Raw genomic sequence first — 54689 nt, 5'->3', positions numbered from 1 at the left:
GTAAGCTAATGACAGGCGGTGAAGGGGACGATTCCAAAGGCTACTTCATCAATCCAACTGTATTCGCTGACCTTTCACCAGAATCTCGCATCATGAAGGAAGAAATCTTTGGACCAGTTGTAGGCTTTACAAAAGCTAAAGATTTCGATGAAGCGATTGACATTGCTAACAACACAGAATACGGCTTAACGGGTGCAGTTATTACCAATAACCGTTTGAACCAAGAAAAAGCTCGTGAAGATTTCCATGTTGGAAACCTATATTTTAACCGCGGCTGTACAGGTGCTATTGTAGGCTACCAGCCATTCGGCGGATTCAACATGTCGGGAACTGACTCTAAAGCAGGCGGACCTGATTATCTGCTTCTTCATATGCAAGCAAAAACTACATCAGAAATGTATTAAAAAATTTCCTTTCAGGGTTTAAAGTGTAACAGCTTAACGGTACAATGAAAGGGATTACTCGGACATTAGGAGGAATGTATTCATGACAGCATTAACAAATACAAATTCATTGATTGAACAAACTGAGAAATATGGTGCAAAGAACTATCATCCGCTGCCAATCGTCATATCAAAGGCTGAAGGTGTATGGGTTGAGGATCCTGAAGGCAATAAATACATGGATATGTTAAGTGCTTACTCGGCAGTAAACCAAGGACATAGACATCCGAAAATTATTCAAGCATTAAAAGATCAAGCAGATCGTGTAACCCTTACCTCTCGTGCATTCCATAATGATCAGCTTGGTCCATGGTATGAAATGATTTGTAAGCTAACAAATAAAGAAATGGCTCTTCCTATGAATACGGGTGCTGAAGCGGTTGAAACAGCATTTAAAGCTGCTCGCCGCTGGGCATACGATGTAAAAGGTGTAGCTGAAAATCAAGCAGAGATCATTGCATGTGTTGGAAACTTCCACGGACGTACAATGACAGCTGTTTCTCTTTCTTCAGAAGCGGAATACAAGCGTGGATTTGGACCAATGCTTCCTGGCATTAAATTAATTCCTTACGGTGATCTTGAGGCATTGAAATCGGCAATCACGGAAAACACTGCTGCATTCTTAATTGAGCCAATCCAAGGGGAAGCTGGAATTATTATTCCTGAAGAAGGCTTTATGAAAGCTGCATACGAAACATGTAAAGAAAACAATGTATTATTCATTGCTGATGAAATTCAAGCAGGTCTAGCGCGTACTGGTAAAATGTTTGCTTGTGAATGGGAAGATGTAGATCCAGATATGTACATCCTAGGAAAAGCATTAGGCGGCGGAGTTTTCCCGATCTCCTGTGTCGTTGCAAATAAGGAAGTTCTAGGTGTATTCAATCCAGGATCTCACGGCTCCACATTTGGCGGAAATCCAATGGCTTGTGCTGTATCCATTGCTGCTATGGAGGTTCTTGTTGAAGAAAACTTAGCTGAGCGTTCTTTGAAGCTTGGTGAGTACTTCGTTAACAAGTTAAAAGAAATCAAAAATCCGATAATTAAAGATGTTCGTGGACGTGGCTTATTTATTGGTGTTGAATTAACTGAACCAGCTCGCAAATATTGTGAGGCTTTAAAGGAAGAAGGCTTATTATGTAAAGAAACACATGATACAGTCATTCGCTTTGCACCTCCACTTGTAATTACAGAGGAAGAGTTAGATTGGGCAATTGAACGTATTAACAAAATTTTAAGCTAATCCAAACTTTGATTATAGATGGAATATAAAAAACAATAAAACTAATAAAAATAATAGACTATTCTGTTGTTCGCTCCAACTAGAATATGATTTGTTTTTCCGTCTACAATGATAGAACAAAAAATCCTTGTACTTATGTGCAAGGATTTTTTGCGTCTTAAGATAGGTCGCTATTTTCGACATTTTTCACTTTGACAGCTCATAAAATGTAAATAAAAGTAGATATATTACTAACGGATGTTTCTTGATTATACGCCTGCTTTCCGTTAAAGTTTAGTAGAATAAAATAGATACTGAAAGTAATCCGGTATGTTTTTATGAAATTACATAATTGGAGGATCAGACATGACATATGTTCGTTTTGATTACTCAAAGGCATTTGCATTTTTCAGTGACCATGAGCTTACATATATGCAAGATGCGGTAAAGGTTGCTCATCACTCTTTGCATGAGAATACTGGACAGGGAAATGAATTTTTAGGTTGGATGGATTACCCTATTCAATATGATAAACAAGAATTTTCTCGGATAAAACAATCAGCTGAAAAAATTATTGGAGATTCTGATGTTTTGCTCGTAATTGGTATTGGGGGTTCTTACTTAGGTGCCCGTGCAGCAATTGAAATGTTAAATCATAGCTTTTATAATGCACTGTCAAAGGAAAAAAGAGGAACTCCGCAAATAATTTTTGTCGGCAATAATTTAAGCTCTTCTTACATGAAAGATGTGATTGACTTTCTTGATGGGAAGGACTTCTCCATAAACATTATCTCTAAATCAGGTACAACGACTGAACCAGCCATTGCCTTTCGGATTTTTCGCAAGCGATTGGAGGAGCAATATGGTTTAGAGGAAGCACGCAGGAGAATTTATGCAACAACAGATAGGGAAAGAGGGGCCTTAAAAACACTTGCAGACGAAGAAGGCTATGAAACATTTGTTGTTCCTGATGATATTGGCGGCCGATACTCGGTATTAACAGCAGTGGGTTTATTGCCAATAGCTGTTAGCGGTGCTGAAATTGGAGAAATGATGAAGGGTGCTGCCCTTGCCCGAGAAGAGCTGAGCAGTTCAGAACTGCTTGAAAATATAGCCTATCAATATGCAGCTATTCGCTATATTTTATACAACAAAGGAAAGACGACAGAAATGCTCATTAACTATGAGCCAGCTTTACAATCCTTTTCAGAATGGTGGAAGCAGTTATTCGGTGAAAGTGAAGGAAAGGACTTAAAAGGAATCTACCCATCCTCGGCCAATTTCTCAACGGATCTGCATTCTATTGGTCAATATATTCAAGATGGACGAAGGAATCTGTTTGCGACAATTATGAAGGTTGATAAACCACGTCAAGAGTTAATCATTGAAAAGGCAGATAATGACTTAGATGATCTAAATTATTTAGCTGGAAAAACAGTAGACTTTGTCAACAATAAGGCGTTTGAAGGGGCTGTACTAGCGCATACTGATGGAGGTGTGCCAAATCTAGTCTTATCTATTCCTAAATTAGATGCCTTTACCTTTGGCTATCTCGTATATTTCTTTGAAAAAGCCTGTGCGATGAGCGGCTATTTATTAGGTGTCAACCCTTTCGATCAGCCAGGTGTAGAGGCTTATAAAGTAAATATGTTTGCTCTATTAGGAAAACCAGGGTTTGAAGACAAGAAGGAAGAGCTAGAAAAGCGGCTTAGATAAAAAAGGAGTGTTCGTTTAAACGAGCACTCTTTTTTTAATGAAACCTTTATTTTCGGGGAAACTATTCAAAAGAATGGAAAGGAGATATCCTAAATGATTGAAATTCCTTCAGAATTAGAGGGTAAAAGCTTTGATTTGTATAAATTAGAACAGAAGTTAAAACCAATCGGCTATTCAATCGGCGGCAACTGGGATTATGACAAAGGCTATTTTGATTATAAGATCGATAACAAGGAGGGCTATCAATTTTTAAGGCTTCCCTTTATGGCAGTAGACGGGCAGCTAGATGCGAGAGGATGTATAGTCGAGCTCGGGAGACCGTTTTTGCTCTCACACCTTTATGAGGATAGTTTGGACGACCATGCGCATACTGCGGTCATATCTGGATCATTTAATCAATTTTCGGAGCCAATCGAAAAGGATGCTGAATTCCCGGAGAAATTCATGGATCATGGGAAAGTGCTTGTCAAAGAATTGGAAGCAGTGCTCTTAAATGGTTAATTCGTAATGATAATTAATTGATCATTTGCGTGAATATGAAAGGGGACCGGAGGATTTAATAGCGTTTCCTCCCCTCTTTTTACTCCGAGCAATAGAATTCCGTCTTTAATTAGTAATTGACTAAGTTCCATATAAGACATGTCCAATATGTCTATTGAAGCCTGCTGAAACGTTAATTTTCGGTTATCCATCTGCCGTAATAAGTCTAAAAAGGATGTTACCAGCTCCTGTGAAAAGATGCTATTAATCATCACAAAGCTTGTTAAAATATTTGTTTGGACAACCTCATCGGCCCCAGCTCTTTTCGCGTTGGCAACCTGCTCTAAAGTTAGAATTTCAACGATGCAGGGGACATGAGGATTAAGCCCCTTTACAGCAAGCAAGGTTAAAATGGAGCCCATATCAGCATGAAGCTCACCCTTGTTCGGGTCAGCGGTAATAATCACTTTACTTGCTTCTAATATATTAGCTTTTATCAGCACTTCATCAACGTTGGAACGACCTTGAATAAAATGCACATTCCTATCAGGCAATGGGTTTTTTCCGAGTGATTCATCAATTAAGGTGATCGCAATATCTTTATGATTTTTACAAAGTGCCTGAAGAATTTCACGTGAACGTTCATTCCACCCGATAATAATTAGATGTTTTTTCCCTTTGAAAGCAAGCTTCCCTTCAATTAAATCATTCTGTCTTGTTACTGCAACAGTGGCCAGTGTGACAAAATAGGTGGCTAAAAATCCAGCTCCGATCATGATTAAAGCAATCCCGGCAAGTCTCCCAAAAACGGTCTTCGGTGCAAAATCTCCATAGCCAACTGTAGCTGCTGTGACTACAGCCCACCAAATACCTTCGAAAATAGTTTTAAATTGGTCTGGTTCTAATAAGTGAATTATCGTTCCAAATGTAAAAATCAGCGTAAGTGAAATAATTAATACTCGAAATATTAGCGGTAAACGCGCAAAGCTAGTAAATAAATTGTATGACAAAATATGACACCCCTAAAAAAGAATCTGTATTCAGTATGGACTAGTTAGAGGGATTTCATAAATTTAACTTCTATAAAATAGAAAAAAGAGCTAGATCTTCTAGCCCCAATTTAGTAAGAATTATAGGTTGATTAACTAGCTGAATGACCTCTATGGATAGTACGATCACTTAATGAAAAATGCAAAAGGTGAAGGTATATTAAACGGTCTAGCTTTTGGCTATAATTTATCGTTTCAACACTATTCATTCCGGTTTCATGTGCAATTCGGATCATTTCTTTTCTCATTATATTAATGCGCTTAAGGACTAATTTCTCTAATGAATACTTGTTCATCTTCATCTTCTCCTACTAATGTTTTCAAGTATACCTTTATTATAGGAGATATTTCATATTTCGAAATAGATTCGACAAAGGTTCTAAGAAAAAGACATTTTCCTTCATCTTTTACATAAATTTGGTAGCTTAATCAGGACAAAAGTCCTAATAAAATAGCTTCTCTCTGTAAAATATATGGGAGACATTTGTAGCCTCGATTCCTAAATCGCTTTTTGGGAGGAAAAAAATCCTTCTCCATCATTCCAATAGGGAGAAGGAAAAGAATTAATTTACTAAGATAAATGGGATTTCAGGAATTCTATGACTTCTTTAAGTGCATCTTGGACAGTTGGGTTATGGAAATCCTTATCGAATACATGCTCTCCATTAGGGATGGTAATTAATTTGCTTTCAACGCTTGCTTTTGATAGGGCTTCGCTCATTAAAACAGATTGTTCGTAAGGGACGTCTACATCTTTCGTTCCATGTAAGAATAAAGTAGGCGGGTAATCCGCATCAATATTGTAAATGGGAGAATACTTTTGAATCGTTTCTTCGTTCATTTGCGGGTTAATTCCAGTTACTTCTTGAATCCAATCCCCAGTTTGTCGTGCATATAAATATAGAAGGAACCGGGGTTGAACAGAAGCTTCTGTAATTATTTGATTAGATACAAGCTGATCGGCAATCTCTTTTGGTACTCTATCTTTTTGGAGGTAGTAGCTGTTAGGGGTTGTAGCCCAATCAGCGCCTATATCTCCATATCCGTAGAAGGATACGATTGCACGCGGCTTGTTTGAAAGTGTACCGGTAGACAGTGCTAGAAATCCGCCTGCTGATCCGCCGATTACGGCTATTCTATCCGGATCAATTGAGAATTGATTAGGTCCTTCAGATTTTATCCAGTTCAGCGCATCTTGGATATCATCAAGGATGCCCGATAGTTTTGTTTCAGGAGCAAGTCTGTAATCAATAGAGAACACGGCAAAGCCATTATTTGTATAAAGCTGTATCATTTCAGCAGAAAGTTCTTTTCTTGTACCCCATAGGAGGCCGCCCCCATGTATATATACGACAACAGGAGCATTTTCACGATCCGGTTCATGGAAATCCGCTTTAAGCGCATAGCCGGCTTCTTCTTTGTAAATAACTGTTTTCATTTTAAAGATTCACGTCCATTCTAGTAGAGATTCTTCGGATAGTTTTTGTATGTGAATTAACGATATATAGTATACCAAAAAAGAAGAGAAATGGTCATTTAGACGTTACTGGAAATGGGTGGAATAGGTAACGGTGATATACTCATGCTGCCAGTTTTTGGTGTTATTAAAGGAAAACGCAATTCATGGTGAGGGTTTTGGTAGAAGGAGCTTGAAAATGCTAACAATAAATGCTTCATGGTAAGGGTTTTAGTTGGGTGAGTATGAAAATGCTACCTATGAACGCTTCATAGTGAGGGTTTTAGATAGGATAGTATGAAAATGCTAATCATGAGAGCCTCATGGTGATGGTTTTGGTTGGGTGAGTATGAAAACACTAGCTATGAGCGCTTCATGGTCAGGGTTTTAGCTAGGTAGTACGAAAATGCTAACCATGAAAGTTTCATAGTAAGTGTTATTAACTAAAGTAGTTTACAAAATGCTCAGAACGAACAAGAATAAAATAAAACGAAGGCATTATTCCAAAGACTTGGCTAACACCTTCGTTTTTTCTTAGTCATTTATATGTTAGAACATGAGTTACGCTTTCGCATATTGTATAACAGCCTCTTCTAAAACATCAATTCCGAGTAAAATGTCGTCTAGATCTGTGTATTCATCAGGATGATGACTTAATCCATCAACAGATGGTACAAAGATCAGCCCAACTGGACCAAGTCTTGTCATGTTCATCGCGTCATGGCCAGCCCCGCTCTGCATGACTTCGTATGATAGATTTCTGCGATCACAAATGTTCCTGACTTCTTCTACAAGTTCTTCAGAAAGAATAACGGGCTCCTCTAAACTAATAACATTCGTTTCGATCTCGAGCTGTCTCTTTGCTTTTACTGAGGCAATCGTTTCATAGACATGGTTTAACACACGTTCTCTTGATTCGGTAGATGTAGATCGGATGTCAATCTTAAGCTCAACCTCACCTGGAACGACATTCATCGCTCCTGAAGGAATATCCAAAACGCCAACTGTTCCAACAGTTCCGTACGCTTGTTCAAGCATTGCCGCTTTTTCAAGCTCTAAGGCAATTTCGGAAGCACCGAGGAGAGCGTCCTTTCTCATATTCATTGGGGTTGTACCTGAATGTGAGGCCTTTCCAAAGATTTTTAGAAGAAGTCTAGCTGGTGCTGCGATCCCAGTTACAATCCCAATTTTTTTCTGATTATTAATGAGAACGGGACCTTGCTCCACATGCAGCTCGAAATATGCCTTGAATTCTTCGTTTGCTCTGCTTGCTTCATCAATACTATTAAAATCAAGGGCACATAGGGCTAATGCTTTTTCCATCGTAAGGCCATCGCGGTCTTTCAGATGCCTGTATTTTTCTTTATCTAGGAGTCCAGCCATTGCCTTACTCCCAAAAGTAGAAACGCCAAATCGGGAGGATTCCTCACAAGCGAAAGAAACGACTTCAATCGGATGATCTGTCACGACTCCCTTATCATTTAATCGCGAAATTACCTCCAACCCAGCTGTCACTCCAACTAAACCGTCATATTTTCCGCCTTGATACACAGTATCTAAGTGAGATCCGATCACAACTGGTGGAAGGCCCTTTATTTTTCCTTCCCTTCTTGCAATTAAGTTTCCGCAAGGGTCAAGGCGAACATCTAATTTTTCATCCATACAAAGCCTCATGAAGGCATGGGTACCCGCCTGCTCTTCATTCGTGTAGGCAACACGCGTTATACCGATATCACCCGAATTGTATTGATTCATTTTATTAAAAAGTATTTCATACCGTTCTCTCAAGTCCATAATGTATCTCCTATTAAAAGTAATATTTGATCGAATGATTAATACATAGATTATATCTATTATTTACTGATACTAAAAGAAAAAACGCAACACGATTGCTGCGTTAATTCAAGAATAATCCATTATGATGTTTTCGAATAAAAACTTTGCATCATCGCCAACCCCTAATAAAAGAGCAGAGCCTCGCCTATGCTGCCAGGGCAGGCCAAGAAAATACAATCCGTCTATATTTGATATTCCTCGTTCGTGAATTACTTTTCCTTTTTCATCAAAAATCTGCGGGAAATCCAACATGGAAAAATTAGTTTCAAAACCCGTAGCCCAAATAATATTATCAGCTTTCAAAGTGGAAGTATCTGTAAATAGGATTTCTTTTTGTTTGATGCCAATTGTTCTTCCCTTCATAGATACTTTCCCTAGTTTAATTTTCTCTTTTAATTCCAGACCAAAAATAGGATCGCCTTTTTTCCGAAGCCATTTTGCTATTTTAGAAGTTGAGTTTGCCTTTAATATCCCTAATTGATCTAGCCACCAAAATATACTTTTATTTGTAAAGGTTAAAGGGAAGAAACGCAAGGCTTCTCCCGCCGAAAGATAAGTAGGATGGGATTCGGAAAGTTCAACAGCAATTTGCGCACCGGAATTACCACCCCCAACGACTAGAACGTTTCCTTCTTTCAGCTGTTTGGGTTTTTTATATTGGGAAGAATGTAGCTGGATGACATCATCTTGAAGTTCTTTTGAAAAAGCAGGAATTCTAGGATGGTGAAAGGGACCTGTTGCGATAACCACTTTCTTGGCCTGAAGAGTAGAATTTTGAATAACAATATTAAAATATTTATCTGTTTTATATACTTGTTTAACTTTTGTATCAAGCTGTATGGGCAATTGAAAGGTTTTAGCATACTTCTCTAAATAATCAGCTACTTCATTCTTTGTAGGAAACCCATCTGGGTCCCCCTCCATCATTAAGCCATGTAAGGAACTATAAGAACGTGTGGTAAACAAGACAAGGGAATCATATCTATTTCTCCATACGTCACCGACACGCTTATGACTATCAAAAATAAGAAAGGACAAGGATGATTTTTTTAAATAGTATCCCATGGATAAGCCAGCCTGGCCAGCTCCGATAATTAACACATCGTAAATCATTATAGACACCTCAATTGATATATGAATATATGCTCATATATAATATATAAAAGAATGAAAAATCTGTCAATAAAGTAATTCATTTGAATAAGACATTGACTGCAAAGGCTTAATTTATATTGAACGTCTAGGAGTATGCCTATATACTGATGGATGTAAATAGAGATAGTTGGGGGTTCACGATGTTTTCAATTATTTTAGCAAGTATTATCTTTTTGGCCACTATAATATTAGTTATTTGGCAGCCGAAAGGGTTAGGAATTGGCTGGTCGGCTTGCGGAGGAGCTATGCTGGCACTTATTGTCGGAGTCGTGGACTTTCATGATTTCATAGATGTGATATTAATTGTTTGGAATGCCACATTAACGTTAATTGCCATTATAATTATATCGCTTATTTTAGATGAAATAGGATTTTTTGAATGGGCCGCCTTAAATATGGCGAGAGCAGCAAAGGGAAATGGGATAAGAATGTTTGTATATATCACCATTCTAGGTGCTATTGTTTCCGCATTATTCACTAATGACGGAACTGCGCTCATCCTTACACCTATTGTATTATCAATGGTCCGAAATCTGCAATTTAATGAAAAAATGGTTTTTCCGTTTATCATAGCCAGTGGATTCATTGCAGATACAACATCGCTTCCCTTAGTTGTTAGTAATCTTGTTAATATCGTTTCTGCCGATTATTTTGGAATCGGATTTAATGAATTTGCATCAAGAATGATTATCCCAAACTTCTTTTCTCTTGCTTCTAGTATTTTGGTATTATATCTTTTCTTTCGTAAGAGCATTCCAAAGAACTACGACTTATCGGACCTAAAAAAACCAGTAGAAGCAATACGGGACGAAAAAATGTTTCTATTGTCATGGTATGTACTGGCAGTCCTCCTTATGGGGTATTTTGCTAGTGAATTTACTGGAATTCCAGTCTCTATCATTGCTGGGGTTGTAGCTGTTTTCTTCCTATTCATGGCAAGAAGGAGCCATGCGGTGAATACAAGGACTGTCATGAAAGGGGCTCCTTGGGCTATTGTCTTTTTCTCAATTGGGATGTATGTGGTTGTTTATGGATTGCGAAATGTGGGGTTAACGAATGTTTTAGCTGATGTTATTCAATCAGCTGCCGATCAAGGATTATTTGCCGCGACACTCGGGATGGGATTCATTGCTGCGCTGCTTTCATCTGTGATGAATAATTTGCCTACCGTGATGATTGATGCTTTAGCGATTTCAGACACAAATACAACGGGAGTCATAAGAGAAGCACTCATTTATGCCAATGTCATTGGTTCGGACTTAGGTCCCAAAATTACACCAATTGGTTCTCTAGCCACCTTATTATGGATGCATGTTCTTTCCTTAAAAGGTGTAAAAATCTCATGGGGAACGTATTTTAAAACGGGGATTGTCTTAACGATTCCAACTTTATTTATCACATTGGTTGGTTTATATATTTGGCTGCTATTTATTCATTAATAACGGAGTTAAAATCATGACTAAAAAACAATTTATTTTCTATGTACAGGCAATTCATGCCGAAGCCCAATGGCAGAGGGCTAGGGGAAGAAGTATTTGGCTGATGATTGGAATGTTTATAGTGCAGGAATTGAGGCGTATGTCTTAAACCTAAATGCTGTAAAAGCCATGGATGAAGTGGGAGTAGATAATTCAATTCAAACCTCGGATATCATTGATGCAGAAATTCTTAACAATGCTGATTTAGTTGTTACTTGAAATTGAGGAGATAGTTAAGAGATTTGCAGAAGAAAAGTGATAGCTATTGAAACGCATCTAATATGATGCGTTTTTTTTTATGTGCTTTACAAGAATAAGTTATACAACGAAAATATTCTAAAATAACAATTAATTATAACTATAAAAAATATTTAAAATATTCTTTTGTATTAAAGTGAATTATGATAGAATCATAAACAATTACAGTGCAGCAGTAAAAATTCTTCATTTATAGAAAGGGATTTAGTAATGAAGGAAATTTTTGAAAAAATTAAGCAATTACGATTTGAACAGGGAATGACTTTAAAAGAGCTGAGTGAAAAGACGGACCTTTCCGTAAGTTTTTTATCACAAATAGAAAGAGGAACATCTTCACTTGCTATTACGTCATTAAAAAAAATTGCTGATGCTTTTGGTGTAAAGATGATTCATTTTTTTGAGGAGCCTGAGAATTTAAATTATGCAGTTAAAAAGGAAAATCAAAAATCTTTTAAGATTGAAAGCTCTGATTCTACTTATATTCGTCTCAGCAATAATTTTACTGACAGAAAGATTGAGCCTTTTCAAGTTACAATGCAGCCGCATCAAAGGGATATAGAAATGGCTAGGCATCCGGGGGAAGAATTTTATTATGTCCTAAAGGGTGCAGTGTTAATCACGGTTGATCAGAATGTTTATTATTTGCGTGAGGGAGAAGCAATCCATTTTCCGTCCACACTTCCCCATATGTGGGAGAATCCGCTTGATCAAGAAACGATTTTATTATCTGTAATTACACCAGTTATTTTTAACTAATAGATTGATAGAAACCTTGAAGGGAGGAATGCATGTCAATTGCATATACTTAATGTTTTGACCAACATGCAAATAGGGTTTTAAAAGGGAATACAACATAAAAGATGAAGTGAAACAGAAAGGGAGGAAGCATAATGTCGCGTTATCGTCTTGGAGTAGATATTGGAGGTACTTTTACAGATTTAGTTGTGTTTGACCGTCTGAAAAATGTCTATCATACGAAAAAAACTTTAACAACTCCGCATAATCTAGCTGAAGGTGTTTTAGAGGCAATAAGTCATTATGTAGGGGATTTATCTGAAATCGAATACTTTGTTCATGGAACAACATCTGGATTAAATGCTTTCCTTGAAAGAAAGGGTGCAAATGTAGCCCTAATAGTAACGAAAGGATTTAGAGATGTGTATGAAATCGGCAGGGCAAACCGGACTGAAATGTACAATATTCAGTTCAATAAGCCATCTACTTTAGTGGAGCGAGAGCATATTTATGAAATTCAAGAAAGAGTGACATTTGACGGCTCTGTCGTGACACCGCTAGATGAAGAAAACCTGAAGCAAATTATCGGCCAATTAAAAGATAAAAACTATGATGCAGTGGCTGTGTGCTTAATGCACGCTTACCGTAATCCAAATCACGAAGATAAAATTCGCAGCATCATCGAAAAAGAGCTTGATATTCCGGTCTCGCTTTCTAGCGATATTGCCCGTGAGTGGAGAGAATATGAGCGTGTTAGTACAACGGTTATCAATGCATATATCGCTCCTATCGTAAAAAAATACTTAAATATTTTAGAGAAGGAAGTAGAGAAGAGAGGCTTCAAAAAAGATATTTACATTATGCAGTCTAATGGAGGGGTTATGACATCCAAGATTGCTCAGCGTCTTCCATTGCAGACACTTATGTCTGGACCGGTAGGCGGAACGATTGGCGGAATGAATTTAACAAAGCTGACAGGCGATCCAAACTTAATTTGTGTGGATATGGGAGGAACGAGTTTTGATGTAAGTATGATTATTGATGGACAGCCAGATATTACAGCTGAAATTCATATGGAAGGCTTCCCGATTTTATCACCTATGGTTAATATTCATACGATTGGAGCAGGAGGCGGATCCATTGCATGGGTGGAGGCAGGCGGATTGCGTGTAGGACCGAAAAGTGCAGGCTCCTCACCAGGACCGGCTTGTTATGGACAAGGGGGAAAACAGCCGACTGTGACAGATGCAAATTTAGTACTAGGCCGTATCGATGAAAATAACTTCTTAGGCGGCGACATCAAGCTGGATAAACAAGCAGCGATTGAAGCAGTGAAATCGGTTGCAGATCAAATTGGACTTTCTGTTCAAGAAACAGCTGAAGGAATTTGTGATATTGCGAATGCGAAGATGGCAGATGCTATTCGTACATTAACGGTTAAGCGCGGAATTGATCCTCGTGATTTCACATTAGTTGCATTTGGCGGCGCAGGACCAATGCATGCTGTATTAATTGCAGATCTATTAGATATGAAGAAAGTATTTGTACCGAGCGTATCTGGAACATTCTCTGCTTGGGGCATGCTGCAAACAGACATCCGCTTTGATACGGTGCGAAACTATGTATCTAGCATCGAAGAAGTGAATTATAGCCAGCTTGAATCCTTATATGAGGAAATGAAACAGGAAAGCATTGCAGTGTTAAATCAGCAGAACATTCAAACCGAGCATATTCGTTTCCAAAATAGCATTGATGTCCGCTATGCTGGTCAGGAATATACGGTAAATATATTAAACGAAACAAATAATCTTAAGGAAATCGAAGAGGACTTCCATAAAGCCCATTTAGATATTTACGGACATAATAATCCGAAAGGGTCAATAGAGATCGTGAACCTTCGTGCTACAGCCTTTGGAGATCTTGAAAAGGTAGAATATGTGAAGTCGGACGAACGATCTGAAAAACAAGCGGTACCATCATCAAAACGAAATGTAGTTTGGAATAATGTTGAAGAAGAAACAAAGGTATATTCAACTGAGGAGCTATCCTATGGAAACTATTTCAATGGGCCAGCGGTTGTTGAAGATAAAAACTCAACTTTAGTTATACCGCCAAAACACTATATTCGCATTGATGAATATCAGAATATTGAAATTGTTAAAGAAACAGCTGAACAGGAGGTTTTGGTATGAGCACTCAAACACCAGTATATTTAGAAAATCCGGTTACAACGGAAATTGTAAGGAATGCTCTTATCTCGGCTGCGGATGAAATGAACGCAAGTCTAGCGAGAAGCGCATTTTCACCGATTATTTATGAAATGAAGGATTGTAGTGTTTGTATTTTTAACCGCGATGTAGAGCTATTAGGACAGTCTGCCGGATTGCCAATATTTCTTGGAAACATTGATGAATGTATAAAAGTAACTACCAACGTAATCGGCGGAATTGAAAACTATAAAGATGGAGATGTGTATATTTTAAATGATTCATATATTGGCGGAACGCATTTAAATGATGTTACGGTATTCTCTCCAATTTTCTTAGAAGGTGAGCTCGTTGGCTTTACAGCAAACCGTGCCCACTGGTTAGATATTGGCTCGAAGGATCCTGGGTATCCCATGGATGCAACAAGTATTTATCAAGAGGGTATCCGAATTCCTCCTACTAAAATTTATGATCAAGGGAAGCCAATCGAAGATGTAATCCGCTTAATTGTTTCGAATAACCGTTTCCGTGAAGCTGCATTGGGAGATTTAAATGCGCAAATTGCAGCCTGCCGGACAGGTGAAAAAAGATTCAAGGAATTAATTGTCCGCTTTGGCATCGACCGAATTAATCGCTGTATTCATGATATTTTTAAACAATCAGAAGAAATGGACCGCAGCGTTATTCGCAATATTCCGGATGGCGTCTATGAGGCAGAAGGATACCTGGATAATGATGGGGTCAAGGATGAACCGATTCTTGTAAAGGTTCAAGTAAAGGTTGAGGGCGATTATATTACGATTGATCTTACAGGCTCTAGCAAGCAGCGCTTCGGACAAACGAACTGCGGCTATGCTCAGACGATTTCAGCCTGCCGTGTGGCATTTAAAGATTTAATTAGTCCGAATTCTCCTGTAACTGGCGGGAACTTTAGAACAATGAAAGTTATTGCTCCAGAAGCAACAATCTTCCATGCAGTAGAGCCTGCCCCATGCGGCTGGTATTTTACTCCGCTAGGTTTATTGATTGATTTAATTATTAAAGCACTATCCCCTGTCATGAAAGATAAGGCCGCTGGTGCTCATTACGGAGATTCCATGGTAGTGACATTTGCAGGAATGGATGAAAGAACAAATGAGTCATTTTTAAGTGTGGAAGCGACTGCCGGAGGATGGGGTGCATTCCATTCTGGAGACGGCCAATCAGCATTGATCAACCATGTGAGTGGGGACTTCAAAAACTTGCCAATCGAAGTATTTGAGTCAAAGTATCCGATTAGAATCAATCAATATGGTTTAAGACAAAACTCTGGAGGAGCCGGCCAGTATCGCGGGGGTCTTGGGGTTGAAAGAGAATACGAGATTCTTAGTGAAGATGCGACAGTTTCTCTATGGTTTGAAAGATCCAAGACTCCAGCATGGGGATTATTTGGAGGCCTGCCTGGCGCAAAGCCTGATGTAGAAATTATTTCAGGCAGAGAGGTTGAACATCTACTAAAGGTAAACGGAAGAAAAGTACGTAAAGGCGATATTGTCAAAGTCATGACCGGTGGTGGCGGCGGCTTTGGGAATCCGTCCGAAAGATCTTCTGAGGATGCCGAAAAAGATTTAAGAAATGAATATGTTACCGGAAAATAAACAAAAAAGCAGCGAGTAAAGAATATGCACCTTGGGCTCATGGTTGAAATGGGAAGGAAATTCTTAAAAGAATGCCTTCCTCCATTTTTACCTAAATATTACAGATAATTTAGAATTCACTGGAAATATGAACTTAAGAGGATGTGCAGCAGCGTTGAAAAGAATAAGATTTCGGTTTGAAGGCGGGGGAGAGATTTCAGCAACTTTACTAGAGGGGAAGGCTCCATTAACTTGTGAGAGGATTTGGAATGCTCTTCCGTTAGAAAGTGTTGCTGCTCAATCAAGATGGTCAGGCAGGGAATTCAATTTTGGCTATAATGAACAGGACTTGCCTCCAAGAGAAAATCAGACCATTTATACAAGTGTTGGGGAAGTGTGTTATTGGCGGGATTGGAATTGGGAGGAAGAAGGCGTTCTCCCGCAGGCTTTAGCCATATACTATGGTGCTGAGCTGGCAAGAAGCCACAAAGGCAATGAGCCTGTTAACGTTTTTGCGCAAGTCGATTATTCGGAATTTGACAAGCTTGTCCAAATTGGTGAGCGAATTTGGCTTGAAGGGAAAGAGAAGATTTATATTGAGAGATTGGAAGACTAAGCTAGCTAAATCTCGTTTAAAAAATCAACTTTTAAAAATACTGAGCATTCAGTTTCAATGGGAGATGAAAATATATGTCCAATGCTGCGTTGAAAGCTAAAGCTGAGTCAGTTATGCAGGTGGGAGAATTATTTAAGGATATGCCATTTAATAGCCGACACGCATTTGTAGGAATGGTTCTATTCTTTGCATTTGTAGTTGAAGCATGGGAAATGATGATTATTATCTTTCTTAGTGGGGCGATTGCAGCTGAATTTAACTTAACAGCAGTACAAACAGGTTCAATCATTGGGGCTATCTTTCTAGGAATGATTCCCGGGGCTTATATTTGGGGATTCATTTCCGATAAGATTGGTCGTAAAAAAACAATGATGTATAGTTTATTGCTTTACACTTTATTTTCTTTAATCAGTGTGTTTTCTGTTAACTTTGAAATGCTTTATGCAGGAAGACTTCTAGCAGGTTTAGCATTGGCAGGAATGCTAGTTTGTATTTTCCCTTATTTTGAGGAAATGCTTCCTGTGAAACAACGAGGAAAATATGGCGGTTATTTATCAGCGGGTTGGCCGATTGGTGTCCTCATTGCAGTAGGAGTTACTGTTTTATTTATGGAGGTTGAAGGTGCTCTTGGCGGCTGGAGAGTGGTCCTATTTATCAGTTCTTTAGGTGGATTATGGGCATTTATGCTGCTGAAAATCCCTGAATCTCCATACTGGCTGGCTGGTAAAGGACGCCAGGAGGAAGCGAAAGCGGTCATTAAATTTTTAAGTAAGGATCAAATTAATCTAGATCAAAATACGAATTTAGAAGTTTTAAATGTAAAACAAGCCAACTATTTTGAGATTTTTAAAGGGAAATGGCTAAAGTTAACGTCATTGCAAACAATTGTAAACTTTACTCTTGCATTTGGTTATTGGGGATTATATACATGGATTCCGACATTGTTAATGGAAAAAGGGTTATCCATGTCACAAAGCTTAGGATTCCTGGCTTTAACTTCCATTATGCAGATACCAGGTTATATGGTTGCCTCCCATCTTACAGCTAAGTTTGGAAGGAAAAAGATTTTGTTCCTATTTGTAACTGGTGCAGCCATCAGTGGTTTCTTATTCGCCTTTTCAACAAATATGGTTGAGCTATATGCATTTAACTTTCTTCTTTCTTTCTTTAATCAAGGGGCATGGGCAGTTTGGAATACATGGTTTGGGGAAGTTTATCCGACAAATGTCCGCGGTGCTGGCTACAGCTTTGGAGCAGCATCACAGCGCTGGGCAAATACTTTTGCCCCATCGATAATCGGTTTCGTCATTGGAATGGGATGGACATTTGGGGCAACCGTTTCATTCATAGAGGCGTTTGTTGTGGTAACAATGATCACCATACTGTTTATTCCGGAAACGGAAGGGAAGATACTAGAGTAGTTGTAATGTAGGTGCAATATGTAGTTAATATAGGCATATCACTAGAGAACTTGCTTGAAGCAGGTTCTTGTTTTTATTACTGTTAGACAAGGAGTTGATGGAATTAATTGATAAGATTTAATTATTAAAATTATCTTTAAATTTATAATTAATTATGATATTATGAAAAATATTATAGTAACACTATAAAAAATAAGGTAAAACCTTAAAATTATAGTTTAACTATAAAAATGCGTATGAAGAAAGGATCACCTAGATGGACGAAATTAGTGCAAAGGTAAAAGATCTTAGATTAAAGAATAGTGCCACATTGAAAGAGTTAAGTGAAAAAACTGGACTTTCTGTAGGATTTCTTTCTCAGGTGGAAAGGGGGACATCCTCGTTAGCTATCACCTCGCTAAAAAAAATTGCAGATGCATTTGAAGTGAATATGACCTATTTTTTTGAGGAACAGCATGGACAAAACTATGCAGTCAAAAAAGCTGATCAAAAAACTTTTAAAATGGAAGGTTCTTCTTCCAAATATGTAAGGTTAAGTGGAGAAATTCCAGGCAGACAACTTGAGGCTTTAAGAGTAACCCTAGCGCCGAATTATAAAGACAGTGAGGTATTTAGCCATCACGGGGAGGAGATCCACTACGTATTAGAAGGGACGGTTATTTTCAGAGTAGGTGATAAGGAATATCTTTTAAGTGCAGGGGAATCTATTCACTTTCCATCTGAGAAACCGCATCAGTGGGAAAATCCGCTGAATCAAGAAACTGTATTATATAGTGTTTTGACGCCTGTAATTTTTTGAAGATTTTGACTCGTGGAAAGGATGGGGAAAAATGAGAGTTGCAACTGATATTGGCGGTACTTTTACTGATTTAGTATATGTAGATGAACAAGGAAGGTTTGGAGTTGCAAAAAGCCACACAACACCTCCGAATTTTGAACAAGGTGTAATCGATGTCATTTCAAAAAGTGAAGTAGACCAAGAAGCCATTACAACCTTTATTCATGGTACAACTGTTATTATTAATGCGCTTACTGAGAAAAAAGGAGTAAAAACAGGTCTCATTACAACAAAGGGCTTTAGAGATGTGCTGGAAATTGCCCGCGGAAACAGGCCTGATTTATTTAATGTGCGCTATAAAAAGCCTGAACCTTTTGTAGAGAGAGCTTTAAGGAAAGAAGTAGAAGAAAGACTCAATTATAAAGGTGAAATACTAACACCCCTTAATAGTGATCAAGTAAAGGAAATTATTGAATATTTCAAAAGGGAAGAAGTAGAAGCAATTGCAGTAGCATATTTGCATTCATACGTAAACCCAATTCATGAGCAGAAAACTGTAGAACTAATTAAAGAGCTTTGGCCAGAAATCGCTGTAACGGCTTCCCACGAAACAACAAAAGAATGGCGCGAATATGAGAGAACAAATACAACCATTCTGAATGCTTATGTTCAGCCGATAGCTTCTAGTTATATAGAGCGTCTCCAGAATAAACTTGAGGAAAATCAAACGAATAGCAGGAACTATATTATGCAGTCAAATGGGGGAACGACAACATTTGATCAAGCAAAAAAACTTCCAATTAACATGGTTGAATCTGGTCCAGTCGCTGGAATTTTTGGAGCAGCGGTTCTAGGAGAACTGATTGGCGAAAAAAATATTATTGCCTTTGATATAGGCGGAACAACAGCAAAATGTTCATTAATTGAAGATGGTGAAGTAAAAGTAACAACTGACTACTATATTGATCGTAATTCTAGGAGTGCAGGGTATCCAATAAAAGCGCCTGTAGTTGATATTGTTGAAATTGGAAACGGTGGAGGATCTATTGCGTGGATTGATGATGCAGGTTCGTTAAAGGTAGGACCACAGTCAGCCGGAGCATTGCCAGGACCAGTTGCGTATGGACAGGGAGGTACTAAACCTACAACTACAGATGCAAATCTATTTACAGGAAGACTTTCAGCTAAAAACTTTGACTATAAGGTAGATATTTCAAGGGTAAAACAAGCCATTGAAGAAAATGTTGCCAACCATTTTGATATTAGTCCAGAAGAAGCTGCACTTGGCATCATCCGTATTGCTAACTCTAATATGCTAAATGCATTGAAGTTAATTTCGATCAGAAAAGGGCATAATCCTAGAGAATTTACATTAGTCGCTTTTGGAGGAGGAGGATCTATGCATGCTCCTGCCCTTGCAAAAGAACTAGGGGTAAAAAAGGTGGTTATTCCATTAGCATCTCCTGTATTTTCAGCTTGGGGTATGCTGATGACAGACCTCCGACATGACTATATTAAAACATATATAAAACGAATCAATGCTATTGATTTAAAAGAAATAGCAAATGAATGGCACACGATTGAAAGTAATGCATTCCTGCAATTTGAAGAAGAAGGCGTTGAAAAACAGAGAGTGATGTTTACTAGATTTGCTGATATGCGTTATGTGGGACAAGAACATACTGTGAAAGTTCCAGTGCCTGGCGGTGAATGGACTAATGAAGATATTCATGAAATAGTAGACAAGTTCCATGAATTGCATGAGAAAAACTTTACCTTTAAATTGTTGAATGCACAAACAGAAATAGTAAGTCTTCACGTAACTGCCTTTGGAAAAGTTACAAAGCCAGAATTACAACAGAATGAAAAGGAAGGCAATATTGAAGAGGCACTTAAAGAGATTAGACCAGTCTATTTTGAGGAAAGAGGCTGGATAAATACAAAAGTATATGATCGTAGTAGTTTGCCAACAAATGAAGTGATACAAGGGCCTGCTATTATTGAAGAGAAGTCAGCCGTTACGGTTATTTATGAAGGGCAAAATCTTTTTGTAGATGGTTATGGGAATCTAATCATTACTACGGGGGTTGAGTAATTATGGTAAAGACAAATGTGAAGGTAGATCCATTTACTTTAGAAATTGTAAAAGATTCCTTACTTGCTACAGGGGATGAAATGTTTTATGCACTTGCACGCACTTCAATGAGCCCTATTATTTATGAAGTTCTTGACTACGCAAGTGGGTTAACAGATTCTAAAGGACAGCTTTTGACCCAGGGGAATGGCGTAACCGGATTTATTGGAATGTTAACCTTTATGGTCAAACAAACAATCGAGAAATTTGGTAAAGACGGCAACCTAAAACCTGGAGATATTATCATCATCAATGATCCATATGGCGGCGGCGGATCGCATTTATCGGATGTTGGATTAGTCATGCCAATCTTTCACGAAGGTGAATTGATCGCATTTTCAGCAAATAAAGCTCACTGGACGGAAGTGGGTGGGAAAGATCCAGGCTCATTCACTAATGATGCAACGGAAATTTTTCAAGAGGGACTCCAGTTTCCATGTGTGAAACTATTTAGTGAAGGCATTGTTAACCAAGGACTTGTCGATGTATTAGAGGCAAATGTTCGCTTTCCTGAACTTTCTCTTGGAGATATGTGGGCACAGGTTGCAGCATTGAAAACAGGTGATAAGAGGGTAAGGGAATTATGTGATAAGCATGGACGGGATATTATCCAAGCTTCAATCGATTATTTACTCGATCATGGGGAACAATTGGCTAGAAAAGAACTTGTTAAATTGCCAAAAGGTACCTTTGAAGCTGAAGATGTAATTGAAACAGACGGAATTGGTAATGGACCGTTTCCTATTAAAGTTAAGGTAACGATTACTGATGACGAGTTTATTTGCGATTTCCGCGGCAGCCATCCGCAAGTGCCTGGAACAGTGAATTGTTCATATACTGGTCTTGTGTCAGCGGTACGAGTTATTTTTCTTGCGATGACGAATCCATCACAAGATGTCAATGATGGGGTATTCAGACCATTAAAAGTATTGGTAGACCGGAAATCTATTATGTCAGCAGAGCGGCCAGCTCCTGTTTCTAATTACTTTGAAACACTTTTAGGCAGCTTAGATTTAATCTGGAAGGCGATGGCTCCACATTTACCGGAAAGACTTGCAGCAGGTCATCATTTATCTGTATGTTCCGTAACACTGACAGGATTACATCAAGATACGAATGAACCGTTTTTAATTGTGGAACCTTCAGTCGGCGGTTGGGGTGCAGCAGAAGGACAAGATGGTGCTGCTGGACAGTTCTGTGTGGCTGATGGTGAAACATACAATGTTCCTGTTGAAGTAGCTGAAACTCGTTATGGAGTTTTAATAGATGAATATAGTTTGAGAACAGATGGAGCAGGATCCGGGAAGGCAGTTGGCGGTTCTGGAGTCATTCGTTCGTACAGAGCTTTAACAGATGGTCAATCTGCTACTATTACTTACGGAAGAAATCAAACAAAACCTTGGGGTGCGAATGGAGGCATGGATGGGTCCAATAATGAGTTCTATATTGAAAAGGCAACTGGGGAAATTGAAGGACCATTTGGAGTATATGCCCGTTATCCACTGAATAAGGGTGATGTCGTTAAATTAATGACTGGTACAGGAGGGGGCTATGGAAATCCTCTTGAACGTCCAGCCCATCTTGTTGCTAAAGATGTAAAAAGTGAATACATTACGCCAGAGCAGGCACGAGAGGTCTTTGGAGTAGAAGTAGATTTACAAACAGGAGAATATAAAGAATTAAGCATCCGCAGTTAGAATAGGAGGGAAAGAAATGAAAGTTGTTCAAGAGACAAAAAGTTTTGATGCTACTAAAACGATCATGGATACCTTTTTTCATGATGAAAGAAAACATGCAGATATCCAGTTTGGAAAAGTAAGTATTGCACCAGGGGAACGTGTTCCAGTCGAAGGATTGTCTTGCCATGAAGGAAATGAATATTCATTTATTGTAAAAGGAAGCTTAAAGGGTGAAAGTGGCGGGGAATCCTTTCAGATTCAAGCGGGTGAAGCAACCTTTATTCCAGCAGGTGAAGAACACTGGTGTCTTAATACAGCACAAGAACCTTGTGAAATTGTATGGGTATTAGTTAAAGAATAATAGAAAGACATGGGGGCGGCTATTATTGGTTAGGATGAGTGCAAGTCTATTAAATTAATTGACAAGCGCCCCCTCAATATATGAATTTAGCTCACATAACGCTAATGATCTTACCTAGATAACCTCCTTAAGGAGGGCTCCTTTCATAGTTCTGCAAAAAAATTAACATTTCACCAGGTCCAATACACACGATAATTAATTCATCCAGAATGATTTTCATAATAACTTTGAATAGAAGAGAGGAATTAACGTGAGTAAAAGAATTCTATGGATCAATCCAATTACTACAGATTTATTTAATCAAACTTTTGCAGAGGAATTCCAAAAAGTAAAACAGCCTGACACAATAGTTGATGTTGTATCTTTAGTTCCTGCTAATGGTCCCATTCATCTTGAATATAACTGTTATGAAGTAATGATTATGCCAGAATTACTAAAATTAATTAAAAAAGCTGAAGAGGACGGATATGATGCTGCGATAATTGGCTGTTTTTATGATCCAATCTTAAGGGCTGCTAGGGAAGTTTCAAAGAAAATGGTAGTCACAGCACCAGCAGAGGCCAGCTTGCATATTGCGACAACATTAGGTGAAAGTGTTTCTATCGTAGTTGGGAGAAGAAAATGGATTCCAGAGATGAAAGAAAATGTCCACAAATATGGATTTGCAGACAAATTAGCCTCATTCAAATCAATTGATTTAGGTGTCCATGATTTTCAAAAAGACCATCATGAAACATCTAGCCGCATAAAACAAGCTGCAAAAGAGGCGGTAGATAAAGATGGTGCAGATGTCATAATCCTAGGCTGCACAATGGAATTTGGATTTTATAATGAGGTTCAAGAAGAAATCGGAGTTCCTGTTATTGATGCAAGTTTGGCACCGCTAAAATATGCAGAATTCTTAGTTGAAATTAAGCAAAAATTTAATTGGAGCCATAGTAAATTAGTAGGTTATCAGTCTCCACCAGAGAAAGAAGTTTGCCAATGGGGGCTATTTTAAAGATTGCTGTCAGTAAAAAGAAGGGCAAAAAATAAGGAGAAATTACTGAAAATTCAGTTATAATTGGGGGTTTTTACCATGGTAAATGGTGCATTAAGAAAAAAAGCTGAATCAGTGGTGCAGGTAGGCGAACTATTTAAAGACATGCCCTTTAACAGCCGACATGCTTTTGTAGGGATGGTTCTATTCTTTGCCTTTGTAGTTGAAGCATGGGAAATGATGATTATTATCTTTCTTAGTGGGGAGATTGCAGCTGAATTTAACTTAACAGCAGTACAAACAGGTTCAATCATTGGAGCTATCTTTTTAGGAATGATTCCCGGGGCTTATATTTGGGGATTCATTTCCGATAAGATTGGCCGTAAAAAAACAATGATGTATAGTTTATTGCTTTACACTTTATTTTCTTTAATCAGTGTGTTTTCTGTTAACTTTGAAATGCTGTATGCAGGCAGGCTATTAGCAGGCTTAGCATTGGCAGGAATGCTAGTTTGTATCTTCCCATATTTTGAGGAAATGCTTCCTGTGAAACAACGAGGAAAATATGGCGGTTATTTATCAGCAGGTTGGCCAATCGGAGTCCTTATTGCTGTAGGAGTTACGGTTTTATTTATGGAGGTTGAAGGCGCTCTAGGCGGCTGGAGAGTGGTCCTATTTATTAGTTCTTTAGGCGGATTATGGGCATTTATGCTGCTGAAAATCCCTGAATCTCCATACTGGCTGGCTGGTAAAGGACGTCAGGAGGAAGCGAAAGCGGTCATTAAATTTTTAAGTAAGGATCAAATTAATCTAGATCAAAATACGAATTTAGAAGTTTTAAATGTAAAACAAGCCAACTATTTTGAGATTTTTAGAGGGAAATGGCTAAAGTTAACGTCATTGCAAACAATTGTAAACTTTACGCTTGCATTTGGATATTGGGGATTGTATACATGGATTCCGACATTGTTAATGGAAAAAGGGTTATCTATGTCACAAAGCTTAGGTTTTCTTGCATTAACTTCGATTATGCAGATACCAGGTTATATGGCTGCTTCCCATCTTACTGCTAGGTTTGGCAGAAAAAAGATATTGTTCCTATTTGTAACTGGTGCAGCCATCAGTGGTTTCTTATTCGCCTTTTCAACAAATATGGTTGAGCTATATGCATTTAACTTTCTTCTTTCTTTCTTTAATCAAGGGGCATGGGCAGTTTGGAATACATGGTTTGGGGAAGTTTATCCGACAAATGTCCGCGGTGCTGGCTACAGCTTTGGAGCAGCATCACAGCGCTGGGCAAATACTTTTGCCCCATCGATAATCGGTTTCGTCATTGGAATGGGATGGACATTTGGGGCAACCGTTTCATTCATAGAGGCGTTTGTTGTGGTAACAATGATCACCATACTGTTTATTCCGGAAACGGAAGGGAAGATACTAGAATAGCACTAGATTTTAAGGATTAATCTCATAAAGTCACTAAAAGTAGTTTAATTTGAGCTTATGGAAGAACTTGCGTGTAGCAAGTTCTTCTTTTTAAAATTAGGTGGTGTAGTTATGAGATTCACAGTGAAAGAAATGCTAAGTTATAGTAATATACCTTAATATTATTTTCTTATCCTCATTAAAAATAGATTCAGTAAAGGAAAACTTTGGTTGGGTATTATTGATGCGGTAGTGGTGTGTGAGCACTTGCACGGCTAACTTTAATATGGTGGGGGGCAAGCGATTCACCTAAAAATTTGTAATGTTATGAATAATTAATTAAGATAGAGTACAAGAAAAGGGTTTAGATGTTTTTTCTACCAATATAAATAATTTTAAAGGAGTATCCTTGATGAACTTTCATATGACTGAAAATGGATTTGTAACGGAATGTGCCTACGGAGAACTTAATGTTTCTGGTAATGACCAATATGGATTTCGCCCATATCAACTTCTTGTTTCATCTATTGCCGTTTGTAGCGGAGGAACTTTACGAAAAGTTTTAGAAAGAATGCGAATTTCCTATCAAGATATTATTATTCAAGCGGATGTAGAAAGAAATGAAAAGGCAGCTAATCGAATAGAAAAGATTCACCTCCATTTTGTGATTTTAGGAGTAGAGTTGAATGAGACAAAGATAGAAAAAGCTTTAATCGTCGCTATGAAAAATTGTTCCATGGTTCAATCTGTGAAAAATAGCATTGAAATTACTGAGTCCTTTGAAATAGAAGATACAAAATGAAAACATGATATTTTATTTTTTGGCAAGTCCCCTAGTCTGGTAAAGTGTTACCGAACTGGGGGACTTGTTCTTTTTATTGCCAGCAAACCATTGAACTGCAATGAATTTTGTCAGGATCAAGAGGTAAAAAAGATTATTGATGTCTTTTATCGTAGTTACCCGGTAATCAAGAAGGCTTTATAATGACCTTACACGCCAAATGAACGTCTATGTATACTATGTATTAAAAGATTCCGGGTATATGCATATTGATCGTTATCAAATAGGTAGTGGTGATAAGAGATACAGGATCGACATCAAAGGAGAAATTGTTACTGCTATTATGATGGGCTTAAACTACGACAATATCAATGCAACTAATCACAGCAATCTAGCCATCCTCTTTGAAACGAAAGGAAATCAAGAATTGGAAATCTAGGACAAAAATCAAACGGGCATTTAGTCAAACAAAATTTTCTTGGATTAAAGGCTTTACTTTACGGCTTAGCCACAGGTGAAGTAGAAAAGGTTAATCCAAACCGTTGGATGAAGAGATTCCTGCTTACCCGCTAGCTAGCTATCAAACAGACTCTGGAATTATTTCAGCAGCAATTTATTAAGAAAATTACAAAGTCTTATAAGGAGGTATATTGCTATTACAGGAGAGCTTTTGCTTTTTTACTGTTAAATTCGGGAAAAGAAAAGGGATATCACAGAAAATCAGTCTTCACTGACTTTCTGGATCTCCCTGGTATTTTTTGTCAATTTCATCGAGTACAAGAATAAAATTCCGATCTTACTCAGTAAGTCCCACGGGACAAATTTTGCTAATTCTATCCACACCCTTTTAACTCCGCAAGTTCTTGCTTGACAGCAGTCGGGCGTTCGAAGTCTCCGGGGGACGTTACGGTCCAACTCAGCAATTTATTGAGCAACCCAGCAAGTTGTGATTTGAGTCTACAAGTTTCGTGCAACGTCACCATTCATTAGAAATGTCCCAAAAACGAAAGAATACAAATGATTATGAATTCTCATTTCTAGGGAGTTCCACATCTAATTCCTTAAACAAAAAAGTCAGTAAGTCGGTTTGTTCCTCAATTAATTTTAATGTAGGCTTTCCTTCTCCATGCCCAGCATTTTTTTGCTCTTTATATATGATGGGATTCGGCCCTGATTGTACTTCTTGTAAAGTAGCTGTAAATTTTTTTGCATGTATAGGGACAACACGGTCATCACAGTCTGCTGTTGTAACAAATGTTGGTGGATAAGCTGTACCTTTTTTTACATTATGCAAAGGAGAATATGGATATATAAATTTAAAATGGTCTGCAGTTAATTCAGCATTGCCAAATTCATTTAACCAATATCTTCCAAACGTAAACTTATGAAAGCGAAGCATATCAGTAACCGGCACTAAACATAATGCTGCTCCAAATAAATCTGGACGTTGGATAATACAAGCGCCAACAACTAACCCACCATTACTTCTCCCTATAATTGCTATTTTCTTAGAATTCGTATAGTTGTTTTCTATTAACCATTCTACAGCAAATATAGCATCATCAAAGGTGTTTTGTTTCTTTTCCAATATAGCACCTTCATGCCATTTTTGACCAAATTCTCCACCTCCACGAATGTTAGCTAGAGCGTAAACTCCACCAGCATCTAACCATGTCATAATTTCTGGGGAAAATGTCGGCGTTTTACTAATTTTATATCCTCCATATACAGAAAGGAGTACGGGATTATTGCCTTTTAATGCTATGTTTTTTTTATGAATTAAATACATGGGTATGATGGTCCCATCTTTTGAAGGATATGAAACTTGTTTTGTTTCATATTCGGATTTATTGATCCTAGGAGCTTCGACTGTAAATATAGCAGATAACTCATTTTTATTTATCTGATATTTCATAATTTGTGTAGGTTGGAAAAAGGAAGTATAAGCTACTAAAATTTCTTCTTTAGTTTTTGTAGCACCTACCCCAGTAACGGTAACATGATCTGGGAGAGGGACTTCCTTATGGAAAGCACCATCCATCGTGTATAAGCTTAATTTTCCATTGACATTATGCATGGAAGACACAATGAAATAATCATGCAATTTTGTTACAGAAACCATTGTTTCTTCTTGTTCAGGAATAATCTCAATCCAATTATCTTTTTGAGGCCGTTTAAAATTAATGGCAACGACCCTTCCATTTAAAGCGCCTTCACTTGTTAAATAATAAAACAGATCTCCCTCATTACAAATAAAAGTATAATTTGCTTTATCGTCTTCAAAAAGCCGAGAAAACGAATTAGCTTTTTCTAATTCAGTAAAATAAATTCTACTTACAGGTTGTGGACCATTATGAGCTCTTAACAATAAATACTCGTTATTATTGGAAATGAACGGTTCATAAGCAAGTTCTTTCTGTTCAGGATCTTCAAAAATAAGCACATCTTCTTCTTGGGAAGTTCCGATCTGATGCCAAAAAACCCTATTATGGTAACTTGCCTCTTCGTTTGCTGGTCCGTTCAAGATCGGGTAATTACTATAATAAAACCCATTATTCTTTTCAACCCATGCGATAGATGAATGCCTTCTTAGCTTCAAAGAGTCAGGATAATCTTCACAAGTCTCGAGATTTTTCACTTTAATTTCTCTGCCATCACTTCCATTTCGGGACAGGGCATAAGCCATCCATTTACCGTCTTTACTAAATGTTACATTCGTTAATGCAACTATTCCTTCTTCGCTTAACAAGTTAGGGTTAAATACAATTTCGAGCTCCGTATCTTGCAAATTTTTTGTACGGTAAAAAATCGGTTGATTATGTAGACTACTATTTTTGTGAAAATAGTAATAATCTCCAATTAATTGTGGAAGTGAGTATTTTTCATAATTTAGCCTATTCGTAATACTCTGTTTAATATACTTCCGGTCTGGGAAGCTATTTAAGTAATCTTCTGTATTTTGATGTTGCTCTTCCGTCCACTTCTTTGTTTCTACTGAATCAGCATTCTCTAACCACCTAAAAGGATCTGTTACTTCTGTACCATGGAAATTATCCATCACATCACTTTTGTTCATTTGACATAAACTCCTTTTGATTTTTAATAGAAATAATATGCAAGAAATATACCAGAAATAGGACTCAATATGCTTGTTGGTAAGCTATAAAAACTTCAGGAAAAGCTTGCTTGAATTAAGGGTAATCCCTTTCCCCATAACACCTACAGTATTAACAAAATTAACAAGTACTTCAAAAGGACCAGCTTAAAAGTTACTATTTTATTTTTTATCTCTTTCGTCACTTCCCTATATTAAACTTCCAAAAGCCCTTGTTTCCTCAATAATACTTAAACATCCTGTTAAAGAATTTTTGAGTAATTAAATGAGAGATCATGAGTTCTCAATATTTAAACATATGGGAACCCATCCTAATGACAAGATTGTTTTATCAAGGTAAAAGGTGGTATAACCGTGCGTGTTTTCTCCACATTGCATATGGTCGCTTTCTCTGCCCCTTTCATGGGGATCTCATCCCTATATTCCTTCATCGTCCTTCGTATCCACAAGGTGAAGGCCAGATATACTCTTCTAAGCAGGACTTTTGCCCGTGTGGAATAAATAAGCATCAGCTCTGTATTGTTGGTATTTTTACGAAAACTAAAATTAATTGGTTATTTGTTACGCTACAATCTTAAGCAAAGTTCTACTAGTCAAGCTCTGACCCAGCAAGTTTCTGCCACGATACCACTAGTCGAAATTTAGTCAGAAGAAAATTATGTTTCTATTTTAAAGTATCAAATGTTTAAAAATTTATACTTTATAAAATCACATTTAAAATATTTTTACATTCTATTCTAAATTTTTTAAATATTTTTACGCNNNAAAAAAATTTACATAAATGCATTTTTATCATTATTATTCTCAATTTAATTTCCAAAGTTTATTTTTTCATATTGTGTAATTTTGTAGAATTTTCTATTTTATCGCTTATTTCGATTTGCAACTTCGAAGAAAGCGAAATTAGAAAAAAATTTTTGGCATGTTAATTGCATGTTTATATGTGAAGTAAGCATAAAGGTATTAAATGTTTAAGTAGTGAATGTAAGCGTTATTAAATAGCTTACAAAATTCCTACGCACCTACCTGGATTAAAAAACGAAAAGGGGGAGTATCGTATACCGTAATTTCATCGAATTATTGCTTTGGAGAAATATTAAATAGAATGAAAAATCACTCGAAATTTATAATGGATTAAAAAAGAATGACAATTCCCTTAACAAACCATTGAATGTAAAGGGAGATAAATCTCTAAAAATATAAACATAAAGTAATTCCAACTTGCTTACAGCAGATTAAATGTAAGGGAATACAAACTACTTAAAATACATAATGTAAAGGAATTTAAGTCCGCTTGAATATGAACCTGTAATACGATTTAAAAAATCTAAATATTAGGAACATTATAAACAAAGGGTTTGTGAGGAAGGGGTGTTTTTTTGATTCGATTAATTGCAACAAGACTGGTGCAAATGATTTTTCTACTTATTGGAATATCATTTATTGTCTTTCTAAGTATGCATATTACACCAGGTGATCCTGCTACGATCATTGCAGGTACCGAAGCTTCAGCAGAAACGATAGAGCAAATTCGAATAAATATGGGGTTGAATGATCCTATACTAGTTCAATACGGAAATTATATGTTAGGTCTTTTACAAGGAGATCTAGGATACTCTTATCAATCGAGCCAAGATGTTGCACAAGCCCTATTTAGTAGATTCCCAACAACTTTGAAATTAACTATTTCAAGTATTATTGTTGCCACTTTCATCGGGGTTACCATGGGAATAGTTTCAGCACTAAAACAAAACACTTGGTTAGATTATGCTAGTACAACTACTGCATTAGTTGGTGTTTCCATTCCTAACTTTTGGTTTGGAACTGTACTAATATTACTATTCTCTGTTAACTTACAGTGGTTTCCGGTAACTGGTATGAGTAATCCGTGGTACACATTGCAGGGTTTCAAAGAAATGGTATTGCCTAGTATTACTTTAGGGACCGCATCCGCAGCAATGATTGCGAGAATGACAAGATCAGAAATGCTAGAGGTAATAAATGCCGACTATATTCGTACAGCAAGAGCAAAAGGTGTGAAAGAAAGTAAAGTTATTTTGTTGCATGCATTTCGAAATGCGATGATCTCTGTATTAACGGTGGTTGGCTTGAACTTTGGTATTTTACTAGGTGGAACGATCATCGTAGAACAAGTTTTTGCTATTAATGGTTTAGGGCGTTTAATGATTGATGCGATATCTCAACGGGATTCGCCAATGGTGCAAGGTGGAGTTTTACTAATTGCAACTTTGTTTGTCGTTGTGAATCTCATTGTCGACTTACTATATGCTATGGTAGATCCTCGAATCAAGTATGAATAAAAGGAGTTGATGAAATAGATGTCAGCAGGGGAGATTTCGACTGAAAAATCAAGTCAAATAAAAAGCCCGAATGCTTTTATTGATTTATTAGGTAATCTATTAAAAAACCGTCTTGCAATTATTGGGATTAGTATTATTGCTATCCAAATAATTTTAGCAGTATTTGCTCCTTTTATAGTTTTCTATGAACCAACCCACCAGAATTTAGCAGCTTCTCATTTAAAAATTGGAAGTGAAGGACATTGGCTAGGTACTGATCAGTATGGAAGAGACGTCTGGAGTCGCCTAGTTTATGGTGCCCGCATTTCTTTATTTGTTGGTGTAGGAGCAACAGTATTGGGACTGATAGGAGGTGTTGCATTAGGTTTAATATCAGGCTATTATAGCCGCCTGGATGGAATTATTATGCGTATTATCGATTTAATGTTTGCATTTCCGAGTATTTTATTAGCATTATTGATTATTTCAATTTTAGGAACGGATCTAATTAACGTAGTATTTGCAATTAGTATTTGGACTATGCCGTCTGTTGCGAGGCTAATAAGGGGAAATGTCTTAAGTATTAAAAAACAAGAATATATTCTTGCCTTAAGGTCGATGGGTGCGAATGATTTCAGAATTATCTTGAAACATATTTTACCAAATTGTACCGCTCCAATCATCGTTACTGGGACAATGAAAACGGCAACAGCAATTTTATCGACAGCTGCTTTAAGTTTCCTAGGCCTTGGTGCCCAACCACCAACTCCAGAATGGGGAGCGATGATAGCAGATGGTCAGATCCATATGTGGAATTCGCCACACTTAGTACTCGTTCCAGGAGTCGCAATTATGTTAGTAGTATTTGCATTTAATATTGTGGGCGATGCTCTCAGAGATGCATTAGATCCAAAAATGAAAAAAATTTAAAATAAGAAGGAGATTATAAAAATGAAGTCAACCTTGACAAAGATGAAACTATTTACTTGTTTATTAGTATTATCTATTTTGCTTATTGGTTGTAGCTCTACTGAAAGTGTAAAAGATGGTAATACAGAAAAAGATGCTCAAGAAGATGTTGTACAAGAAATTGTAGTAGCCATTGAAGCCGATCCTGTTGGATTATCACCTACCAGGATCTCGGATATTAACTCCTATCAAACTACAAATCATATGTATGAAAACTTATTTCGCAGAGATTCTGAAACAGGGGAAATTGTTCCTCATTTAGCAACATCTTATGAGAATCCTGACGATAATACTTGGATATTTGAATTAAGAGAAGGAGTGAAATTCCATGATGGCACTCTATTTAATGCGGAAGCAGTTAAGTACACTTTTGAACAACTAGTTGATCCTGATACTGCTGCTCCTGGTGCGCATTACTTGAAATTTATGGAGGGTATCGAGGTAGTAGATGAATATACTGTGAAAATGACTACTAATAAACCAAATGCCGATGTACTCCCTGTTCTTGCGCTGTCTACATTAGCAATTATTAGTCCAGAATCAGATCAAAATCAAAACTTAATGGAAAAACCTGTTGGAACTGGTCCATTTAAATTTGAAAGTTGGACACGTGGAGACCGTGTCGTAATGACGAAAAATGAAAATTATTGGGGAGATGAACCAAAGTTAGATAAGCTTACATTTGTTACCGTTCCAAATGCTTCAACTGCTTTATCCATGCTAGAAACTGGGGATGCAGATGTAGTGGCTACTGTTGAAGTAGAAAATATATCTCGAGTGGAAAGTATGAAGAATGCTAAATTATTTCAAACAGAGGGATCTGGTTCTTACTTCTTTACTTTTAATATGGAAAAAGAACCAATGAACGATTTTGAGTTCCGTAAAGCTGTTGCAATGGGAATTGATGCAAAATCATTTGTAAATCAATTAGGCGGAAATGGTTTTTATTCCCCTACATTATTTGGACCAGCTGTAACTTACTATGATGAGTCTGTTTTAGGAAATGAATATGAATATGATCCAGAAGCTGCTCGTAAAATTATTGAAGAAAAGGGTTATGATCAATATGAGCTTACACTATACACGACATCAGACCGTCAGGCTTATAAAAGAATGGCAGAAGTTACTCAAGCTCAGTTAAGTGAAATTGGGTTAAATACAAAAATTGAAATGATGGAATGGGGAACATTCCTTGAGGCAACTGGTGAAGGAAAACAAGATTTGTTTGTCATTAATACTTCGAATTCAATGACTGGGTTAGAAACAATGTATGGTTTCTTCCACAGTGATGGTATTGGCGGGAATAACCGTAGTCAATATAGTAACCCGGATTTTGATGAATTAGTATTTCAAGCAAGACAAACACTTGACGAAGAAAAGCGTCAAACATTAATTAATACAGCGCATCAACAAGTCATTAAGGATATCTTTATGGTGCCAATGTTTCACTCAAAAAATACACTTGGTCTTAATAAATCTGTTGAAGGTGTCATTGTTTTACCTAACGGAGTAATTAACTTAAGCGAAGCATATAAACAGTAAAAATATATTTACCAATACATGAGATTAAGACTTTGACAAATATGGATGGTAGGCATCGAAAACGTTAATAAGGCTTGAGCCCTTCTTACAAGGCTCGTTTCATTACCCAGAAACGTCATGAAATATTTTACTTTTTCCTTATGAAGTTTACGGCGCTTACTGTCACATTTTTTGATAAAGTGAACAAACGATTTACATGATTATTGTTAAAATTTGGTAAAAGGGAGAGTGATCTTACATGATTCAAGAGAAAAAGGAGGAAGTTATGCGCTTATGGTTATTAGGTACAGGAACTCCGGACCCTTCACTAAACAGGGCTTCTTCTGGATATTTAATACAAATAGATGATGATTACATTATCTTCGATCATGGGTTTGGTGCTTATCACAGACTTCTACAGCTTGGTGTACCAATAACAAAAATAACGCATGTCTTTCTTTCTCACTATCATTTTGATCATATTGGTGATCTACCTAGACTACTGCTTACGCATTGGGATCAAGGAGCAGGTAAGGTGGATGATTTGAACATATATGGACCACAACCGTTACAACAAATTATCGACGGTTGTATTTCGATGGACGGACTTTTCGGGCCAGATTTAGTCGCTCGAACAAACGCCAAAAGTAGCTTACAAGTTTATGCTTCACGTGGAGGGGATGGTACCCGTGCAAAGCCAAATCCAAAACTACAACAATTAGAAAAAGGCGATATAGTTAGCGAAGAAAACTGGACAGTGAAAGTAACAGAGGGTTATCATCAACAGCCATATTTAACTCCTTTAGCATTTCGTCTAGAACATGGTGGAAAATCAATCGTTTATTCCGGGGATAGCGGTCCAAAGGGGGGATTAGAAAAATTTGCACAATCTTGTGATGTCCTCATCCACATGTGTCATTACATTAACGGAATGATGGATAAAGATGAAGACGTCATGGGGCATATAGAGCTTGCCCAACTTGCAAATAATGCGAATGTTAAGAGTCTCGTGTTAACCCATATGAATGAAGCAATATTTGATCAACCTGGAATAAAGGAAAAAGTACTTCAAGAAATGGGCGAAATATATAAAGGGAAAATATATTACGGTGAAGATTTAATGGAAATTCCTGTGATCTAAATAATGTTGAAAGGTTGTAGGATTCACGAATGATCTCATAAACTACCTACTCATCTAACTTAACAAGATATGGAGTGATCAAATAATGGGCCAGATAAGCCGTGAGAATGTCCCGATAGAAGAAACTTGGGATTTGACGGATATTTTTAGTTCGGATAAAGAATGGAAACATTCTTTATCGGAGTTGGATGAGAGGGTAACGGAAATGAATTCACGTCCTCTCTCTATAAGAAATTCCAAAGATTTATTGAAAAGCTTACTTGAGTTTAATCAACTTTTAGCAGATCTAAATCGTACGACTAGTTACGCATTTAATAAATTTTCTGAGGAAGAGTCTAATTCGAATAATCAGAACATGCTGGGTATTTCGAATAATCTAGATAATAAAGCAAATGACGTAAAGATCAATTTTGTTAACACTATTTTAAGTATACCGAAACATGTAATTGATAAGTACATAGAGGAAGAAAAGCATTTGAAGCCATTTCAGCGATTTTTAGAGAGAATTAATGAAATTCGCGATCATTCTTTGTCCGAAGAATTAGAAAATGCACTAATCATTTTAGATGACACGCTAACAGCGGCTGAATTTATTTATAAAATTATCAATTCTTCTGATTTAGCATTCGAATCTGTAAAAGATAAAAATGGTAAAATAGTCCCTATTTCTTTGCATACGTATATGGCACAAATTGAAACATCACCAGATACAGAATTACGTAGAAACGCATTCAATTCATTAAAAAATGGATTAGTAAAACATCAACATGGTATAGCCAAAACGTTGGCAACAGAAATTAATAAACATGTTGCGTTAGCGAAATTACGAGGGTATCCATCCGCTATAGATATGCTACTTCAACATTCAACCCCTTCTAAAGATTATTATTCAATTGATGGGGTTAAAGCAGAATTTTTTGAAGAGATTTTAGATACATTCCAGCAAGGATTATCTTCTCATTTTCAAAGATATGCCAAACTTAGAAAAAAGCAACTTGGATTAGATAAGTTATTATTCTCAGATGTTAAAGCACCATTGGATCCTGAATATGATCCTTCTATTACCTTTGAAGAAGCTGGAAAAATTAGTGTAGAAGCGGTCAGTGTACTTGGGGAAGAGTACCGTGAGGAAATGCGACAAGCATACAATAATCGATGGATATATCATGCAAATAATAAGGGCTGTAGAATGATTCCGTTTGGAAGAGGTACATATAATGTGCACGGATATTCATTTTACCCTTGGGGCGGTAATCTGTTCGATATGCTCCTTTTAGGTCATGAGCTCGGACATGCGATTCATTATTCTTTATCAGGAAAACATCAACCAGCAGTTAACTTTTCCCAGTCACAATACTTTGCTGAAGCACCGTCTACCATGGTAGAACAGTTAATCGTTAATTATTTAAAAGAAACTAGAAAAGACGATGTAAGATTACAACGATGGTTAAACATGTATTTAATGATGAGTTACCATCATAATTGTGTAACCCATATTTTAGAAGCGGAACTATTACGAAGATTATATAAAGCCGCTGAAAAAAATATTCCATTAACTACTACCTTTATCAGTGAAACAAAAGGTGCAATTTTATCAGAATTTTGGGGAGATACGGTCGAGATTGATGAAGGTGCCAAGTTAACTTGGATGAGACAAAATCATTATTACATGGGCCTTTATCCATTTACCTATTCCGTAGGAATTACTGCTTCAACTATCATTGCCCAAAGGATTAAAACAGAAGGAGTTTATTTAGGAGAACAATGGACGAATGTACTGAAACAAGGCGGCAATAAAAACGGCTTTGATTTGTTTCAAATGGTCGGTTTAGACATGACAACAATGGAGAACTTCAAGAAAATAGTTGATCATATTGGAAAAATTGTCGATGAATTAGAAAAAAGTTTTTAAAACATATTCCCAATCTCGTTTGCATGTAGATTGCTAATCTAATCTAAAAATCTTAATCTATTTCTAAAAATAGATTTGAAAATAGATAGTTTGAAAAATAAATCTTAAAAGCAGGTGTCGGAATGACGTTAATATCTTCCATACAAAAAAAATTGAGAGAAAATGATGTAGATGCAATACTGATTACGAATGCGCTGAATCGACGTTATGTTAGTGGGTTCACTGGTTCTGCGGGAATTGTCATTATTACAACAACAGATGCCATTTTTATGACGGATTTCCGTTATGAAAATCAAGCATATGAACAAGTAAAAGGCTTTGAAATTATAACGTACAAACAGTCAGATGCCATGTATAACAATGTCATTCGAAAAATAGATCAATTAAATATTAATAGATTAGCGATTGAATCAGATGATCTGAACTATGAAAAATTCATCATGCTATCAGAAAAAGTGAATGCAACATTAGTCCCGATAAGTGCATTTTTAAGTGAATTTCGTGCCATTAAAACACCAGAAGAAATTGCTAAGTTGAAAAAGGCAGCAGAAATAACAGAAAAAGCGTTTGTCGAAATTTGTGAATTTATTCGTCCTGGTCTAAGCGAATTAGAAGTGGCAAATCAACTTAACTTTATTTTAAGAAGAGAAGGCGGAGACATGGACGGGCGACAAATGACGGTTGCTTCAGGATACCGCTCGGCACTTCCACATGGAAGACCTAGTAACAAAATCATCCAAGATAATGAAATGATTATTTTAGATTTCGGTGCGCTCTACCAAGGGTATCACTCTGATATTACAAGAACGATTGCGATCGGGAATCCACCTGAGGAGTTAAAAAAGATCCATGGCATTGTATTAGAAGCATTAACATATAGTAAAGAAAATATTAAAGTGGGCATGAGTGGGAAAGAAGTAGATGCTTTGGCTAGAGATTATATTCATGAAAAAGGATATGGAGAATATTTTGGCCATGGTGGTGGTCATGGATTAGGGTTAGCTATTCATGAAAATCCATTTTTCTCATTAACTTCCGACCATATACTTCAAGAAAACATGGTAATTACCATTGAGCCAGGTATTTACATTACTAATCTTGGAGGCGTTCGTATTGAAGATAATCTCATTATTAAAAAAGATACAGCCCATGAGAACATTACGAACTCCCCAAGGAATTTAGTGTTTTTTTAGACAAGTAATTGGGCTGTAACAGATTCCCCTAAAATTAAAATACGGTATCTTTCAAAATAAGTATATTAATTTTGAGTTAAATAATATGTTCAAGGAGATAAGGATTCATTGCATCTGTAATAAGCTATAGAGGGTTTGTGGACTTTCAGTAGCTCCTCCAGCTTATACTAAACTGGAAAAGCAATAGGTCATCCGATAGAAAGTAGGGATTAGATGAATCAAAGTTTACTAGAAGTAGAAAATTTAACAACTACATTTTCTACTTCTAAAGGTGATGTAACAGCAATAAACAATATTTCTTTGAAAGTTGACCGCGGAGAAACAGTTTGTATCGTAGGTGAGTCGGGCTGTGGGAAAAGCATGACCGTTCTATCCATTTTGGGCCTACTACCTAAAAACGGAAAAATAGCTGCAGGAAAAGTTAAATTTCAAGGTAAAGAATTGAACACATTATCCAAAGAGCAAATGAGAGAAATTAGAGGAAAGGAAATATCGATGATATTTCAAGAACCGATGACGGCACTTAATCCAGTGTTTACGATCGGTTTTCAACTTAGAGAGTCGTTAATGATACACACTAGGATGACTAAAAAGCAGGCAAACGAACGCGCTATTGAACTTTTAGACAAAGTAGGTATACCTTCTTCCAAAAAAAGACTAGAACAGTATCCACATGAACTAAGTGGTGGTATGAGGCAGCGTGTAATGATCGCGATGGCGCTAGCTAGTAATCCTGCACTATTGTTAGCAGATGAGCCGACGACCGCACTTGATGTAACCATTCAAGCACAAATCCTAGGTTTAATTCAAGATTTGAAAGATCAATATAATATGGGATTGCTGCTGATCACTCATGATATGGGAGTAGTTGCCGAAATCGCCGATCGTGTCATTATAATGTATGCCGGGAAAATCGTGGAAGAAGGGACGGTAGAGGAGATTTTTACATCCCCAAAACACCCTTATACCGAAGGACTATTAAAATCAGTTCCCGATGTAGACAATCCTGATTTTAAACTCCAACCAATACCTGGAACATTACCTAATATATCGGATGAAATACCAGGATGTCGGTTTCATCCACGTTGTAAATATGCGATGGATATATGTAAAAAGAAAGATCCTATTTCGTTTACATTTAGTCCAGATCATTTTACAAAATGTTGGTTATACGAGAAGGATAATCAAAGTGATGTTCATAAGTCCATTTCTTAACTTAGTGAAATAAAGGTTAAGATGGACATCCTCCTTTAATGAATAGGAAAGGGTGGCAGTATGGAGAAAGAAGAGAAAGTATTAGTTTCATTAAGAAACGTTAAAAAGTATTACCCAGTTAAAAAGAAGACATTATCTTTTGAAAAGGAATATGTAAAAGCAGTAAACGGGGTAACTTTGGATATAATTGAAGGCGAAACAATGGGAGTGGTTGGTGAATCCGGATGTGGAAAATCAACTCTTGGTAGAACAATCATTCAATTAGAGGAAATAACAGATGGCGCTGTTTTCTTTAATGGGGAAAACATTCATGAAAAATCAAACGCAGAATTTAAGAAATTAAGAAAAGATATGCAAATGATTTTTCAGGATCCATTCTCTTCACTAAATCCAAGACAAAAAATTGGCAATGCATTAAGAGAACCAATGGATATTTATCATCAATATTCTAAGAAAGAAAGACAGGAAAAAGTCATAGAATTATTGAAAGAAGTAGGATTGAAGGAAGAGTATGCAAATAGATATTCCCATGAATTTAGCGGAGGGCAAAGACAACGTGTCGTTATTGGAAGAGCCATTGCGTTAAACCCTAAATTTATTGTCTGTGATGAGCCTGTGTCCGCACTAGATGTTTCCATTCAAGCGCAAATTATTCAACTACTTCAAGATCTGCAAGAGAAACATAATTTAACATATATGTTCATTTCTCACGACCTCGGAGTAGTTCGCTATATATGTGATCGTGTTCTAGTCATGTATAGGGGGAATATGGCAGAATTAGCACCAGTAAAACAATTATACGAAAACCCTAAACATCCATATACCAAAATTCTTTTATCCGCAATTCCACGTGTCAATTTAGATAAGAGAAGACAAAAGGTAGTGGAAAAAGAGAATAGTTTAGACCTTTCCACTTCTTCCAACGGATGTGTATTTGCACCCCGTTGTCCTTTAGTAACCTCAAAATGTAAGGAAGTGGAACCAGAGTGGAGAGAACTGGAACCAGGGCATTTTGTTGCATGTCATGAAGTGTAGTGAAGTGAGCAAGTACAAAATATCCAAAACTATGGCAATTGAAACCCAGATCCTGCAGAAGAACGCTATAAAACTCGAGTCGTCTCCATGGCCGTTCCGGCTCCTTTATATACGAGAAAAGTACAGACGATAATAACGATCAACAGAGCAAAAGTGGATAATAGCCGGCTTCAATGCTGCGGCAGACGTGCAGTAATGATGTCAACAGCAATGTGCTCCTTCATCCGCAAAACATCCGCTCCAGCGTAAGCGTCTAATAATCCCCACCTGTGCACCTGTGCATACGAATGGGGATTCGATTAATATTTAGGTAACTTGTTAAATGCAATATTTTGCGGGGCAGCGAATCAGAGACAGATGGTGTTGTAGCAGCATGGTAAAACTTTAAAATTAGAGGGTGTTTTTATATGAACCACTGGCATCTCTTTTTAGCTTTTTTCCGTTCGGGTATGCTTGGATATGGAGGTGGCCCATCTTCCATTCCCCTTGTTCATAAAGAGGTAGTTGAGCGTTATAAATGGGTTAATGATGAGGAATTTGGGGATATTCTCGCACTGGGAAATACCTTACCAGGACCGATTAATACTAAAATGGCAGGTTATATTGGATATCGTGTGGCTGGTCTGCTAGGCATGTTAAATGCTATCCTGTCATCGATTTTGCCTACTATTCTATTAATGGTTGTTTTACTCACTTCCTTAGCTACCTTTAAGGACTTACCTTGGGTAGCAGGGATGACAAGAGCGGTAGTACCGGTAGTCGGTGTTATGCTAGCTGTGTTGACATGGGACTTTTTCAATAAATCAAAAAAGAAAATGGGCTGGGGGAAAAGTATAGGCCTTGTTGCTTTTAGTTTGGTGATTATTCAGTATTTAGGCATTCACCCCGGTATTGTGATTACAGGCATATTAGTATATTCCCTTACAAGAAAAGATAGAGTCGTACATGAACAGAAGCTCCCTAAGAGGGGGATTAGTTAATGATTTACTGGCAAATTTTTTTAGCTTTTTTCATCCCCGGAATTTTGGGGTATGGAGGGGGACCTGCTTCAATCCCCCTCGTTGAACATGAGGTCGTAGACAAATACGGATGGCTCACTGTGAATGAGTTTGGGGAAGTACTGGCAATTGGAAATGCACTTCCCGGACCTATTGCAACCAAAATGGCCGGCTACATAGGCTATATGGAAGGAGGTATCCTTGGATCCATAGTCGGCGTATTCGCAACTGTGGCACCTTCACTCATATTAATGATTGTTCTACTACAAATATTGTATAAACATAAAGAATCTCCAAAAGTTCAGGCATTGACCAACTTGATTAAACCCACAATCTCTGTTCTTCTTGGAGTAATGACATACCAGTTCTTCCGAAACTCTTTTTTGGATGCTGGCTGGATTCACACTTTATTGCTAATTGCTGTAAGCTTTATCCTATTGGAAAAGCTTAAAATTAGTCCTGCTTTTATTATTGTAGGGGCGTTGTGTTATGGGGCTATTTTTTTGAGTTACTAAATAACTTTATAGATACAAAATAAACTAGATTAATTGGTAATGAAAAAACAAAGCGCTTACAGTGATAAGCGCTTTGTTCAGACTGTAGACAAACTCGATAAAATCGAGTTTGCCTACAGTCTTTTTTCATTTACAATATTTAATAAGAGATATCTAAAGGTGATGGATTATGATGAAGAGAAACAATAATACTGAAAGAGACCAATTAGAAGTGATCGCTATTGACCAACTAGTACCACAAGATCATTTGGTACGTAAAATTGAATCAGCTATTGATTTCTCTTCATTTATCCATTGGTTGAAAATCTCTATTCAACAGTTGGCCGTCCGAGTATTGATCCTGTTGTGCTGATTAAAATGACTTTTATTCAAAATATATTTGGTATTCGTTCTATGAGTCAAACAATTAAAGAAATTGAAACGATCGTGGAATATGATCGATATTTTTTTCTATGAAAAATAAAAATTTTAAACTTAAGTGGACATTGATTCCGTTATTTTTTATAAATGTTTCTAATTTAAGGGCTAAGCGGACACAAGGTACGCTATATACGAAAAAACATAAGGAAATCACTACTTTAATACAAAATAAAGGAACCTATGTCCTCAAACATAAGGAATTTCCTTATTTTGTAGCATATAACGGAACTGGTGTCCGCGCTAAACTTATAATGAAATGTAAATCGAGGCTGGATTCATATCCACGCCTCGATTTTATAGTTTCCAAATTGAAGGTCCTCAAGATTGCTATATATCTTCCTTTGTCATTCTTAAACCCCCAAATGATTAAACAAAAATGCATAAATATCAGTATGCTCACCAATAATTTTTTCAACCGGTTTTCCTAATCCATGTCCAGCCCCTTTTTCAATTCTCAATAATATTGGGTTAGATGAGTCTGGATTGGCCACCTGCAATGCAGCTGTGAATTTCCGTGCATGTGCAGGAACGACACGGTCATCTGAATCGGCAGTTGTAATTAAAATAGGAGGGTATTGGAAACCTTCCTGAATATTATGCAATGGCGAATAGGCATACAAAACTTCAAACTCTTCACGTGTACCTTCTGGATCTCCAAATTCCGTCACCCAAAATCTGCCCACTGTAAACTTTTGGAACCTAAGCATATCTAAAACAGGCACATTACAAATAATTGCACCAAAAAGTTCTGGACGCTGAATCATACAAGTAGCTACGAGCAATCCTCCATTGCTGCCTCCCATGATCGCTAATTTTTCAGAGGTTGTGTAGCCCTCAGAGAGGAGGTATTCTCCCGCGGCGATAAAATCATCGAATACATTTTGCTTCTTTTCCTTCATGCCAGCTTCATGCCAAGCAAGTCCATATTCGCCCCCGCCGCGAATGTTTGCAACAGCGTAAATGCCGCCATTCTCAAGCCATAATAAATTGGAAGCCGAGAATGAAGGAGTTAAGGAGATATGATATCCACCATAACCGTAAAGAAGAACTGGATTTTGTCCATCTCGTTTCATTCCCTTTTTATAAGTTAAAAACATCGGCACTTTTGTACCGTCTTTAGATTGATAGAAGACCTGCTCCGTTTTGTAATCGGAAAGATCAAGTTGAAGAGAAGGTGTAAATATAGTCTCTACTTGACCGATTTCAAAGCTATATTTATAAATGGAAGTTTGCGATAGATAAGATGTGTAGCTAAAATAAAGCTCGTTCCCTTCCTTTTTTCCACCAATCTCAACGATTGTTCCTAATTCCGGCAGAGGTATTTCCTTTACAAACTCACCTGACAGAGTGAAAAGCTTTAATACATATGAAGCATGGCGAATGTAAGAAACGACTAAATGCCCTCCAACCATTTTAATAGTAGAAATGGAATCATCGGTCTCAGGAATAACTTCAGTCCAATTCTCACTCTCTGGAGCATCTATTGAAAAACTAATGATTTTCCCGTTTGGAGCTTCTTTATCTGTGAAAAAGTATAATTGCGTATCTTCTATGCCAATGTAGGAATAGAGGGCATCTCCGTTTTGTAATAGCCACTTAAACTCGCTGTTTGGCACGGTTAAATCTTTATAAAGATATCTGCTTAAATGTTCGGTGCCTCTGCCTGCATAAAGCATTAGATAAGAGTTGTCACTTGTGATCGTAGGATAGAACACCATTTGTTCATCTTCTGGGTATTCAAATACAACCTCATCTGCCGTTTGCTCTGTATTTAATGTATGCCAATACACTTTATTAAAATGATTTTCGTCATTTAATTCATTTTGTGCTTCTGGGTAACGGTTATAATAGAAACCTTTCCCGTCCTCCGACCAAGCAATACTAGAAAACTTGCACCACAAAATCTTTTCGCGATAATGCTCTATAGTTTCTAAATTTAATATTTTAAATTCCTGCCAATCGCTCCCCTTTTCAGAAAGAGCATAAGCGAGCAGCTTTCCATCTGAATGAAATGAAAGATTTGTAATTGCGATTGTCCCATCATCAGCTAAAGAATTAACATCAAGAATGACTTCCTCTGTTTCTTCAACTGCCTTTAAATCTTTCGCACGGTAAAGAGTAGGCTGGTTACTCGAACCGCTATTTTTTAAATAATAATAGAAATCTCCATGTTTTTTCGGAACAAAATATTTCGGATAATTCCATAGATCCTTCAATCTATCATGAATTTTATTCCTTTCTGGGATTTCCTCGATATACTGAATCGTAGCGGCCATCTGTTTTGCGTCCCATTCCTTCGTTTCTTCCAGCTCAGAATTCTCTAACCAGCGGAAAGGGTCCTTAACAATCGTGCCGTGAAAATTTTCTTCTATTTCGGTTTTTATTGTATTCATTAATGAAGCCTCCATTTTAATTAGATCATGTACAAAAAATGCAATTCACATGCCAATCCAATTTTAATAGGTTAGTAATAAGCTTTAGATAAAAATTTAATAAAGCTCATTTCTCTAAGCGATGATTTAGAACTTATAAGTTTTTTAAAAAATATTTTGAATCATTAAATGAATTTTTTCAGTTTTGGCACAAAAATTGCAATAAATACAATAACGTCATTTATCTTTATTGAATACGTGTTTGTATGTACACCCTATAAAAAACCAATTTCAATCGCTCATCTGTTTAATATTGATATATACCCCCTATCTTTTTTTTTGAAAGGCATACTATATAAATGTATGCCTCTTTTTTTGTTATTGCGGGGGAAATAGAAGTTCTGGATGTAATGAATAACAAGCGCAAAAATATAAGCGCTTTGTTCTTTGATCCAACTATTCTCCTATCATATACGTCTATTTATTGCTGTAAGTTGAATTCGGTTGGGCAAACCTTTTTCATTTGAAAACAGCTGAAGAAAAATTTTTTTCTTCAGCTGCTTTATTTTGCGGGAATTATCGGACAGTCCGTTTAGTTCACATTATTTTCCTTCAATATACGTCCACTTATAGCTGTACGTTGTATTTGGAAGGGTGACGAATCCTTTAACATATGGTTTTAAAAGGTATGCTTCACTTGCTTGATACATCGGTGAAATAACTACATCTTTTTCAATTAGGATTTGTTCAGCATCTTGGAGATTGTTAAATCTCTCTTCAATATTAGTAAAGTCTACCTGAGCCTTTTTCACTAGCTTGTCATAATCAGCACTTACATAGCTTTGCCAGTTGTATGGACCGTCTGAAAGGTGAATTGACATAAAATCAGTTGGATCGGCAATCCCGCTGCGCCAGCCGGAATGGCTCATATCATATTCCTGTTTGCCTTCTAACGCAAGCTTTTGTTTATTAGGCTGTTGGTTGATATTGAGAGTTAATCCCGGTAGGTTCTTTTCGAGTTGGTTCTTAATATATTCTGCTACGGATTTGCGCTGGCCATCATCATAGCTTAAAAATTCTAGTTCAACTTTATCAGTGCCGAGCTCTTCTAGCCCTTTTTGCCAATATTCTTGTGCTTTTTCTATTCCTTCATCGTTAAAGTTTCCGTGTTTGCTCCTGAAATCACTTCCATCTGTAACGGTTACCATTTTTTCAGGAATTAAGTAGTAAGCAGGGATAGAGCCGTTTTTAAGAATCAATTCTGCGGCTTCTTTCTTATTCCAGCCCATATCGATTGCTTTTCGGATATTAACATTGCTTAAATATTTGTTTTGAAGGTTAAAGCGGATAAAATACATTTCCCTTTTTATTATAGATTGAAGATCTGGATTGCCTTGGTAAAGATCAACAAATTCTGATGACAAGTTTGTCATGTCGACAGAACCAGAATCGTACAGATTTACACCAGTAGAAACATCTTTTACAACTTTGAAATTAATTGTTTCAATCTTTACATTACCTGCATCCCAGTAGGCAGGATTTTTCTTAAGCACCCATCCTTCTTCATGTTTCCAAGAATCAAGAATAAAGGGGCCATTATAAATTAAGTATTCTGGTTCTAATGCATAATTGTCGCCTTGCGAATTCAAAAACTCTTCATTTTGCGGGTAGAAAAGAGTATTGTTTAACGTATCTAGAAAATAAGGAATCGCATGTTCTAATTGAACTTCAAGTGTAAAGTCATCAATCGCTTTTACCCCTAGTTCTTCTACCTTACCATAAAGTTCATGGTCATTATTTTGGATTGCTACTGCGTTCACGATACTGTCCATTTCATAGGAGTGGGGTGAAAGGGTGTCTGGATGGAGTGCTCTCTGCCAGGCGAATACAAAATCATGAGCTGATACTTGTGTACCATTGCTCCATTTTGCATCATCCCGTAAATGAAAAGTGTATGTTTTACCATCGTTGCTAACTTCATGATCCTTCGCTATTCCAGGTACGAGTTTTTGGTCTTGGTCCTCTCGGTACAGACCTTCATAAAGATTTAACATCATCGTGCCTGAAATACCATCGATCACTCCATTTGTTTTTAGTGTAGGAATTTCATTCGCTGCATACAAATTTAACGATTGGTCTTCTACATCAGAAGTAGAAGGCTGATTATTCTCAGTTCCTTTTGTTTCTGGTGTTGATGATGGCTTGCTTGTTTCATTGCTTTTTCCATAGCAGCCTGTGAGGGCTAAAACGATAAGAAGAGAAAGAATGACAGTTATTGCAGTTTTTAGTTTTAACAAAATAGACTCCTCCTTTTTAGAATATTCAAAAATATATTGCAAGAATTGTGCCAGTACATAAGTCCTTTAATTGATTAGTATATTTTGAAAATTGTAAGCAATTCATTTAACTGTGTTTAAAAAGTTATACATAAGTTGTCAAAAAATTTTGAATGTGTAAAAAATACTAAAACTTAATCAGAAAAACAAACCTATTAAATTTAACATTACTTGCGTTTTTTTATGGCACAAAAATTGCATTAATATTTAATTGAATCTAAAACTTGAGGGGGAAAAAGTGTGCATAAAATTAATAGACTCCGAGAGAAGTTTAATGAATTAGGTGTAGATGGAATGATGATCGTTCATCCAGTGAACAGATTGTACATGTCTGGTTTTACTGGAAGCAATGGGGTACTTCTTATTACTGAAACAGAAACAAAGCTTATTACCGATTATCGCTATTTTGAACAGGCTCAAAATCAAGCAAAGGACTTTGAAGTTGTTTTGCACGCAGGGCATACAGGCCATAAAGGGAAAATCTTTGAAGAAGTTGTTGTCCAAGCGAATGAAATGAAGATTAGTAAGCTTGGTTTTGAGCAAGAGCATTTATCTTATGGGCTATTTAGCAGAAATGAAAAATTATTCTCCGCAGAACTAGTGCCAACTTTTGAAGCAGTCGAGAAGATTCGTATGATTAAAACGGAAGACGAAATCAAGAAATTGCGTGTTGCCGCGGATATTACTGACAAAGCGTATTTACATATTCTAAATATTATCCGGGCTGGTATGTCTGAGCTAGATGTAGCAGAAGAACTTGGAGCATTTATTAAAAAACATGGCGGCACAACTACATCATTTTCTCCAATTGTTGCATCCGGATATCGCTCCTCTTTGCCACATGGACGTGCAAGTGATAAAATTATTGAAAAAGGCGATATGATTACAATTGATTTTGGGGCCAATTACGAAGGCTATTGGGCCGATATTTCTAGGGTTGTTGCAATTGGAGAGCCGGTACCTGAATTAAGAAACCTTCATGATGTTGTGCTGACTTCATTCGAAAATTGCGTTGCTCATTTACGTCCGGGGCTGACTGACAAAGAGGTCGACTATTTAATGCGTGAAAATATTATTAAGCACGGGTTTAATGAACAATCAGGAACTGGCACAGGTCATGGAATTGGGATAGAGGTTCATGAAGCCCCGTTATTCTCTGTATTAAAAGACAAAGTATTAGAGGAAAACATGGTAATAACCGTCGAGCCTGGAATTTATTTAAAAGGCTTAGGCGGAGCGAGGGTAGAGGATGTTATCCTAATTACCGAAAATGGTCGAGAAGTATTAACCCCATCAACGAAGGAGCTAGTCATTTTATAGCCCTAAGCTGTGTGAAATAATATAAAATGTAAGGGATGACAACTTATGCAAGAACAATATCAAAGTAGATTGAATGAGTTAAAGAAATACTTAGAAAATCAAAATGTCGATGTAGCGATCATTAAAGATCCAAAAAATGTTTTCTATTATACAGGTTTCAATTCTGATCCTCACGAAAGATTTATGGCTTTAGTCATGGATCTTAATAAGGCAGATCAATATTTATTTGTTCCTGCCTTAGATCGGGAAATTGCAGAAAATGATTCTTTTGTAAAGAGGATTGTAACGATTTCTGATGAAGTAAATCCATATAAAGTATTAAAAGACACGATTGGTGAAAGTGTTAATACAATTGGCTTAGAAACAAAAGTTATTTCTTTATATCATCATGAACAGCTCAATCTCTTTTTCTCTGATTTAAACTATAAAAATATTGGAGATTTTATTTCCCAGCAAAGAATGAAAAAGTCTCAAGAGGAATGCAGCAAGATTCAGACTGCCATTCATGTGATTGAAAAAGTAATGGCTGAAGGAATTAAGAAGGTCAAAGCTGGTATGACAGAGCAAGACTTTACGGCAGAATTAGAGTTTCTTATGAGAAAGTTTGGAGCAGCGGGTCCTTCATTTTCAACGATTGTTTTATCAGGAGAAAAAGCATCCTTACCACATGGAAGTCCAGATCAGAAAACGATCAATCAAGGAGACTTTTTACTGATTGATATGGGTGTTATTGTGGATGGCTATTGCTCTGACATTACTCGAACATTTGTCATTGGTGAGGAAACTGCGAAACAGAGAGAAATTTATGATATTGTTCGAAAATCCACAGAAGCAGGCGTAAATGCTTGTAAAGCGGGTATTCGAATTGGGGAAATTGATATTGCTGCCCGCAATGTAATTAAAGAAGCTGGCTATGGGGAATATTTTAATAACCGTGTAGGACATGGTTTGGGGATCGATGTGCATGAAGAGCCTTCAGTCCATGAAAACAATGATTTAATCGTAGAAAGCGGGCTCCTATTTACGATTGAGCCAGGCATTTATATTCCGGGATATGGCGGAGTACGGATTGAGGAAAATGTTTATATTGATGAAGCTGGCAATGGAAAGCTATTAACTTCATTTCCAACAGAATTGATTCGTATTGGCTAAGTTTCAAAGCAAAAAACCAGCACAGTGCTGGTTTTTTTGTTTTAAAGATCCATCTCAAGCTCCCAAATACGCTTTAATAATTTTATCATCCTCGCGTAAAACCTCTGCCGTATCATGCATAACAATATTCCCAATTTCAATTAAATAGCCTCTATTGGCAAGACGAAGAGCAGCTTTTGCATTTTGCTCAATTAATAGAATGGTCGTTCCTTGCTTGTTAATCTCCTGGATAATTCTCATAATCTCTTGAACGATAATGGGAGCAAGCCCCATCGATGGCTCATCAAGCATCAACAGCTTTGGATTTCCCATTAGACCGCGGCTGATTGCAACCATCTGCTGCTCGCCTCCGCTGAGTGTGCCTGCTAACTGCTTAGATCGTTCCTTTAATCGTGGAAACAGGTCAAAAGATCGTTCAATTCCTTCTTTTATCCATTTCTTATCCTTTCTATATGTAAAGGCGCCTAGCTCTAAATTCTCTGTAACGGTGAGGCCGCCAAAGATCCGTCTTCCTTCAGGGACATGAATAATTCCTGATTCGACAATTTTATGCGGCTGAACCCCGACAATACTCTGACTATTCCATTCGATATTACCTGATTTTGGCTTAATCAATCCGGATATCGTTTTAAGGGTCGTACTTTTGCCTGCTCCATTGCTTCCTAGCAAAGCAACAATTTCCCCTTCATTAATTTCCAAATTTATATTATTTAGTGCATGAATTTTCCCATAGTAAGAATTTACGTCCGTCAGTTTTAGTAGAGGCTTCAAACGACTTCCTCCTTGCCCAGGTATGCTTCAATGACCTTTTCGTTATTCAGCACTTCCTCAGGGGTGCCTTCTGCAATTTTACAACCATAATCAATAACCGTAATATGTTCGGAGATTTGTTTAATCAATGCCATATCATGCTCAATCATTAAAACCGTAATATTAAATTCGTCGCGAACTCTTCTAATCAGCTGAATTAAATATTGCTTTTCTTCAAAGTTTAGCCCTGCAGCCGGCTCATCTAATAACAATATTTTTGGTTGGGTGGCCAATGCTCGGGCAATCTCTAAATAGCGTTGGGCTCCATATGGGAGGTTCTTTGCAGATCTTTTCATATATTTGGTGATCCCTGCAAATTCAATGCAATCCATGGCAACCTGTTCTATTAATCTTTCTTCTTCTTTTTGGCTTTTTGTTTGAAACAAGGCACCCCAAACGGCCTGCTTCGTACGGCAGTGCATTCCAGACTTTACATTATCCAACACAGATAAGTTTGGAAACAAACGAAGGTTCTGAAATGTCCGGGCCATTCCTAAAGCCGTTATTTGACTAGGTTTTTTATTGATTAAGCTTGTCCCGTCCAAATTAATTTCTCCGCTGGTCGGACGGTAAAAACCAGTAATCATATTAAATACTGAAGTTTTTCCAGCTCCGTTCGGTCCGATAATACTGGATATAGAGTTTTTTTCAACAGTAAAGGATAAATCATTTACGGCAAGTAATCCTCCAAACTGAAGCTTTAAGTTCTTTACGGTTAATAAAGACATTCAATGGGCCCCCTCTCTTTCGAAGTAGAATTAAATAGATATGGTGTGTTTTGGGTCATTCGTTTTTTCATCATCGTCTATATCGGCCACATCCTCGGTTCCGTTTTTAGATGGCCATATTCCTTGCGGACGGAAGATCATCATAGCCACTAAGGAAACCCCGAATATTAAATAGCGCCAATCGTCTGCACCACGCAGAACCTCTGGAAGAACGATGACTAGTACAGCACCAATCACAACACCTGGAATACTTCCAAGTCCTCCTAATACAACGGCAAGAAGAATCATAACTGATTGTAAAAAGCTAAAGCTTAAAGGGGCGATTGCACTCATTTTGACAGCGAAGATAGAACCGGCAAAGCTTCCGATAACGGCTCCAGAAGCATACGAAAGCAATTTCAGCCGAATTCGATTAATCCCCATAGCTTCTGCGGCATCCTCATCCTCCCGAATATAAATCCATGCCCGTCCGATCCTTGAACGCCCTAATCTGTAAACAGCAATGATGGAGAGGATGGCGACAACTAATATTAAATAATAAAAGTCCTTTTGTGATGACAAAATATAGCTGCCAATGGCTGGCCGAGGAATACCATAAATTCCAGAAGCTGACCCGGTAATTTCCAAATTGGTAGCTAATATTTTTACAATCTCACCGAACCCGAGGGTAACGATGGCTAAATAATCACTTCTTAATCGGAGAGTCGGAGTTCCAACAACGACACCTGCGATAACTGCGCAAAGGAACGCTACAGGAAGCGTCAGCCAGAAGGACCAATGATAAGTGGTCATTAGTATGGCAGTTGTATAAGCTCCAACAGCAAAAAACGCGGCATAGCCTAAATCCAGCAGGCCAGTATATCCGACTACTATATTCAATCCTTGCGTTAGAACAACATAAAAAAGTACAAGGGTTAAGACATCTAACCAATAACTATTCAGAAAAAATGGAAGAACGAATAAGGCGATGATGGCCAGCAAAAGGGATTGTTTCTTATACTTTTTCATCACTACATCCTCTCCATTTCTTTTGCTCCCAGTATGCCTGTAGGCTTAAATACTAAGAATAGGATGAGAATTCCAAAGGCAAGTACATCTTTCCACGATCCGCCGAGGTAAAAGGTGCCGAAAGCTTCGATAATCCCAAGAACTAGACCTCCAAGCATGGCGCCTGTTATATTTCCAATTCCACCTAGAACTGCTGCTGTAAAGGCTTTAAGGCCAATGATAAATCCCATCATAAAGTTAATCGTTCCGTAGTAGACGCCTGACATGATTCCGGCTCCGGCAGCCAAGAATGCACCAATAAAAAATGTAAGGGCAATGATTCGATGTACGTTAACGCCCATTAAGCTGCAAGCTGTTTGATCTAAAGCAATGGCACGCATCGCCTTACCGTAAATGGTTTTATCAATAAATAAGCGAAGACCAATCATCAATAGTGCAGAAAGTACAATCATCCCTATCTGAGCAAAAGAGATTTGCGCTCCTAAAAACTGAAGTCCATCATTTGGCAGTTTAATAGGGTATACCTTGTAAGAAGCACCCCATCCGATCATAGATGTATATTCCAGTGATAAGGACACACCAATTGCTGTAATTAAGATTGACAGCCTAGGGGCAAGCAACAGCGGCCGATAGGCAATTCTCTCAATACCCATCCCTAGCAGTCCAACAATTGCCATCGTAGCAATGAAAACAATGCCAATACCTAATATTCCGGTATTAAACCCGCCATCACCCGTAAATAAAGAGAGAAGGGTAAACCCGATAAAGGCACCTATCATATAAAGATCGCCATGGGCGAAATTTAGCAGCTTAATAATTCCATATACCATCGTATATCCTAGAGCAACTAAGCTATAAAAGGCACCTATTACCAATCCATCAATTAGTATTTGTAAGAATATATCCATTATTATTCCGACTCTCCTCTGTGCGTAAATTTGGCGGATGTCTGAAGTGAATTTGGTGCTGTCCCACAAGGGGCGACCTTAACAATGCTTAACGTATAACGATAGACATTTAATTGTCGGCCCCTGTTATGTATAAGACAGCCCAATGCATATAAGAGGAATATGAAACGCTTGACCTAAAGTTTATACGTTCCAGTGATTTTTACTTATTTTTCCAAAGTGAAATCTCCACTTACTACTTTCATTACATGGTAGTTCGATTGATTTAGAGAGTTTTGGTCATTGAATTCAATCACTTGGCCGATGCCTTCGAAGGCTTTCGTTTCCTTTAGTGCTTTTCTTACATCTTCGCTATTTGTTGAGTTGGCTCTCTTTAATGCATCAGCTAATAGATTCATTCCGTTATAAGATAAAGCTGAGAATGGACCAGGTGATAAGTCGTTGTACTTACTCTTATATTCTTTAACAAACTCATCGGCTCCAGGAATAAAGTTCGCCGTAGGAGTAGCTGTTACTAATAAGCCATCTGCATTATTAGCTCCGGCGATATCGATAATATCTGGTGAATAGCTGCCATCTCCAACCATGAAAGATCCGGAAACGCCTTTTTCCTTAAATTGCTTGAGCATTAGACCGCCAGCTGCATAATAGCCGGTAAAAAAAGTACCATCAGGGTTTAGCGATTTTAGCTTAGTCATTAATGAGCCAAAATCTTTTTCTTCAGGATTAATAGCTTCGAAGCCAATGACCTTACCGCCATTTTCTTCAACAGATTTCTGAGCAAAATCAGCTAAGTTTTTTGCGTAAGCTGAGTTATCATGAATGATGACAATGTTATTAGCACCTTTGTCCTTGAAATAGTCAGCCCCTGTTTTGGCCTGATCAGGAACTAAACCATTAATTAGAAATAGGCCCTCATAGCCCTGTGCTGGTAATTCTGATGAATTAGCTGCTGCAACAATCATAGGGATTTTGGCGTTATTGAAAACACCTGATGCTGGCAATGTAGATCCAGAACAATATCCTCCAACAACTGCAGTTACTTTCATGGAAACAAGCTTATTCGCAGCTGTTGTGGCCATTTGAGGATCACAGGCATCGTCAGCCACTTCAAGCTTTAATTTTTTTCCATTAACTCCGCCATCATTATTTATTTTCTCTGCTGCCATTTGCATAGCGTTTAACATGTCTTTTCCGTCAGTTGCATTATTTCCTGTTACCGGCAAGAGGACACCAACTAAAATTTCTTCGGAATTGCTTTTTCCTCCACCAGAACTGCCTTCACTAGAACAGGCACTTAGGAAAATAGAGAGGACGAGCAATAGACCGATTGCTATCATGGAATACTTTTTCAAATGAAACACCCCTTTTATTTTTTTCTTTTCCAACTGATTTTTGGCTAAATGATTTTACAAATAAGGATAGAAACGAACTTTCACCTCCTTTAAAACTAGTTTCTTACTTCAAAGAAAAGGGAAAGCTTACTGCTCATTTGTGTGAGGAATGCTAAGAAGTTATGATTTAGCCCTTTCTTTACTACTTCGATGATGTGTGTGAGGAATTGTGAATGATAGAAAAACTAGTGTATGTCTGAAAGTATATAATCTTCGGAAAATAATTACTAGTATAAATTTTGTTAAAGCGTGACTTTCTTAGTACATCTATATCGTTTTATGCCATTGGATTTGTCAAAGATTATAGACACTTTATAGGGAATTAGTGATAAAATTTTACTTTTTTATATCATATTGTCAAATAATTCAGACATCGATTGGCGGAATGTGTAAAAAAAATTTTACAATGAAATTTAACAAAAATTTTCTTATAAAAGTAATATTGGTTGTTTAATATTCAGCAGTTTTTAATTTACCACGTATGCTGCCGATTGTTATTAAT

Annotated in this window: 43 protein-coding genes and 2 pseudogenes; 32 read left to right on the top strand and 13 right to left on the bottom strand. The window is 37.3% G+C overall.

Translation table 11 applies throughout. The features are described 5' to 3' along the window. The 4 genes from V7122_RS12130 to V7122_RS12115 all read left to right on the top strand — a co-directional run. Positions 1 to 404 (top strand): aldehyde dehydrogenase family protein (locus tag V7122_RS12130; RefSeq protein ID WP_335526964.1); only part of this gene is annotated, 404 nt, incomplete at its 5' end. 82 nt (positions 405 to 486) lie between these two features. Next, positions 487 to 1686 carry an ornithine--oxo-acid transaminase gene (locus V7122_RS12125; RefSeq protein ID WP_335526962.1) on the top strand — a complete coding sequence of 400 codons (1200 nt, stop codon included), beginning with the start codon at positions 487 to 489 and terminating at the stop codon, positions 1684 to 1686. Positions 1687 to 2031: 345 nt separating this feature from the next. After that, on the top strand, positions 2032 to 3381 hold the full coding sequence (locus V7122_RS12120) for a glucose-6-phosphate isomerase (RefSeq protein WP_335526960.1): 1350 nt from the start codon (positions 2032 to 2034) through the stop codon (positions 3379 to 3381). A gap of 93 nt (positions 3382 to 3474) precedes the next feature. After that, positions 3475 to 3882 carry a YugN-like family protein gene (locus tag V7122_RS12115; protein WP_335526958.1) on the top strand — a complete coding sequence of 136 codons (408 nt, stop codon included), beginning with the start codon at positions 3475 to 3477 and terminating at the stop codon, positions 3880 to 3882. Here V7122_RS12115 and V7122_RS12110 read toward each other — a convergent pair. The 5 genes from V7122_RS12110 to V7122_RS12090 form a co-directional block, all read right to left on the bottom strand. Further along, positions 3879 to 4871 carry a potassium channel family protein gene (locus V7122_RS12110; protein WP_335526956.1) on the bottom strand — a complete coding sequence of 331 codons (993 nt, stop codon included), beginning with the start codon at positions 4869 to 4871 and terminating at the stop codon, positions 3879 to 3881. The two genes, V7122_RS12115 and V7122_RS12110, sit on opposite strands and share 4 nt — an antisense overlap. A gap of 131 nt (positions 4872 to 5002) precedes the next feature. Continuing rightward, complete coding sequence (locus V7122_RS12105) at positions 5003 to 5206, bottom strand: aspartyl-phosphate phosphatase Spo0E family protein (protein ID WP_335344265.1); 204 nt, start codon at positions 5204 to 5206, stop codon at positions 5003 to 5005. A gap of 275 nt (positions 5207 to 5481) precedes the next feature. Next, on the bottom strand, positions 5482 to 6348 hold the full coding sequence (locus V7122_RS12100) for an alpha/beta hydrolase (RefSeq protein WP_335526954.1): 867 nt from the start codon (positions 6346 to 6348) through the stop codon (positions 5482 to 5484). Positions 6349 to 6927: 579 nt separating this feature from the next. Further along, positions 6928 to 8160: a Zn-dependent hydrolase gene (locus tag V7122_RS12095; protein ID WP_335526952.1), complete on the bottom strand. Its 1233-nt coding sequence runs from the start codon at positions 8158 to 8160 to the stop codon at positions 6928 to 6930. 108 nt (positions 8161 to 8268) lie between these two features. Continuing rightward, positions 8269 to 9315, bottom strand: coding sequence for a flavin-containing monooxygenase (locus V7122_RS12090; RefSeq protein WP_335526950.1), 1047 nt, complete (start codon positions 9313 to 9315; stop codon positions 8269 to 8271). Positions 9316 to 9497: 182 nt separating this feature from the next. Here V7122_RS12090 and V7122_RS12085 point away from each other — a divergent pair, with 182 nt between their 5' ends. From V7122_RS12085 to V7122_RS12015, 15 genes and pseudogenes are all read left to right on the top strand, one after another. Next, a complete protein-coding gene (locus V7122_RS12085; RefSeq protein ID WP_335526949.1) occupies positions 9498 to 10796 on the top strand; it encodes an arsenic transporter in 1299 nt (432 codons plus the stop codon). A 30-nt stretch (positions 10797 to 10826) separates the two neighbouring features. Then, positions 10827 to 11051 (top strand): annotated as a pseudogene (locus tag V7122_RS12080) (arsenate reductase); the annotation flags it as partial. A 252-nt stretch (positions 11052 to 11303) separates the two neighbouring features. Then, positions 11304 to 11849: a helix-turn-helix domain-containing protein gene (locus V7122_RS12075; RefSeq protein WP_335344270.1), complete on the top strand. Its 546-nt coding sequence runs from the start codon at positions 11304 to 11306 to the stop codon at positions 11847 to 11849. Positions 11850 to 11983: 134 nt separating this feature from the next. Beyond that, complete coding sequence (locus V7122_RS12070; protein ID WP_335526947.1) at positions 11984 to 14020, top strand: hydantoinase/oxoprolinase family protein; 2037 nt, start codon at positions 11984 to 11986, stop codon at positions 14018 to 14020. Continuing rightward, the gene (locus V7122_RS12065) at positions 14017 to 15672 is read left to right on the top strand and encodes a hydantoinase B/oxoprolinase family protein (protein WP_335526945.1); all 1656 of its coding nucleotides are present in this window, start codon (positions 14017 to 14019) and stop codon (positions 15670 to 15672) included. The genes V7122_RS12070 and V7122_RS12065 overlap by 4 nt, the downstream gene beginning before the upstream one ends. 154 nt (positions 15673 to 15826) lie before the next feature. Continuing rightward, entirely contained in the window at positions 15827 to 16267 is a 441-nt protein-coding gene (locus V7122_RS12060; RefSeq protein WP_335344273.1) for a DUF3830 family protein, read from the top strand. Between the two features lie 74 nt (positions 16268 to 16341). Further along, the gene (locus V7122_RS12055; RefSeq protein ID WP_335526943.1) at positions 16342 to 17688 is read left to right on the top strand and encodes an MFS transporter; all 1347 of its coding nucleotides are present in this window, start codon (positions 16342 to 16344) and stop codon (positions 17686 to 17688) included. Positions 17689 to 17944: 256 nt separating this feature from the next. Further along, the gene (locus V7122_RS12050; RefSeq protein ID WP_335526940.1) at positions 17945 to 18487 is read left to right on the top strand and encodes a helix-turn-helix domain-containing protein; all 543 of its coding nucleotides are present in this window, start codon (positions 17945 to 17947) and stop codon (positions 18485 to 18487) included. A 31-nt stretch (positions 18488 to 18518) separates the two neighbouring features. Continuing rightward, positions 18519 to 20561, top strand: a complete 2043-nt coding sequence (locus V7122_RS12045) for a hydantoinase/oxoprolinase family protein (protein WP_335485824.1) — start codon at positions 18519 to 18521, stop codon at positions 20559 to 20561. Between the two features lie 2 nt (positions 20562 to 20563). Further along, positions 20564 to 22297: a hydantoinase B/oxoprolinase family protein gene (locus V7122_RS12040; RefSeq protein WP_335526938.1), complete on the top strand. Its 1734-nt coding sequence runs from the start codon at positions 20564 to 20566 to the stop codon at positions 22295 to 22297. A gap of 16 nt (positions 22298 to 22313) precedes the next feature. Continuing rightward, positions 22314 to 22640, top strand: coding sequence for a cupin domain-containing protein (locus tag V7122_RS12035; protein ID WP_335345086.1), 327 nt, complete (start codon positions 22314 to 22316; stop codon positions 22638 to 22640). A 250-nt stretch (positions 22641 to 22890) separates the two neighbouring features. Beyond that, on the top strand, positions 22891 to 23640 hold the full coding sequence (locus V7122_RS12030; RefSeq protein ID WP_335526936.1) for an aspartate/glutamate racemase family protein: 750 nt from the start codon (positions 22891 to 22893) through the stop codon (positions 23638 to 23640). Positions 23641 to 23718: 78 nt separating this feature from the next. Then, the gene (locus V7122_RS12025) at positions 23719 to 25065 is read left to right on the top strand and encodes an MFS transporter (RefSeq protein ID WP_335526934.1); all 1347 of its coding nucleotides are present in this window, start codon (positions 23719 to 23721) and stop codon (positions 25063 to 25065) included. A 391-nt stretch (positions 25066 to 25456) separates the two neighbouring features. Then, positions 25457 to 25846 carry an OsmC family protein gene (locus tag V7122_RS12020; RefSeq protein WP_335526932.1) on the top strand — a complete coding sequence of 130 codons (390 nt, stop codon included), beginning with the start codon at positions 25457 to 25459 and terminating at the stop codon, positions 25844 to 25846. Between the two features lie 199 nt (positions 25847 to 26045). Then, entirely contained in the window at positions 26046 to 26264 is a 219-nt protein-coding gene (locus V7122_RS12015) for a hypothetical protein (protein ID WP_335485829.1), read from the top strand. Between the two features lie 582 nt (positions 26265 to 26846). On the opposite strand, the gene V7122_RS12010 is transcribed toward V7122_RS12015, so the two are convergent. Next, positions 26847 to 28901, bottom strand: coding sequence for a prolyl oligopeptidase family serine peptidase (locus V7122_RS12010; RefSeq protein WP_335526930.1), 2055 nt, complete (start codon positions 28899 to 28901; stop codon positions 26847 to 26849). A gap of 1418 nt (positions 28902 to 30319) precedes the next feature. Between V7122_RS12010 and nikB the strand changes: the two genes are divergently transcribed. The 11 genes and pseudogenes from nikB to V7122_RS11955 form a co-directional block, all read left to right on the top strand. Continuing rightward, on the top strand, positions 30320 to 31261 hold the full coding sequence (nikB, locus tag V7122_RS12005; RefSeq protein WP_335485835.1) for a nickel ABC transporter permease: 942 nt from the start codon (positions 30320 to 30322) through the stop codon (positions 31259 to 31261). 18 nt (positions 31262 to 31279) lie between these two features. Then, entirely contained in the window at positions 31280 to 32170 is an 891-nt protein-coding gene (locus V7122_RS12000) for an ABC transporter permease (RefSeq protein ID WP_335485839.1), read from the top strand. A gap of 21 nt (positions 32171 to 32191) precedes the next feature. Further along, positions 32192 to 33751 (top strand): ABC transporter substrate-binding protein, encoded by a 1560-nt coding sequence (locus V7122_RS11995; RefSeq protein WP_335526928.1) that lies wholly within the window; start codon positions 32192 to 32194, stop codon positions 33749 to 33751. 238 nt (positions 33752 to 33989) lie between these two features. Then, complete coding sequence (locus V7122_RS11990; RefSeq protein WP_335526926.1) at positions 33990 to 34871, top strand: MBL fold metallo-hydrolase; 882 nt, start codon at positions 33990 to 33992, stop codon at positions 34869 to 34871. 85 nt (positions 34872 to 34956) lie between these two features. Then, positions 34957 to 36783 carry a M3 family metallopeptidase gene (locus tag V7122_RS11985; RefSeq protein WP_335526924.1) on the top strand — a complete coding sequence of 609 codons (1827 nt, stop codon included), beginning with the start codon at positions 34957 to 34959 and terminating at the stop codon, positions 36781 to 36783. A 122-nt stretch (positions 36784 to 36905) separates the two neighbouring features. After that, a complete protein-coding gene (locus V7122_RS11980; protein ID WP_335526922.1) occupies positions 36906 to 37976 on the top strand; it encodes a M24 family metallopeptidase in 1071 nt (356 codons plus the stop codon). 213 nt (positions 37977 to 38189) lie between these two features. Next, positions 38190 to 39191, top strand: coding sequence for an ABC transporter ATP-binding protein (locus tag V7122_RS11975; protein ID WP_335526920.1), 1002 nt, complete (start codon positions 38190 to 38192; stop codon positions 39189 to 39191). 60 nt (positions 39192 to 39251) lie between these two features. Beyond that, the gene (locus tag V7122_RS11970) at positions 39252 to 40226 is read left to right on the top strand and encodes an ABC transporter ATP-binding protein (protein ID WP_335526918.1); all 975 of its coding nucleotides are present in this window, start codon (positions 39252 to 39254) and stop codon (positions 40224 to 40226) included. A 407-nt stretch (positions 40227 to 40633) separates the two neighbouring features. Then, positions 40634 to 41206, top strand: coding sequence for a chromate transporter (locus V7122_RS11965; protein ID WP_335526915.1), 573 nt, complete (start codon positions 40634 to 40636; stop codon positions 41204 to 41206). Next, positions 41206 to 41739: a chromate transporter gene (locus V7122_RS11960; protein WP_335526913.1), complete on the top strand. Its 534-nt coding sequence runs from the start codon at positions 41206 to 41208 to the stop codon at positions 41737 to 41739. The genes V7122_RS11965 and V7122_RS11960 overlap by 1 nt, the downstream gene beginning before the upstream one ends. A 169-nt stretch (positions 41740 to 41908) precedes the next feature. Next, a pseudogene (locus tag V7122_RS11955) lies at positions 41909 to 42186 on the top strand (transposase); the annotation flags it as partial. Between the two features lie 323 nt (positions 42187 to 42509). Here V7122_RS11955 and V7122_RS11950 read toward each other — a convergent pair. After that, positions 42510 to 44552 (bottom strand): prolyl oligopeptidase family serine peptidase, encoded by a 2043-nt coding sequence (locus V7122_RS11950; RefSeq protein WP_335526911.1) that lies wholly within the window; start codon positions 44550 to 44552, stop codon positions 42510 to 42512. 581 nt (positions 44553 to 45133) lie between these two features. Beyond that, positions 45134 to 46828, bottom strand: coding sequence for a peptide ABC transporter substrate-binding protein (locus V7122_RS11945; RefSeq protein ID WP_335526909.1), 1695 nt, complete (start codon positions 46826 to 46828; stop codon positions 45134 to 45136). Between the two features lie 279 nt (positions 46829 to 47107). Here V7122_RS11945 and V7122_RS11940 point away from each other — a divergent pair, with 279 nt between their 5' ends. Continuing rightward, a complete protein-coding gene (locus tag V7122_RS11940; protein ID WP_335347774.1) occupies positions 47108 to 48187 on the top strand; it encodes a M24 family metallopeptidase in 1080 nt (359 codons plus the stop codon). A 45-nt stretch (positions 48188 to 48232) separates the two neighbouring features. Further along, a complete protein-coding gene (locus V7122_RS11935) occupies positions 48233 to 49339 on the top strand; it encodes a M24 family metallopeptidase (RefSeq protein WP_335526908.1) in 1107 nt (368 codons plus the stop codon). A 54-nt stretch (positions 49340 to 49393) separates the two neighbouring features. On the opposite strand, the gene V7122_RS11930 is transcribed toward V7122_RS11935, so the two are convergent. The 5 genes from V7122_RS11930 to V7122_RS11910 all read right to left on the bottom strand — a co-directional run bounded on the left by V7122_RS11930 (position 49394) and on the right by V7122_RS11910 (position 54157). Beyond that, the gene (locus tag V7122_RS11930; protein WP_335347772.1) at positions 49394 to 50110 is read right to left on the bottom strand and encodes an ABC transporter ATP-binding protein; all 717 of its coding nucleotides are present in this window, start codon (positions 50108 to 50110) and stop codon (positions 49394 to 49396) included. Next, positions 50107 to 50877, bottom strand: a complete 771-nt coding sequence (locus V7122_RS11925) for an ABC transporter ATP-binding protein (protein ID WP_335483134.1) — start codon at positions 50875 to 50877, stop codon at positions 50107 to 50109. Before V7122_RS11925 ends, V7122_RS11930 begins: the two co-directional genes overlap by 4 nt. Positions 50878 to 50907: 30 nt before the next feature. Continuing rightward, on the bottom strand, positions 50908 to 51885 hold the full coding sequence (locus tag V7122_RS11920; RefSeq protein WP_335483132.1) for a branched-chain amino acid ABC transporter permease: 978 nt from the start codon (positions 51883 to 51885) through the stop codon (positions 50908 to 50910). A gap of 2 nt (positions 51886 to 51887) precedes the next feature. Further along, positions 51888 to 52793 (bottom strand): branched-chain amino acid ABC transporter permease, encoded by a 906-nt coding sequence (locus V7122_RS11915; protein ID WP_335483130.1) that lies wholly within the window; start codon positions 52791 to 52793, stop codon positions 51888 to 51890. 206 nt (positions 52794 to 52999) lie between these two features. After that, positions 53000 to 54157, bottom strand: a complete 1158-nt coding sequence (locus V7122_RS11910) for a branched-chain amino acid ABC transporter substrate-binding protein (protein WP_335483128.1) — start codon at positions 54155 to 54157, stop codon at positions 53000 to 53002. Positions 54158 to 54689 lie beyond the last annotated feature (532 nt).

Origin of the sequence: Bacillus sp. JJ1532 (assembly GCF_036965085.1) — a bacterium.
GTDB lineage: Bacteria > Bacillota > Bacilli > Bacillales > Cytobacillaceae > Cytobacillus.
The sequence above is the reverse complement of the archived record's forward strand: the minus strand, read 5'-3'. Positions and strand labels throughout refer to the sequence as shown.

Bases quoted from the DNA above. Each gene is read 5' to 3' on its own strand.
- V7122_RS11950 (WP_335526911.1), bottom strand. From the start codon at position 44,552: ATGAATACAATAAAAACCGAAATAGAAGAAAATTTTCACGGCACGATT.
- V7122_RS11970 (WP_335526918.1), top strand. From the start codon at position 39,252: ATGGAGAAAGAAGAGAAAGTATTAGTTTCATTAAGAAACGTTAAAAAG.
- V7122_RS12035 (WP_335345086.1), top strand. From the start codon at position 22,314: ATGAAAGTTGTTCAAGAGACAAAAAGTTTTGATGCTACTAAAACGATC.
- V7122_RS11965 (WP_335526915.1), top strand. From the start codon at position 40,634: ATGAACCACTGGCATCTCTTTTTAGCTTTTTTCCGTTCGGGTATGCTT.
- V7122_RS11920 (WP_335483132.1), bottom strand. From the start codon at position 51,885: ATGAAAAAGTATAAGAAACAATCCCTTTTGCTGGCCATCATCGCCTTA.
- V7122_RS11980 (WP_335526922.1), top strand. From the start codon at position 36,906: ATGACGTTAATATCTTCCATACAAAAAAAATTGAGAGAAAATGATGTA.
- V7122_RS12040 (WP_335526938.1), top strand. From the start codon at position 20,564: ATGGTAAAGACAAATGTGAAGGTAGATCCATTTACTTTAGAAATTGTA.
- V7122_RS12050 (WP_335526940.1), top strand. From the start codon at position 17,945: ATGGACGAAATTAGTGCAAAGGTAAAAGATCTTAGATTAAAGAATAGT.
- V7122_RS12000 (WP_335485839.1), top strand. From the start codon at position 31,280: ATGTCAGCAGGGGAGATTTCGACTGAAAAATCAAGTCAAATAAAAAGC.
- V7122_RS11925 (WP_335483134.1), bottom strand. From the start codon at position 50,877: ATGTCTTTATTAACCGTAAAGAACTTAAAGCTTCAGTTTGGAGGATTA.
- V7122_RS11985 (WP_335526924.1), top strand. From the start codon at position 34,957: ATGGGCCAGATAAGCCGTGAGAATGTCCCGATAGAAGAAACTTGGGAT.
- V7122_RS12090 (WP_335526950.1), bottom strand. From the start codon at position 9,315: ATGATTTACGATGTGTTAATTATCGGAGCTGGCCAGGCTGGCTTATCC.
- V7122_RS12055 (WP_335526943.1), top strand. From the start codon at position 16,342: ATGTCCAATGCTGCGTTGAAAGCTAAAGCTGAGTCAGTTATGCAGGTG.
- V7122_RS12020 (WP_335526932.1), top strand. From the start codon at position 25,457: ATGAACTTTCATATGACTGAAAATGGATTTGTAACGGAATGTGCCTAC.
- V7122_RS12075 (WP_335344270.1), top strand. From the start codon at position 11,304: ATGAAGGAAATTTTTGAAAAAATTAAGCAATTACGATTTGAACAGGGA.
- V7122_RS11995 (WP_335526928.1), top strand. From the start codon at position 32,192: ATGAAGTCAACCTTGACAAAGATGAAACTATTTACTTGTTTATTAGTA.
- V7122_RS12010 (WP_335526930.1), bottom strand. From the start codon at position 28,901: ATGAACAAAAGTGATGTGATGGATAATTTCCATGGTACAGAAGTAACA.
- V7122_RS12025 (WP_335526934.1), top strand. From the start codon at position 23,719: ATGGTAAATGGTGCATTAAGAAAAAAAGCTGAATCAGTGGTGCAGGTA.
- V7122_RS11975 (WP_335526920.1), top strand. From the start codon at position 38,190: ATGAATCAAAGTTTACTAGAAGTAGAAAATTTAACAACTACATTTTCT.
- V7122_RS11935 (WP_335526908.1), top strand. From the start codon at position 48,233: ATGCAAGAACAATATCAAAGTAGATTGAATGAGTTAAAGAAATACTTA.
- V7122_RS12095 (WP_335526952.1), bottom strand. From the start codon at position 8,160: ATGGACTTGAGAGAACGGTATGAAATACTTTTTAATAAAATGAATCAA.
- V7122_RS12015 (WP_335485829.1), top strand. From the start codon at position 26,046: ATGAACGTCTATGTATACTATGTATTAAAAGATTCCGGGTATATGCAT.
- V7122_RS12125 (WP_335526962.1), top strand. From the start codon at position 487: ATGACAGCATTAACAAATACAAATTCATTGATTGAACAAACTGAGAAA.
- V7122_RS11915 (WP_335483130.1), bottom strand. From the start codon at position 52,793: ATGGATATATTCTTACAAATACTAATTGATGGATTGGTAATAGGTGCC.
- V7122_RS11960 (WP_335526913.1), top strand. From the start codon at position 41,206: ATGATTTACTGGCAAATTTTTTTAGCTTTTTTCATCCCCGGAATTTTG.
- V7122_RS12070 (WP_335526947.1), top strand. From the start codon at position 11,984: ATGTCGCGTTATCGTCTTGGAGTAGATATTGGAGGTACTTTTACAGAT.
- V7122_RS12045 (WP_335485824.1), top strand. From the start codon at position 18,519: ATGAGAGTTGCAACTGATATTGGCGGTACTTTTACTGATTTAGTATAT.
- V7122_RS12120 (WP_335526960.1), top strand. From the start codon at position 2,032: ATGACATATGTTCGTTTTGATTACTCAAAGGCATTTGCATTTTTCAGT.
- V7122_RS12115 (WP_335526958.1), top strand. From the start codon at position 3,475: ATGATTGAAATTCCTTCAGAATTAGAGGGTAAAAGCTTTGATTTGTAT.
- V7122_RS12085 (WP_335526949.1), top strand. From the start codon at position 9,498: ATGTTTTCAATTATTTTAGCAAGTATTATCTTTTTGGCCACTATAATA.
- V7122_RS12065 (WP_335526945.1), top strand. From the start codon at position 14,017: ATGAGCACTCAAACACCAGTATATTTAGAAAATCCGGTTACAACGGAA.
- V7122_RS12100 (WP_335526954.1), bottom strand. From the start codon at position 6,348: ATGAAAACAGTTATTTACAAAGAAGAAGCCGGCTATGCGCTTAAAGCG.
- V7122_RS12105 (WP_335344265.1), bottom strand. From the start codon at position 5,206: ATGAACAAGTATTCATTAGAGAAATTAGTCCTTAAGCGCATTAATATA.
- V7122_RS11990 (WP_335526926.1), top strand. From the start codon at position 33,990: ATGATTCAAGAGAAAAAGGAGGAAGTTATGCGCTTATGGTTATTAGGT.